Raw genomic sequence first — 57671 nt, forward strand, 5'->3', positions numbered from 1 at the left:
ACGACGACGTCCTGCTGGGCTGAGAGGGAAGTTTCACCGTGACCACCACGACTGACCTGGTGTCGTACGAGGACGCGCTGGCGTCGTACGACCCCGTCATGGGCCTAGAGGTCCATGTCGAACTCGGCACCGCCACCAAGATGTTCTGCGGCTGTTCGACGGCGCTCGGCGCCGACCCGAACACCCAGACCTGCCCCGTCTGCCTCGGCATGCCCGGCGCGCTCCCGGTCGTCAACGCGACCGGCGTCGAGTCGGCGATCAGGATCGGTCTCGCGCTGAACTGCGAGATCGCCGAGTGGTGCCGCTTCGCCCGGAAGAACTACTTCTATCCGGACATGCCGAAGAACTTCCAGACCTCCCAGTACGACGAGCCGATCGCCTTCGACGGCTACCTCGACGTGCAGCTGGAGGACGGGGAGACCTTCCGGGTGCAGATCGAGCGCGCCCACATGGAGGAGGACACCGGCAAGTCGACGCACGTCGGCGGCGCCACCGGCCGCATCCACGGCGCGTCCCACTCGCTGCTGGACTACAACCGGGCCGGCATCCCGCTGATCGAGATCGTCACCAAGCCGATCGAGGGAGCGGGCGAGCGCGCCCCCGAGGTCGCGCGGGCCTACGTCCGTGAGCTGCGCGAGCTCATCCGGGCGCTCGGCGTGTCCGAGGCCCGCATGGAGATGGGGCAGATGCGCTGCGACGTCAACCTGTCGCTGCGTCCTCACGGCACCGAGAAGTTCGGCACCCGCTCGGAGACGAAGAACGTCAACTCGCTGCGGTCCGTGGAGCGCGCGGCCCGCTTCGAGATCCAGCGGCACGCCGCCGTGCTGAGCGGCGGCGGCACGATCGTCCAGGAGACCCGCCACTTCCACGAGGACACGGGGTCCACGACCTCGGGCCGCGTGAAGGAGGAGGCCGAGGACTACCGGTACTTCCCGGAGCCCGACCTGGTGCCGGTCGCCCCGCCCCGCGAGTGGGTCGAGGAGATCCGCTCCGCCCTGCCCGAGCTGCCGCTGGTGCGCCGCAACCGGCTCCGCGAGGAGTGGGGTGTCTCCGGCACCGACATGCAGGCCATCCTGAACGCCGGGGCGCTGGACCCGATCGTCGCCACGATCGACGCCGGAGCCGACGCGGCCTCCGCCCGCAAGTGGTGGATGGGCGAGCTGGCCCGTGCCGCCAACGAGTCCGGCAAGGGGCTCGACGAGCTGGCGATCACCCCGGAGCAGGTGGCCCGGGTCGCCGAGCTGGTCGTGAAGGGCGATCTGAACGACAAGCTGGCCCGTCAGGTCATCGAGGGCGTCCTCGCCGGCGAGGGCACCCCGGACGAGGTGGTCGACAAGCGCGGCCTGAAGGTCGTCTCCGACGAGGGCGCCCTGGGCACCGCCGTCGACGAGGCCATCGCCGGCAACCCGGGCATCGCGGACAAGATCCGCGGTGGCAAGGTGGCCGCGGCCGGCGCCCTGGTCGGCGCGGTCATGAAGGCCACGCGCGGACAGGCGGACGCGGCCCGCGTCAAGGAGCTGATCCTGGAGAAGCTGGGCGTCACCGAGGGCTGATCGCCGAAGAGTGCGGGAGGGGGCGCGTCGGGTTCGATGCGCCCCCTCCTTCATGCGGTCACGCGGTCAGGGCCTGCGGCCCACCACGCGGGCGAAGCCCAGCGTGCGGCCCCGGTCCGCGCGGAGCATCTCCGCGCACTCCCGGCTCATCCGCACATGGAACTCCTCCGTGCTCTCCTCGTGGACGACGTCGCACCACAGCAGCCACTCCCGCCAGCCGTCCTCCAGCCAGTCGGCCGTCTCCACCTCCACGGCCCCGCTGCGGGTCCAGTGGCGGCGCCACCAGGCGGGGGAGTGGAAGCACCAGAAACCGGGGTCCCAGAAGGGCTTCAGATGCTCCGGCGGTTCGCTGCCCTCGACCTCCCCGGTCAGCGACGGGACGACGACCCCGATCCGCCCGCCGGGCTTCAGCAGCCGGGTCAGCGTCGGCAGGTACAGGTCGTCGGTGCCGAAGTACTGGTACGCGTCGACGGAGACGATCGCGTCGAAGCTCTCCTCCCCGAAGGGCAGGTCGTGCGCCTCGGCGAGGACCGGGAACACCCGGTCGGCGACGCCCGCCTCGGCGATGCGGCGCGCGTTGTCGTCCGGCCCGATCCACAGATCGGCCGCGGTGACCTGGACGTCGTACTCCCTGGCCAGGAAGACCGACGTCATGGCGCGTCCGCAGCCCAGATCGAGCACGCGTGCGCCGGGGCGCAGGGTGTCGAGGCCGAGGGCCGGGGCGAGCCACTCCAGCAGCCACAGCGCGTGCGGGCCCATCTGGTTGTCGACGGCCCAGCGGGCGTCGTAGGCGCCGCTGCGGGGGTACCGGGGCAGGGCGATGCGGCTAGCGAGGTCGTCGTGCGGGGTGTTCGGTGTGATGTCCGACATCGGTGAACGGGCTCCTTGAGGCCGTGAAGGGGGAGGGGGACGCGTCGGAGATCGGGCGGACAAGCATCAAAGCACCTGCTTCGGCCGGCGGCGCACTGCCGCGGAATGTCGGACCGGCGGACGCTAGCAGCCGTCCCCGTGCCCCCGCATCCGGATTTCCGGGCCCCGGGCGCCCGGGCCGGGGACACCGCGCGGGAGGAGTGCCGGGCGGTCAGGGCGGTCCGGAAAATGTGAATTAGTACACGAAAGCGACAAACGATCATTCATGCCTGCAAGAGTGGTCACCGCATTGCTCATGCGTTCTTTGCGGGCTGTTCGGTTCACGTTCGACTGTTCCCGGTCAAAGATCCACACCGAGTCACCACGGGAGCACATTCGTGGCAGCCCTCGCACGCTGGTGTGTCCAACGCCGTCTGATCACCGTTCTGCTCTGGCTCCTCGCCCTCGGCGGGGTCTCCGCCGGCGCCTTCGCCGCCGGCTCCGCCTACTCGAACGACTACCAGGTGCCCGGCACCGAGTCCGGGCGGGCCGCCCAGCTGCTGCAGGAGGGCTTCCCGGCCCTCGGCGGCGGTGACAGCGACAACGTGGTCTGGCACACCTCGTCCGGCGGCGTCCGGGACCCCGGCGTCGAACAGGCCATGACCCGTACCCTGGAACGCATCGGTGACCTGCCCGGCGTGGCCGCCGTGAGCGGTCCGTACGGCGACCAGGGCGCCGGCCGGGTCAGCGCGGACGGCCGCACCGCCTACGCCACGGTCACCTTCGACGACCAGGCCAAGGACATCGACGCGGGCGAGGCCGCCGCCGTGGTGGAGACGGCCGAGGCCGCTCGGACCGACGGACTCCAGGTCGAGCTGAGCGGCAGCGCCGTCGAGCTCGGCGAGTCCTCCGGCGGACACACCGCCGAGATCGTCGGCGTGCTGGTCGCCGCCGTCGTCCTGTTCCTCGCCTTCGGCTCGCTCGCCGCCTCGCTGCTCCCCATAGCCACCGCCCTGGTCGGCGTCGGCACCGCCTACGCCGGGATCGGGCTCCTCGGGCACGTCATGACCGTCGCCGACTTCGCCCCCATGCTCGGCACGCTGATCGGGCTCGGCGTCGGCATCGACTACGCGCTGTTCATCGTGACCCGGCACCGGCGCGGGCTGAAGCGCGGCCTCACCGTCTCCGAGGCCGCCACCAACGCCGTCGCCACCACCGGACGGGCGGTCGTCTTCGCGGGCGCCACCGTCTGCATAGCCCTGCTGGGCATGCTGATCCTCCGGCTGAACTTCCTCAACGGCGTCGCCATAGCGGCCTCGCTCACCGTCGTCCTGACCGTCGCCGCCTCCGTCACCCTGCTGCCCGCCCTGCTGTCGTTCATCGGCACGCGCGCGCTCAGCCGCCGCGAGCGGCGCCGGCTGGCGGAGCACGGGCCCGAGCCGGAGGTGCCGACCGGGTTCGCCGCCCGCTGGTCGGCGTTCGTGGAGCGCCACCCCAAGCTGCTCGGCGCGGTCGCGGTCGTCGTCATGGCGGTCCTCGCACTGCCCACCCTCTCCCTCCACCTGGGCACCTCCGACCAGGGCAACGACCCCAGGACGTCCACCACCCGCCAGGCCTACGACCTGCTCGCCGACGGCTTCGGCCCCGGTGTGAACGGCCCTCTCACCCTCGTCACCCACGTCGACGGCGCCCAGGACCGGCTCGCCCTGGACAACCTCGACACCACCCTGCGCGCCACCGAGGGCGTCGCGTCGGTGTCGCCCGCGACCTACGGCACGGGGGGCGACACCGCGTACCTCACCGTCGTACCGGAGTCGTCCCCGCAGTCGAAGCAGACCAGTGACCTGGTCGACCGGCTGCGCGAGGACGTGCTGCCGCGGGCCGAGTCGGGCACCTCGCTCGACGTGCAGGTCGGCGGCGTGACGGCCGGGTACGACGACTTCGCCGACGTCATCGTCGACAAGCTGCCCCTCTTCGTCGGTGTCGTGATCGGCCTGGGCTGTCTGCTGCTCCTGGTGGGCTTCCGCTCGCTCGCCATCCCGCTCAAGGCCGCGCTGATGAACGTGGCCGCCGTCGCCGCCACGTTCGGCGTCGTCGTCGCGATCTTCCAGTGGGGCTGGGGCAGCGACGTGCTGGGCCTCGGCGCGGGAGGCCCGATCGAACCCTTCCTGCCCGTGATCATGGTCTCCGTCCTCTTCGGGCTCTCCATGGACTACCAGGTCTTCCTGGTGAGCCGGATGTACGAGGAATGGCTGGAGACCGGCGACAACCGGCGCGCCGTCCGCATCGGCCTCGCCGAGACCAGCCGGGTGATCAACTCCGCCGCCGTGATCATGATCTCGGTCTTCCTCGCCTTCGTCCTCACCGGCGACCGCGTGATCGCCATGTTCGGCATCGCGCTCGCCGCGGCCGTCGCCCTCGACGCCTTCGTCCTGCGCACCCTGCTCGTCCCCGCCCTCATGCACCTCCTCGGCGGCGCCAACTGGTGGCTGCCGCGCTCGCTGGACCGGATCATGCCGCGCATCAGCATCGAACCGCCCGAGGCCCGTGCCGCCCATGAGAGGCTGGCCGCCGCCACGGACGCCGGGGTGGCGGACGTGCTGGCCGAGGAGGAGCAGCAGCGGGATGTACGCGATACCACTGGGTGACGACGGAGCGGAACTGCGCCCCCTGGAGCCCTGGCACGCCGAGGAGTTCCTGGCCCATCTGGACCGGGGCCGGGAGTTCATCAACCAGTACGTCCCCTTCGGCTCCAAGGCCACGGACGTGGCCGGGGCGCGGGAGGTGCTCCGGCGGTACGCCGACTGGCGCGCCGCCGACACGGCCTCGCTGCACGGGCTGTGGCTGGACGGCACGCTCGTGGGCGGGGTGCTCACCCTGAACTTCGACGCCGCGAACGGAAGCTGCGAGGTGGGCTGCTGGCTGGAGCCCGCCGCCACCGGGCGCGGGCTCGTCACCCGCGCGATGCGGGTGCTCATCGACTGGGCCGTCGAGCAGCGCGGCATCCACCGGGTCGAATGGGTCGCGGCGGCCGGCAACGAGCCGAGCGTCAACATCGCCCGCCGGCTCGGCATGACCCGTGACGGTGTGCGCCGCGAGGCCCATCTCCACCACGGGGTACGCCACGACCTGGAGGTGTGGTCCGTGCTGGCCCCTCAGTGGCGCGCGGCGCACAACGATCATTAAGCGGACTCTCAGAGAGCGTCCGTACGGTGCGGGGCATGGGAACCAGGACAGTGGACGAGACCGGGACCGGCGCCGGAGCCGGCCCCGAGCACGACGGGACGGCGGTGGACGCCACCGAGTCCCGCGACGTCGACGCCGCGGAGACGCGGCCGGAGGCGACGAAGGACGCACCGGAGAGCGAGGACCGGGCCCCGTCCGGTGTCGGACAGGGCGCCGCCGCGGTCGTCTCCGCAGCCCTCGGCCTCGTCTCGCTCACCGGCAGCTGGCTCGGTACGGTGGCCGCCGCGCGGGAGACCCTCCTGGGCCAGCTGGAGACGGCCGCGGACGCCGGCGTCGCCACCCAGGTCAAGGAGATCTACGGCGACGCCTGGCACACCAGTGCGCTGTGGGGCGGCCTGTTCGCGCTGACCGCGCTGATCGTGGGCGTGGTGGTGCTGGCGAGGCCCGCGTTCGGGACGCCGGGACGGACCGTCCAGGCGCCCTGGACCAAGTCGGTCGCCTGGGCGGGCGTGTCGCTCGGCGTCGTCGGACTGCTGCTGGCGGTCCTCAAGTACACCGACGTGCTGCTGGGCCTGCCGGCGACCGGCTGAGCCGGGCCGCGTGAGGGGTCTCCGGGTGTCCGGAGACCCCTCACGCGCGTTCAGGAGGCGAGTACGGCGCGCGCCTCCGCGATGATCGCCGCCAGCTCCTCGGTCTCGGACGCGGTGAGGGGCGTCAGCGGCGGGCGGACCGGTCCGGCCTCCAGGCCCTCCAGGGTGACCCCGGCCTTCACCAGCGCCACCGCGTACCCCGGAACCCGCTTGCGCAGCCGGACCAGGGGGTGGAAGAAGGCGCGCTGCAACGCGTCGACCCGCTTCCGGTCGCCCTCCTCCACCGCGCGGTGGAAGGCGAGGGAGACGTCGGGCGCGAAGGCGAAGGCGGCCGACGAGTACAGCTCCACGCCCAGCGCCCGGTACGCGAGCTGGCTCGCCTCGGCCGTGGGCATGCCGTTGAAGAACTGGAACTCCTTGCCGGTCCCGTCGAGCGCCTCCCGCACGGCGGGGACGATCCGCGCGAGCAGGTCGAGGTCACCGGTGCCGTCCTTGAAGCCCACGACGTGGGGCAGCCGGGCGACCGCGACCGCCGAGCGCTCGTCGAAGCGGGCGTTCGCCCGGTTGTAGACGATCAGCGGCAGGGCGGTCTCGCCGGCCACCTCGCGGGTGTAGGCGACGAGCCCGTCGGCGGGGGCCTCGACCAGGTAGGGCGGCAGGAGCAGCAGACCGTCCGCACCGGCCTGAGCGGCCACCCGCGCGTGCCGGCGGGCCTGGCCGACGGCGCCGCCGGCCCCGGCGTACACCGGGACGCGTCCGCCCACCGCCTCGACCGCGGTGCGGACGACGGCGGTGTACTCCTCGTGGTCCAGGGCGTGGAACTCGCCGGTGCCGCAGGCGACGAAGACTCCGCCCGGGCCGGCGCCGACCCGGTCCGCGACGTGCCGGCGCAGGGCGTCGAGGTCGACGTCACCGGCCGCGGTGAACGGGGTGACGGGGAAGAAGAGAACGCCTTCGAGCATGGGTGGTTTCCTACTCTGGGTGAGGGGCGGGAGTGGTGTGGTCGGGGAAGGGGGAACCGGCACGGACCACGTGGGTGAGCGCGTCCCCCCGCTGCGGCCGGTCGGTGTTCGCGGCGATCCCGGTCGCGCGGGCGGCGAAGGCGTCGGCCGTGTGGCCCGGGTGGTGCGGGGGCATCAGGACGTTCGGCAGGTCGTGGAAGGGCGGCCGGCTCGGCGCGTCGGGCGGGCCGGACCCCCACGCGTCCAGTGCGGCGCCCGCGATGGCGCCGGAGACGAGCGCCTCGTGGAGCGCCTCCTCCCGGACCACCGGCCCGCGCGCCACGTCGGCCGGCAGGGCCCCGGAGCCCGTACCCGGTCCGTGGTGGTGCTGCCCGCGCCCCTGCCGGACGTGCCGTCGCCGTCCGTGGGGTCGGCGCCCGGCGCGCGGGAGGGGTGGGCGATCGGCTCGTCGAGGCCCCCCACGTCCATGCCGGCCGGCTCGTCGGCGGCGCGTCGCAGCCGCTCCGGATGCACCGTGCCGCCGTAGGTCTCACCGACGCCGCTGACACCGGACCCGGTGGTGATCTCCACGATGGCGCGCAGCGCGTAGGGCTCGCGCACTCCGACCGTGATCAGCGGGGGACGGCCCCGGAAGGCCATGGGGACCACGGTGGCGCCGGCGATCCGTTCTGAGGTCCGAACCATGAATGCCATCCCCATATGCAGTCGGCGTTCTCATTTGTAGACAGCGGGGTGGGGTGGTGTCAATGGGCGGGCCCCGGAGCCGGGGCCGAGGGGCACGGCGGCCTCCGTCGGGCCCGCCGATGGCGATGGTGCGGCAGCGGCTGAGCGGGCCGCGGCTGCGGGCCGCGGTGAACGCGTTCTTCCCGGCCGGCTCGCTGATGAGCCCGGTCGCGCCGACGGCGGCCGCCGGCGTGCCGCTTGCCGGTCCGCCGACCCGGCGGCTGAACGCGCGGCACACACGCACGGCGGTCATGGCCCTCGCGGTCGCCGGCGCGGCGGGACCGGTGGCACGGCGACCGGGGCCCAGGACGCCTAAGTACCTCCTAAGGCCCCGGCCCGGCCACAAGATACGGAACCCTCCCGATGCGGCGGGCCCGCCTCGGGGACGAAGGTGGAGGCATCGCGGAAAGCGATGACCGGCACCGACTCCTCCGGGGGAACACACCATGTTCGAGTACGCACTCCACCAGCTCCGCCACGACGACCTCCTCCGCCGCGCGGAGCACGAGCGCCAGGTCCAGGAGGCCCTGCGCCTCCGCCGCCGCGCGCGCCGCGAAGCCGCCGCACGGGGCGCCGGGGCCGAGAGCCCTCCCCGCCACCGAACCCGTTTCGCCCGAGCCGCGTGAACGCCGACCCGGGCGGCGGTCGCACGGGGGTCGACCGCCGCTCGCCCGTCCCCGCGGGCAGTCGTCGTGCCTCCCGCAGTGCCTCAAGGGCCTGGGAGGCCCCCCCAGGACGCAGGGGGGCGCCTCCCGCTCATGGGGTCCCCGCTCATGGGGGTCCCCCGCTCGAGCGAAGCCGGGAGTGGGGGAGAAGCCGGGAGTGGGGGAGGGCGGGCGCCGGGGGCGCCCCTCCGGAGGAGGCGCCCCGCAGGCGCCGGATCGCGTGAACCTCCCGCCCGGCACCGACACGGGGCACCCGCGGTCCCGGCGAACGGGCACGGTGCCGCAGGCGCCCGCCCCCTCGCGAAAACCGGTGACCCGTCGTCGGAAGGGCGTGCGATGCTCAGGCACGTGGAGACCAAGTCCGTCAGTCCCGTGTTCGTGGGCCGCAGCACCGAACTCGACACACTGAACACCGCCCTCGCCCGCGCCGCCGCCGAGCCCCAGGCACTGCTCATCGGGGGCGAGGCCGGCGTGGGGAAAACCCGCCTCGTGGAGGAGTTCGCCGCCGCCGCCCGCCGCCGCGGCGCGATCGTCGCCCTCGGCGGCTGCGTGGAGATCGGCGCCGACGGCCTCCCCTTCGCCCCCTTCTCCACCGCTCTGCGCCAACTCCGCCGCGCACTGCCCGACCAGCTCGCCGCCGCCGCCTCCGGGCAGGAGGAGGAACTCGCCCGCCTGCTCCCCGAGATCGGCACCGCCACCCGCGAGGACCGCCGCGACGAACAGGGCGTGGCCCGCCTGTTCGAGCTCACCGCCCGCCTGCTGGAGCGCGTCGCCGCCGACCACACCGTCGTCCTCGTCCTGGAGGACCTGCACTGGGCCGACGCCTCCACCCGCCACCTGCTCGCCTACCTGTTCCGCACCCTGCGCACCGGCCGCCTCGTCGTCCTCGCCACCTACCGCTCCGACGACATCCACCGCCGCCACCCCCTGCGCCCCCTCCTCGCCGAACTCGACCGGCTCCGCACGGTTCAGCGCGTCGAACTCGGCCGCCTCAACCGCGAGGAGGTCCACCGGCAGATCGCCGGCATCCTCGCCCGCGAACCCGACCCCGACCGCGTCGACGACATCTTCGAACGCTCCGACGGCAACGCCTTCTTCGTCGAGGAACTCGCCGTCGCCGCCGACGAGGGCTGCTGCACCGGTCTCCCCGACTCCCTGCGCGACCTCCTCCTGGTCCGGGTCGAGGCGCTGCCGGAGAGCGCCCAGCGGGTCGCCCGGATCGTCGCCGAAGGCGGCTCCACCGTCGAGGACCGGCTGCTGGCCGCCGTCGCCCGGCTCACCGAGGACGACCTCATCGAGGCCCTGCGGGCCGGCGTCAACGCCGGCATCCTCGCCCCCGCCCCCGACCGCGACGGTTACCGCTTCCGCCACTCCCTGGTCCGTGAGGCCGTCAGCGACGACCTGCTGCCCGGCGAACGCTCCCGGCTCAACCGCCGCTACGCCGAGGCCCTGGAGGCCTGCCCCACCCTCGTCCCCGCCGACGAGTGGGTGACCCGCCTGGCCAGCTACTGGTACCACGCCCACGACGCGGCCAAGGCCCTGCCCGCCGTCCTCGACGCCTCCGTCGAGGCCCGCCGGCGCCACGCCTACTCCGAGCAACTGGGCCTGCTGGAGCGGGCGATGGAGCTGTGGGACGCGGTCCCCGACGCCGTACGGGCCACCCTGCGCCCCCTCGACCACGCCGAGGTCCACCCTCCCCCGCCGCCTGAAGGGCGTGGGGGGACCCCCAGCGGCCGCGACCCCGCGACCGCACCGCTGCGCTACCTCGACCTGATGGCCGAGGCCGCCGTCGCCGGCCGCCTCTGCGGGGAACGCGAACGCTCGATGAAGATCACCAAGCGGGCGCTGCGCCTCCTCGACGAGGACCCGGACCCCCTGCGCGCCGCCTGGTTCTGGGTGCAGCGCTCCCGGCTCACCCAGGCCCTCGCCCGCGGCGACGGCTGGGCCGAACTCGGCACCGCACAGGACCTGGTGCGCGGACTGCCCCCGTCCGAGGTGCACGCCGAGGTCCTCGCCTCCGCCGCCAACTGGTCCATGCTGCACGAACCCGGCCCGGAGGCCATGGCCGCCGCCGAACGCGCCGTCGAGTACGCCCGTATGGTCGGCGCCCACGACATCGAGCTCAACGCCCGGCTCACCCTCGGCGGCCTCATGGTCGACGCCGGTGACATCGCCACCGGACTCGCCGAGATGTACGAGGTCAAGGACCGGGCGACCGAACTGGGCGTGGACATGGTGGTGGCCCGCGCCCATGTGAACCTCCCGTCCGTCCTCGAAGGCGTCGGCCGCTCCGAGGAGGCCGCGGCACTCCTCCACGAAGGCGTCCACGTCACCCGCAGGCTCGGACTGCTGGACTCCGAGGGCTGGGTGTGGGGCAACCTCGCCGAGTCCCTCCACTCGCTCGGCCGCTGGGACGAGGCGGCCCGCGCCGCGGCCAACGCCCAGCGTCTCGAACGGAGCGCCAAGCCCCGGGCCGGGGGCTCGATGCGGCTGGCGTACCTCGCGTACGACCGGGGGGACGTGGCCGAGGCGGCCCGCCGGCTCGCCGACGCCCGCACCTTCTTCGGCACCCACGACCCGATGCCGCAGTACGCCCTCCCCATGAAGTGGGTCGCCGTCGGCATCGCCGCCGCCGAGGGCCGCCTGGCCGACGCCCGCGCCGAACTGCTCGCCGTGCTCGACGCCGGGCTCCCGCCCGGCACCCAGCGCTACGGCTGGCCCCTGCTGCTCGCCGTCACCGCCGCGGAGGCCGACGCCCACGGCGACCCGGCGACCGAGCCCGGCCGCCCGGAGATCCTGGACCGGATCCGCACCGCGGCCAGGACGCTGGCGACCGGCGTGCCCGTATGGAAGGCGTACGACCTGTGGCTGCGCGCAGAGCTGCTGCGCGCCGAGGGCAGGCCCGCACCGGACGAGTGGTCCGCGGCCGTCGAGGCGGTCGAGCCCCTGGGACGGCCCTACGACCTCGCACGCGTCCGGTTCCGGCTCGCCGAGGCGCTGCTCGCCACCGGCGCGGGCGACGACGAGCGCGCCCGCGCCACGGAACTGCTGCGGCTGGCGACCGCCCTCGCCGACCACCTCGGCGCCGCACCGCTGGCCAGGTCCGCCGGCCTGCTGGCGCAGCGCGCCCGGCTCGCACTGGCCACCGCCCCCCGCGACCGGACCCCCGCGGATCCGGCCGACGCGCTCGGCCTCACCAGCCGGGAACGCGAAGTGCTGCGTCTGGTGACCGCCGGCCGCACCAACCGCCGTATCGCCGAGGAACTCTTCATCTCCCCGAAGACGGCCAGCGTCCACGTCTCCCACATCCTCGCCAAGCTGGGCGTCTCCGGACGGGGCGAGGCGGCGGCTGTGGCGCATCGGCTCGGTCTGTTCGCGCCGGAGACGGGCGCACGGCCGGCGGCGGGACAATAGACGTACGACCCATTCGCCCTCGGGAAGGGGAGCGGTGTTCAACGCCTTCGAGGAACTGTTCGCCCCCGGCCGCAAGCACACCCGCGACGAGCAGAACCGCCTGGAACTGACCCGGGAGGACGTCGGCGACGCCGACCCCGGACGCGGACCGATAGACCTCGCCTCCGGAAAGGTCACCGTACGCCCGCCCACGGCGCCGGAGGAGGAGCCCGAGGCGGAATGAGCGGCTAGCTCACCTCCAGCTCCAGGATCCGGTCGTCCCCCTCCTTCGGGTCGCCGCGCCCGTCCGTGTCGCTGGTGACCAGCCACAGCTTGTCGCCGCCCGCCGCCGCCACCGTGCGCAGCCGGCCGTACTCGCCCTCCAGGAAGGCCTGCGGGTCCGCCGAGGCCTTCGTGCCCTTCAGCGGTACGCGCCACAGCCGCTCGCCGCGCAGTCCCGCCATCCAGACCGAGCCCTCGGCGTAGGCGATGCCACTGGGGGAGGCCTCGTCGGTGCTCCACTGGGCGACCGGGTCGTGGAAGCCGCCGGCGTCCGACTCGCCCTCCGCCTCCGGCCAGCCGTAGTTGTCACCCGGCTCGATCGCGTTCAGCTCGTCCCAGGTGTTCTGGCCGAACTCCGAGGCGAACAGCCGCTGCCTGCCGTCCCACGCCAGGCCCTGCACATTGCGGTGGCCGTACGAGTACACCGCGGAGTCGGGGAACGGATTGCCCGGGGCCGGCTCGCCCTCCGGGGTCAGCCGCAGGATCTTGCCGCCCAGGGACTCCTTGTCCTGGGACAGGCCCGTGTCACCGCTCTCGCCCGTGCCCGCGTACAGCATCCCGTCCGGGCCGAAGGCGATCCGGCCGCCGTTGTGGATCTCGCCCTTGGGGATGCCCCGGAAGACCGTGTCCGGCGCGCCCAGCTGCTCACCGGCCGGTTTCCCCTCGTCGTAGACCATGCGGACGATGCGGTTGTCGGAGGCGGAGGTGAAGTACGCGTAGATCATGCGGTCCGAGGCGTACTCGGGGGAGAAGGCGATGCCGAGCAGGCCGCCCTCGCCGGACGGCGACACCCCGGGCACCTCGCCCACCTCGGTCTTCTCACCGGTCTTCCCGTCGATCCGGGTGATCGTCGCCTCGTCGCGGGAGGAGACCAGCAGGTCGCCGTCGGCCAGCGGGGCCAGGCCCCAGGGGGAGCTCAGGCCCGTGGTCACCGTGCGGACCACCTTCACCGAGCCCTTCGCGGGCGGTGTCTCCTCCGCGTTCCTTTCCGGCGACGAGGACGACGTCGCCGCCGTACCGGTCGGGGAGGCGCCGCCCTCCGCACCCGGCGGTCCTCCGCCGTCGGAGGAGCAGCCGGCGGTCAGCAGGAGCGCGGCGGCGGCCAGTACGGCCGTCACGGCTCGTCGTTGCACGATCTCGTCCCTTCGACGCGGTGGGGTCCCACCTGTCATACACCGCTCGTGCTCCCGGGGTTCCCGATCGCCGAACCCCGAACCGCCGGATCGCCGCCGCGGGGCCGTCGCTCAGTCCCACGACCCCTGTGCCGCGGGCAGCTCCGCGATCTCCGCGAGGTCGCGTTCCGTCAGGCGCAGGTCCACCGCGGCCGCGTTCTCCGCGACCCACCGCTCCCGCTTGGCGCCGGGGACCGGGATCACCTGGCGGCCCCGGCTCAGCACCCAGGCCAGCGCCACCTGCGCCGGGGTGACGTGCTCGCCGTGCCGGCGGGCGACGCGGCGCAGACCGACCACGATCGGCTGGTTCGCGGCCATCATCTCGGCCGTGAAGCGGGGGTGCCGGGCACGCAGGTCGTCCGCCTCGAAGCCCACGCCGGGCGTCAGCGTCCCGGTCAGGAAGCCGTTGCCCAGCGGCATCGCCGCCAGGAACCCGATCCCCCGCGACGCGCACCACGGCAGCAGCGCCCGGAGCGCCTCCGGCGACCACACCGACAGCTCCGCCTCCACCGCGCTCACCGGGAAGACCTGCTGCACCCGCTCCAGCTGCCGGATCGTCGCGTCGTGCAGCCGCGCCCCCGGCCGCCGCGCCGAGCGCGCCCCCACCGCGCACAGCCCCAACGCCCGCACCTTCCCCGCCCGCACGAGCTCGGCCATCGCACCCCAGGTCTCCTCGACCGGGACCTCCGGGTCGGCACGGTGCAGCTGGTAGAGGTCGATGACATCGGTCTGGAGGCGGCGCAGCGACGCGTCGCAGGCCCTTCTCACGTACCCGGGACGGCCGTTGGCCACGATGTGCTGATCGCCCGCCAGCAGCCCGACCTTCGTCGACACGAAGGCGTCGGAGCGCCGCTCCCTCAACACCCGCCCGAGCAGCAGCTCGTTGGTGAACGGGCCGTACATGTCGGCGGTGTCGAGGAGCGTCGAGCCCGCGTCCAGCGCCCGGTGCACCGCCCTGAGCGACTCCTCGCCGCGCTGCCGGGAGGTGCTGTAGGCCCAGCTCATCGGCATGCACCCGAGTCCGACGGCCTCCACCGCGAGCGCCCCCGCGCCGATCGTCCTGCGCTCCACCTGGTCGTGACCCTCCCTCTCCGGCCCCCAACCTAACCCGCGCCCTTCCCGGCCTCTGAACTAGCCTCCGGAGCATGACCACTGCTGACGTATGGCTCCCCATTCCGCCGGACGAGATCGAGGGCCTTCCCGAGGGGCCGCGCTACCTCTTCTGGGACGGCGGCGAGGAGTTCCCCGCCGACCCGGCCGACTGCGGCTTCTACGTCGTGCCCTACATGAAGCCCGCCGGGGTCGGTGTGCGCCCGTTGCCGCTGATGCGCTCCGTCCGCGTCGTACAGACCCTGTCGGCCGGCACCGACCATGTGGAGCCCGGCCTGAAGCACCTGCCCCCCGGCGTACGGCTGTGCAACGCGCGCGGTGTGCACGAGGCCAGCACCGCCGAGCTCACGCTCACGCTGATCCTGGCCTCCCTGCGCGGCGTCCCCGACTTCGTGCGGGCACAGGACGAGGGGGAGTGGCGCGGCGGGTTCCGGCCCGCGCTCGCCGACAAGAGCGTGCTCATCGTGGGGTACGGCGCGATCGGCGCGGCCATCGAGGACCGGCTCGTTCCGTTCGAGCTCGCGCGGGTGGTGCGCGTCGCGCGCTCCGCACGCACCACGGAGCGCGGGCCGGTGCACCCGCTCACCGAACTGCCCGCCCTGCTCCCGGAGGCGGACGTCGTCGTCCTCTCCACACCGCTGACCGAGACCACCCGGCACCTCGTGGACGCCGGGTTCCTGGCCCGGATGAAGGACGGCGCCCTGCTGGTGAACGTGGCCCGCGGCGGCGTCGTCGACACCAAGGCGCTGCTCACCGAGCTGGAGAGCGGGCGCGTCACCGCGGCCCTCGACGTCACCGATCCCGAACCGCTGCCCTCGGAACACCCCCTGTGGCGGGCGCCGGGCGTCCTCATCAGCCCGCACGTCGGCGGAGCCACCTCCGCCTTCCGGCCGCGCGCCGAGCGGTTGCTGGTCCGTCAGTTGCGCCGTCACCTGAACCAGGAGGAGCTCGACAACGTGATCCTGGTGACGGGAGCGGAAGACCTGTGACCCGCTTCGAGTACCGTGCGCGTCGATCCGGGCGCGGTGGGTACTCATACATCAGTTGATCGTTACGCAGCGTAGAGAACCTATGTCCCTGAGTGACGGTACTGGTGTATCGTCCCGACAGGGGCCGCGCCGCTGACCAACGGCGCGGGGGCAGGACACTGCGGACAGTGAGGGGGGCGACGGACGATGCACGGTCTGTGGACGAGCGATCCGACGCGGCGGAGCCGTCGGCGACGACCGTGGCGCACGGCCGCGTGCGGCCGTGGTCACGAGGGCGGCCACCGCACCCGGCACAGCGGCCCTCACGGCGGTCCCGGCCGTCGCCGCCCCGCGCACGGCAGCCGCGGACGGCAGGACCACCCGGCGCACCGGGGGCCGGGCGACCCGGGAGCGGAGCGGACCGGGGGGCGCCGGTGAGCGCCCCCACCCCCACCTCCACGCTGGACGGAGCGCCGCGGCGGCAGCCCGCGCCGACGACACCGCTGCCGGGTGCGCCGGCCGCCGGCCGCCGGCCCGGCCCGGCCGCCCAACTCGTGCTGGCCCTGGTCTGCGCGGCCTACGCCGTCGGCGCCGCGTTCGGCTGGGGCTCGGAGCGCCTCGCGCTGATCATGGGCGACTTCGGACTGAGCGCCGCGGCCGGTGTGGCCGCCGTGTCCTGTTTCGTCTACGCCCGCAGTCCCCGCACCCGGTTCCGTCCCGCCTGGCTGATGTTCGGCCTCTCCTCGGTCATGGCCTCCCTGGGCAATCTGATCTGGGGGTGGTACGAGGTCGTCCTCGGGCTTCCCGTGCCCAGCCCCAGCTACGCCGACCTGTTCTTCCTGTGCTTCGCGCCGCCCGCCATCGTGGGGCTGCTGGTGCTCGCCAAACGGCCCGCGAACAGGGCCGGCTGGGTCTGTCTCGCTTTGGACGCCTGGCTGATCGGCGGTTCCCTGCTCACCCTCGCGTGGAGCCTCGCGCTCGCCCAGGCCGCGCGGGCCGAGGGCCCGGGCGTCGCGCACACCGCGCTGTCCCTGGCGTACCCGCTGCTCGACATCGCCCTGGTCAGCATGGTGCTCGCGCTGCACTTCCGGCGCTCGGCGGTCAACCGGTCCGCGGTCAACACCGCGATCGGCGCGCTCGCGCTGACCGTGATGTGCGACGCCCTGTTCACCTCCCCGCTGCTGCACGCCGACTACCGCTCCGGACAACTGCTCGACGCGGGCTGGTTCGCCGGTTCGCTGCTCCTGGCGTACGCCCCCTGGACCGCGCCCCGCGACGGACGGCCCGAGCGGGAGGGGCACACGCGCGTGGTCCGCGAGCACCTGCCCGGGCGGCACGGCGTGCCGGACCACCACCACGGACCGCCGCCCGGCGAGCACACCCGGTATCCGCTCTCCCGGCCCATCACCGGCTCCCTCGCCGCGCTCACGCCGTACCTCGCCGCGGCCGTGTGCACCCTGGGGATCCTCTACAACGTCCTCAACGGTCGCAGCGTCGACCGCGTCGTGCTGCTCACCGGGGGCACCGTGGTGCTCGCGCTCGTCGTGCGCCAGGGCATCATGCTGCTCGACAACATCACCCTCACCCAGGAACTGGCGCAGAAGGAGAACCACTTCCGCTCCCTGGTGCAGGGCTCCAGCGACGTCATCATGATCGCCGCCCCCAGCGGCGTCCTCCGCTACGTCTCCCCGGCCGCCGCCGGGGTGTACGGCAGACCCGCGGAGGAGCTGGAGGGGACCGAACTGGCCAGTCTCATCCACCCGGAGGACCTGGGCTGCGTCGTGCACGAGGTGCGCCGCTTCCTCGCCGCCGACCCGGTGGAGGAACCCACCACCCGCATCGAGTGCCGCTTCCGCTCCGGCGGTGGGAGCGCCTCCCGCTCGAGCGAAGCCGAGAGCGGGGGAGGCTGGCTGAACGTCGAGTCGACCGTCAACCGGCACCACGGCGGCCTGATCTTCAACAGCCGTGACGTGACCGAGAGGGTCCGGCTCCAGGCGCAGCTCCAGCACAACGCGGAGCACGACCCGCTCACCGACCTGCCCAACCGCGCCCTGTTCACCCGACGCGTCCAACAGGCGCTGTCCGGCCGCCGGGCCTCGGACCGCGGGGCCGCCCTCAGGGGCACGGCGGTGCTCTTCATCGACCTCGACGGCTTCAAGGGCGTCAACGACACCATCGGGCACCAGGCCGGGGACGAGCTGCTCGTCCAGGCCGCCCGCAGACTCCAGGACGCGGTCCGCAAGGGCGACACCGCCTCCCGGCTGGGCGGCGACGAGTTCGCGGCCCTGATCGTCGGGGACGGCGTCCGCGACCGGGACGCCCGTGAGCGGCACATCCTGGAGCTCGCCGACCGGCTGAGGGCGGCCCTCTCCCAGCCCTACGTCATCGACGGCAACGATGTCCGGGTCAACGCCTCCATCGGCGTGGCCTTCGCCGAACCCGGCCTCGGCGCGGGCGAACTGCTGCGCAACGCCGACCTCGCCATGTACCGGGCGAAGGCGGCCGGCAAGGGGCGCGTGGAGCTGTACAAGCCGCAGATGCAGCAGGACGTGGTGCGCAGGGCGGAGCTGGCCACCCGGCTGCGCGCGGCGCTGCACCACGGCGAGTTCGCCCTGTTGCACCAGCCGGTGGTCTGCCTGGAGGACGGCCGGATCACCTCGGTCTGCGCCCAGGCGCGCTGGCGCTCCTCCCAAGGGGTGCTCTTCACCCCCGCGGAGTTCCTGCGCGTGGCCGAGGACAGCGAGAAGACCGCGGAGCTGGGCCGCTGGGTGCTGGAGGAGGCCGTCGAACAGGCCGCCGAACGGCACATGACCGGTCTGCCCGTCCCGGTGGCCGTCCGGCTGAGCGCCCACCGGCTGCTGGACCGGTCACTGCCCCTGGGCTCGATCGAGGCCCTGCTCACCCGGCACGGGCTGCCGTCCGGCTCCCTGGTCGTCGAGCTGGCCGACACCGACCCCGCGGTGTCGCTCGACGAGCTGGAGCGCCGGCTGACCGTGCTCAAGCGGCTCGGCGTCCGGATCGCGCTCGACGGCTTCGGTAGCGGTCCCGCGGCGATCACGGCCCTGCGGCGGCTCCCCGTCGACATACTGAAGCTCGACCGGAGCCTGGTCGACGGCGTGGTGGAGTCCGCGCGGCTGCACAAGATCACCAGCGGTCTGCTGCGGATCGCCTCCGACCTCGGGATGCAGTCCGTCGCCGACGGCGTGGACCTGCCCGAGCAGGCCGCGGCCCTGCGCGCGATGGGCTGCACGCACGGGCAGGGCAAGGCCTTCTCCGGGCCGCTGGACGAGTACCGGCTGCGCAGGGCGCTGGCCTCCGGGCACTACCCGGTGCCGCCCGGACCGGCCGAACCGGTGTTCGTCGGCGGGGGCGCCGGGGTGTACTCCACCGGAGTGACCGCCGTCCTCCAGGCCGGTACGGCACTGCGCTCACATAATGAGACTCCCGTCCCACCCACTTGACAGTGAGTGCGCGCCGGGGGGAGGGTCAATGCCATGCGCACCCGAATTCTCGTACTTGGAAAGCGCGTCGGCTGACGCTGAGCCTCGACCGCTCAGCGACCACCACCCGGCGCGCTCCCCTCGCTTGCCTTATGGCACGAGGGGTTTTTTGTTGCACAGGCACCCGCCGAGCAGCACGCGTGACCCGCACGAACTTCGCAAAAACCCTCAGCATCGAGAAGAGAATGCCGATGACCGAGCAGGCCACCGGGGCCCATCACCCGCAGCCCCGGCCCCGATCCGGAGGACAGTCCGCCCCCGTGGAGCACGTCACGGGCGCACAGTCCCTCATTCGCTCTCTCGAGGAGGTCGGCGCCGACACGGTATTCGGCATTCCCGGGGGCACCATCCTGCCGGCGTACGACCCCCTGATGGACTCCACGCGGGTGCGCCACGTGCTGGTCCGCCACGAGCAGGGCGCCGGCCACGCGGCCACCGGTTACGCCCAGGCCACCGGCAAGGTCGGGGTGTGCATGGCGACGTCCGGTCCGGGCGCCACCAACCTGGTCACCCCGATCGCGGACGCGCACATGGACTCCGTGCCGCTGGTCGCGATCACCGGGCAGGTCGTGTCCAAGGCGATCGGCACGGACGCCTTCCAGGAGGCGGACATCGTCGGCATCACCATGCCGATCACCAAGCACAGCTTCCTGGTCACCAAGGCGGAGGACATCCCCCGGGCGATCGCGCAGGCGTTCCACATCGCCTCCACCGGCCGCCCGGGACCGGTCCTGGTCGACATCCCCAAGGACATCCTCCAGGCCAAGACCACCTTCTCCTGGCCGCCCGTCATGGACCTGCCCGGCTACCGGCCCGTCACCAAGCCGCACGCCAAGCAGATCCGCGAGGCCGCCAAGCTGATCACCGCCGCGAAGCGGCCGGTCCTCTACGTCGGCGGCGGCGTCCTCAAGGCCCGTGCCACCGCCGAGCTGAAGGTCCTCGCCGAACTCACCGGAGCTCCCGTCACCACCACCCTGATGGGACTCGGCGCGTTCCCCGACAGCCACGAACTGCACGTGGGGATGCCGGGCATGCACGGTTCGGTCACCGCCGTCACCGCGCTGCAGAAGGCCGACCTGATCGTCGCCCTCGGAGCCCGCTTCGACGACCGCGTCACCGGCAAGCTGGACAGCTTCGCCCCGTACGCCAAGATCGTCCACGCCGACATCGACCCGGCCGAGATCGGCAAGAACCGCACCGCCGACGTGCCGATCGTCGGTGACGCCCGCGAGGTCCTCGCCGACCTCGTCCAGGCCGTCCAGAAGGAGCACGCCGAGGGCAACCGCGGCGACTACACCGCCTGGTGGAGGGACCTGAACCGCTGGCGCGAGACCTACCCGCTCGGCTACGACCTGCCCGAGGACGGCTCGCTCTCCCCCCAGCAGGTCATCGAGCGCATCGGACAGCTGGCGCCCGAGGGCACGATCTTCACGGCCGGCGTCGGCCAGCACCAGATGTGGGCCGCGCACTTCATCCGGTACGACAAGCCCGCCACCTGGCTGAACTCCGGCGGCGCCGGAACCATGGGCTACTCGGTCCCGGCCGCCATGGGCGCCAAGGCCGGCGCCCCCGACCGCGCCGTCTGGGCGATCGACGGCGACGGCTGCTTCCAGATGACCAATCAGGAGCTCACCACCTGCGCCCTGAACAACATCCCGATCAAGGTCGCCATCATCAACAACGGCGCCCTCGGGATGGTCCGCCAGTGGCAGACCCTCTTCTACAACCAGCGGTACTCCAACACGGTGCTGCACTCCGGCCCCGGCGTGGACGCCACCGAGAAGAGCGCCGGCACCCGCGTCCCCGACTTCGTGAAGCTGTCGGAGGCCATGGGCTGCCACGCGATCCGCTGCGAGGACCCGGCCGACCTCGACAAGGTCATCGAGGAGGCGAACTCGATCAACGACCGCCCGGTCGTCGTGGACTTCATCGTCCACGAGGACGCGATGGTGTGGCCGATGGTCGCCGCCGGCACCTCCAACGACGAGATCATGGCCGCCCGGGACGTCCGCCCGGACTTCGGCGACAACGAAGACGACTGAGAGCCGTCAGGACTTTCAAGCAGAGGAAGCAGATCATGTCCAAGCACACGCTCTCCGTCCTGGTGGAGAACACCCCGGGCATCCTGGCCCGGATCGCCGCCCTGTTCTCCCGCCGCGGCTTCAACATCGACTCGCTCGCCGTCGGCGTCACCGAGCACCCCGACATCTCCCGCATCACCATCGTGGTGAGCGTCGAGGAGTTCCCGCTGGAGCAGGTCACCAAGCAGCTCAACAAGCTCGTCAACGTGCTGAAGATCGTCGAACTCGAACCCGGGCAGGCCGTCCAGCGCGAACTCGTCCTGGTGAAGGTGCGCGCCGACAACGAGACGCGCTCCCAGATCGTCGAGATCGTCCAGCTGTTCCGCGCCAAGACCGTGGACGTCTCCCCGGAGGCCGTGACCATCGAGGCCACCGGCAGCGGCGACAAGCTGTCCGCCATGCTCAAGATGCTGGAGCCGTTCGGCATCAAGGAGCTCGTCCAGTCCGGCACGATCGCGATCGGACGCGGTGCCCGTTCCATCACCGACCGGTCGCTGCGCGCCCTGGACCGGTCGGCGTAGGACCTGAGACGGGCGGCCGGGACACGACCGGCCGCCCGTATCGCGAGACCCTCCACCTTCCCCCTCCCCCATCGTCATACGGTGGGACGCAACACCTGCACACAAGGAGAGAACCCAGTGGCCGAGCTGTTCTACGACGCCGACGCCGACCTGTCCATCATCCAGGGCCGCAAGGTCGCGGTCATCGGTTACGGCAGCCAGGGCCACGCCCACGCCCTGTCGCTGCGTGACTCGGGTGTCGACGTCCGCGTCGGTCTGCACGAGGGCTCCACGTCCAAGGCCAAGGCCGAGGAGCAGGGCCTGCGCGTGGTGAGCCCGTCCGAGGCCGCCGCCGAGGCCGACGTCATCATGATCCTCGTCCCGGACCCGATCCAGGCCCAGGTCTACGAGGAGCACATCAAGGACAACCTGAAGGACGGCGACGCCCTGTTCTTCGGCCACGGCCTGAACATCCGCTACGGCTTCATCAAGCCCCCGGCCGGCGTGGACGTCTGCATGGTCGCCCCCAAGGGCCCCGGCCACCTGGTGCGCCGTCAGTACGAGGAGGGCCGCGGCGTTCCCTGCATCGCCGCCGTCGAGCAGGACGCGACCGGCAACGCCTTCGCGCTGGCCCTGTCGTACGCCAAGGGCATCGGCGGCACCCGCGCCGGCGTCATCAAGACCACCTTCACCGAGGAGACCGAGACCGACCTGTTCGGTGAGCAGGCCGTCCTCTGCGGTGGTACCGCGGCGCTGGTCAAGGCGGGCTTCGAGACCCTGACCGAGGCCGGCTACCAGCCGGAGATCGCCTACTTCGAGTGCCTGCACGAGCTGAAGCTGATCGTGGACCTCATGTACGAGGGCGGCCTGGAGAAGATGCGCTGGTCGATCTCCGAGACCGCCGAGTGGGGCGACTACGTCACCGGCCCGCGGATCATCACCGACGCCACCAAGGCCGAGATGAAGAAGGTCCTCGCCGAGATCCAGGACGGCACCTTCGCGCAGCAGTGGATGGACGAGTACCACGGCGGTCTGAAGAAGTACAACGAGTACAAGCAGCAGGACTCCGAGCACCTGCTGGAGACCACCGGCAAGGAGCTGCGCAAGCTCATGAGCTGGGTCGACGAGGAGGCGTAAGCCCCGCTCCCCGCGACGGCGCCGCCGGTGACGGGCGCCGTCGCGGGGCTCCGCCCGGCCCCCGCCGGAGGGACCGGAATCAGTTCGCCGGTCCGTACGGCCACTTCCGGGTGATCGATTCGCGAAGGCGCGAGACGACCCGCCCCGCGCCACTAGACTGCTGTACAACAAACGCGTCAGGCCCACAGTGTCGTGCGTCTTCCACGCGGCTAGCACTTCTTCACCGCCTGCGGCCGTCGGGACGGCCGTCCGCATTGGACTTGTGAGGACTCACGTGAGCTCGAAACCCGTCGTACTCATCGCTGAAGAGCTGTCGCCCGCCACCGTCGACGCACTCGGTCCGGACTTCGAGATCCGCCACTGCAACGGCGCGGACCGTGCCGAGCTGCTCCCGGCCATCGCCGAGGTGGACGCGATCCTGATCCGCTCGGCCACCAAGGTCGACGCCGAGGCGATCGCCGCCGCGAACCGGCTCAAGGTCGTCGCCCGCGCCGGCGTCGGCCTGGACAACGTCGACGTCTCCGCCGCCACCAAGGCCGGCGTGATGGTCGTCAACGCCCCCACCTCGAACATCGTGACCGCCGCCGAGCTCGCCTGCGGTCTGATCGTCGCCACCGCCCGCCACATCCCGCAGGCCAACGCCGCGCTGAAGAACGGCGAGTGGAAGCGCAGCAAGTACACGGGCGTCGAGCTGGCCGAGAAGACCCTCGGTGTCGTGGGTCTGGGCCGCATCGGCGCGCTGGTCGCCCAGCGCATGTCCGGCTTCGGCATGAAGGTCGTCGCCTACGACCCCTACATCCAGCCCGCGCGGGCCGCGCAGATGGGCGTCAAGGTCCTGTCGCTGGACGAGCTGCTCGAGGTCTCCGACTTCATCACCGTCCACCTGCCCAAGACCCCCGAGACCGTCGGCCTCATCGGCGACGAGGCGCTGCGCAAGGTCAAGCCGAGCGTGCGCATCGTCAACGCCGCGCGCGGCGGCATCGTCGACGAGGAGGCGCTGTACTCGGCGCTCAAGGAGGGCCGGGTCGCCGGCGCCGGTCTCGACGTGTACGCGAAGGAGCCCTGCACGGACTCCCCGCTGTTCGAGTTCGACCAGGTCGTCTGCACCCCGCACCTCGGCGCCTCCACCGACGAGGCGCAGGAGAAGGCCGGTGTCGCCGTCGCCCGCTCGGTGCGCCTCGCCCTCGCCGGCGAACTGGTCCCGGACGCGGTGAACGTGCAGGGCGGTGTCATCGCCGAGGACGTCAAGCCGGGCCTGCCGCTCGCCGAGCGCCTCGGCCGGATCTTCACCGCGCTCGCCGGTGAGGTCGCGGCCCGCCTCGACGTCGAGGTGTACGGCGAGATCACCCAGCACGACGTGAAGGTGCTGGAGCTGTCCGCGCTCAAGGGCGTCTTCGAGGACGTCGTCGACGAGACGGTGTCCTACGTCAACGCCCCGCTGTTCGCCCAGGAGCGCGGTGTCGAGGTACGGCTGACCACCAGCTCGGAGTCGGCCGACCACCGCAACGTCGTCACCGTGCGCGGCACCCTCTCCGGCGGCGAGGAGATCTCGGTCTCCGGCACGCTGGCCGGCCCCAAGCACGTCCAGAAGATCGTCGCGGTCGGCGACTACGACGTGGACCTCGCGCTCGCCGACCACATGGTCGTGCTGCGCTACGAGGACCGTCCGGGCGTCGTCGGGACCGTGGGCCGCATCCTCGGCGAGGCCGGCATCAACATCGCCGGCATGCAGGTCGCCCGCGCGACGGTCGGCGGCGAGGCGCTCGCGGTGCTGACGGTCGACGACACGGTGGCCGCCGGGGTCCTGGCCGAACTGTCGGCGGAGATCGGGGCGACCTCCGCCCGGTCGGTCAACCTGGTCTGACGTCACCGGGGGGTCCCGCCCCCGGACCCCGTTCGTCCTGAACGGACTCGTCCTCACACGCCGGACGGACTGACTCGGTCAGCCCGTCCGGCGTTTTCCGCCTCCCCGCGCACGCGGATCCGCCGCAGCCCCGCCGCCGCCAGTCCCGCCGCCCCGAGGAGCAGCACCGCCGCCGCGATCGCCGCTCCCCGCATCCCGCCGGTGAACGCCTCCCGTGCCGCCGTCGCCAGGGCGTCCCCCGCGCGCCCCGGCAGCCCGGCGGCGACGGCCAGCGCGCCGCCCAGGGTCTCCTGCGCCAGGGCCGGGGCCATGTCCGGCATCCCGTGGCGGTAGCCCTCGGCAGGCATGGAATGCGAAATGTTCTACGTGACCCTGTTGACTTCCTTCCCCTCCTGAAGGAGGGGATTTCCTACGGCTCGCGCCGTGGGGGTTTCTGTTTCATCGCCGGCTGCCCGCCCGGAGTACTCCGTCTCTCCCTGCAATCGGGAGGTACCACACCCTTGCCTGAAGGCGGGGGTGGCACGGAGGAATTCCGATGACGGGCCTCATCGCTCAGTGGGCCTTCGACACCCGAGGACGGCGCCCGACAGCGAGCAGCCGACCGCCGGCCTGCGCCGGGTGATCGAGGCCGCTGCTACAAACGCGCGGCCTTGAGCGCCATGTGCAGCAGCAGCCGGTCCTCGCCGTCGTCCAGGTCCAGGCCGGTGAGCTGCTCGATCCGGGACAGGCGGTAGTAGAGGGTCTGGCGGTGGACGCCCAGCTCGGCGGCCGTGCGGCCGGCCTGGCCCGCGCGGTCGAGGTAGACCTCGGCGGTGCGGGCCAGTTCGGCGTGCGCGGGGGAGAGCAGGGGGCCGACGACGGGATCGCGGGCGGCGCCCCGGGGCAGCGCGGTCAGCAGGCGGTAGGGGCCGATCGACGCCCACGGGGCGACCGGTCCGAGCCGGGGCTCGGCCAGCGCCGCCCGCGCCGCCGCCGACGCCTCCGCCCAGGCCGCGCCCAGCTCGGCGAGACCCGCGCGGGGCACGGCGATCCCCGCGGCCACCGGGGGGCCGCCCCGGCTTCCGGGACCGCTCGCACCCGCCCGCTCCAGCAGCCGTGAGGCCGCCGTCGTCGCCGGGGCCAGTACGTCCGTCGAGCGCAGCCGCAGCAGCAGGGCCAGCGACAGGCCGTCCCCCAGGAAGGCGCCCCCGGCGCCCCACGGCAGGGTGCACAGCGCCGTCGCCCCCGGCACCGTACGGACCGACGGGGCGTCGTCCGGGTCGACGGAGGGCCAGGGGGCGACACAGACCACCGTGTGCGGACCGTCGGCGCGGCCGCCGAGGGCGGTGCGCAGCTCGGCGACGGCCATCTCCCGCTGCCAGTCCCGCTCCGCGGTCAGCACCGCCCGCAGCTCCCGCGTGAGGTCGGCGCCGTGCTGCGCCTCGTCCGCGAGCAGCGCCCCGATGCGCGCCGTCACCCGCATGGCCGCGTCCAGCTGCCGCTCGGAGGGGCCCGGGTCGTAGTCGAGCAGCCAGACGTATCCGAGGACGACCCCCCGATGGCGTACCGGCAGGCAGACGCGTCCCCGGTGGACACCCGCCTCGGGGGTGCGCGGGATGCGGACCGGGCCGGTCGCGCGGGTGATGCCGAAGCCCTCGAACCAGGCGCGGACGGCGGCCGTCGAACGCCGGGTCAGGATCGAGCGGGTGCGCACCGGGTCCAGCGCCGACGGATCGAGGTCGCCCTCACTGTCGTACGCCCCGAAGGCGATCAGCTCGAAGTCGCGGTTCTCCAGGGTCGCCGGAGCGCCCAGCAGCTCCGAGATCTCGTCCACCAGCTCCTGGTAGTCGTCCCTGCGTTCCGACGTCACCCGGGCATTCTGCCGCAGAACCGCAGCGCCTTCATACATCTGTCTGAGATCTGCGGCACGGATGCGTGACAGCTGTCGATGGCCCACGATCGGGGGCATCCGTAGGTTTCACGGTGGTTCTCCGTGCCGTGCCCGAATCGTCGGGCGACGGCCTCGTGCAGCTTGTGGAGGTGCCCCGTGCTGGGTCCCGTGATTCTCGCCGCGTCGCGCAGCGACCGGATGCGACGCCTGATCTCGGCGGCCCCGGTGACCAAACAGGTCGTGGACCGGTTCATCCCCGGGGAGACCGTCGACAAGGTCCTGCCGATCGTCCGGGAGCTCACCGGCAACGGCCTCGAACTCACGATGGACGTCGTCGGCGAGGACATCACCACCCCCGAGCAGGCCGCCGCCGCGCGGGACGCCTACCTGGAGCTGATCGACCGGCTGAAGCCGCTGGAGCTCGGCGCCCGCGCCGAGATGTCGGTGAAGCTGTCGATGTTCGGGCAGGCCCTCCCCGGCGGCCACGAGCTGGCGCTCGCCAACGTCCGCCCGGTCGTCGAGGCCGCCGCCGGGATCGGCACCACGGTGACGCTGGACGCCGAGGACCACACCACCCTCGACTCGATGTTCGCCATCCACGAGGAGCTGCGGAAGGACGTCCCGCAGACCGGCTGCGTCATCCAGGCCTACCTCTTCCGCACCGAGGAGGACGCGCGACGCCTCGCCGCGGCCGGCAGCCGGGTACGGTTGGTGAAGGGCGCCTACAAGGAGCCCGCCGAGGTCGCCTACCAGCAGAAGCACGAGATCGACAAGGCGTACGTGCGCATCCTGCGGACGCTGATGGAGGGCGAGGGCTACCCGATGATCGGGTCCCACGACCCGCGCCTGATCTCCATCGCCCAGGAACTGGCCCGCACCGCCGGACGCAAGCTCGACGAGTACGAGTTCCAGATGCTCTACGGCATCCGCGGCGACGAGCACCTGCGGCTCGCCGCCGAGGGGCACCGCATGCGCGTCTACACGGCCTACGGCACCGACTGGTACGGCTACTTCATGCGGCGCTTGGCGGAGAAGCCGGCCAACCTGCGGTTCTTCGCCCGCAGCATGATCACCAAGGGCTGACACCACACCGCTCACGACAAGGAGTTACGCCACCCATGGACGCTGTGACCCAGGTCCCCACCCCCGTCAACGAGCCGGTGCACGGCTACGCCCCCGGGACGCCCGAGCGTGCCCGGCTGGAGGCCAGGCTCAAGGAGCTGGCCGACAACCCGATCGACCTCCCCTGCACCATCGGCGGCGAGAAGCGGATGGGCGGCGGCGAGCGCTTCGACGTCGTGCAGCCGCACAACCACAAGGCCCGCCTGGGCACCTACGCCAACGCCACCCAGCAGGACGCCCGCGACGCCATCGACGCGGCCCTCGCCGCCGCGCCCGCCTGGCGCGCGATGTCCTTCGACGACCGCGCGGCGATCATCCTGCGCGCCGCCGAGCTGCTGGCCGGTCCCTGGCGCGAGACCATCGCCGCCTCCACGATGCTGGGCCAGTCCAAGACCGCGCAGCAGGCCGAGATCGACAGCCCCTGCGAGCTGGTCGACTTCTGGCGCTTCAACGTCCACTACGCGCGCGGCATCCTCGCCGAGCAGCCCCCGGCCAACTCCCCGGGCGTGTGGAACCGCCTCGACCACCGTCCGCTGGAGGGCTTCGTCTACGCGATCACGCCCTTCAACTTCAGCGCGATCGCCGCCAACCTGCCCACCGCGCCCGCCCTGATGGGCAACGTCGTCGTCTGGAAGCCGTCCCCGACGCAGACCCACGCCGCCGTGCTGCTGATGCGGCTGCTGGAGGAGGCCGGTCTGCCCAAGGGCGTCATCAACCTCGTCACCGGCGACGGCATCGAGGTCTCCGAGGTCGCCCTGGAACACCGGGACCTGGCCGGCATCCACTTCACCGGTTCGACCAGGACCTTCCAGCACCTGTGGAAGACGGTCGGCCGGAACATCGAGAAGTACCGCACCTACCCGCGCCTGGTCGGCGAGACCGGCGGCAAGGACTTCCTCGTCGCCCACCCGAGCGCCGACCGCGCGGTGCTGAAGACCGCGCTGACCCGCGGCGCCTTCGAGTACCAGGGCCAGAAGTGCAGCGCCACCTCGCGCGCGTACATCCCGGCGTCGATCTGGAACTCCGGCTTCAAGGAGGAGTTCGCGGCCGAGGTCGACCACATCGCCATGGGTGACGTCACCGACCTGTCGAACTTCATCGGCGCCGTCATCGACGAGCGGTCCTTCGCCAAGAACAAGGCCGCCATCGACCGTGCCAAGGAGGACCCGGCCTGCACGATCGTCGCGGGCGGCTCCTACGACGACTCGGTCGGCTGGTTCGTCCGCCCGACCGTCATCGAGTGCGCCGACCCGGAGAACGAGGTGTTCCGCACCGAGTACTTCGGCCCGATCCTCGCCGTGCACGTCTACGAGGACGAGCAGTACGACGCGATGCTGACCCAGATGGAGTCGGTCTCCGACTACGCCCTCACCGGCTCGGTCATCGCGAACGACCGTGCGGCGGCGGCGTACACGATGGAGAAGCTGCGCTACGCGGCCGGCAACTTCTACATCAACGACAAGTCGACCGGCGCCGTCGTCGGCCAGCAGCCCTTCGGCGGCGGCCGCGCCTCCGGCACCAACGACAAGGCCGGCGCCCCGCAGAACCTGATGCGCTGGACGCTGACCCGCGCCATCAAGGAGACGCTGGTCCCGCCGACCGACTACGGCTACCCGCACATGGGCTGACGCCCACCCCACCCCCGGACGGGCCAGGTCACCCCCCGACCTGGCCCGTCCGGTGTTTTCGCAGGTGGGAGAGGTGCGACCCGGTCCACCGTCTCAGATAGTAGGAAGTCCGAGTAATTGTGCAGACAGAAGCACTCCGCTCCTCTAACTTTGTAGGAGCCGAACGACTCGCTCGATCAAGCGAACGGCGGTCGTGAGCCGGGCCCCGTGCAGGCAATCCCTGCGGTCCGCCGCTCCCCGCCCCTTCCGGTGTCTCGCAACCCCCTTTCCGCACTCCACGTATGCCGAAGGAGTCGATGACCCATGGCCGAGACGACCGTCCGCCGCCGCGTCCGTCACACCCCCCACACCAGCGAATCCGACCGCAAGAACGCCGCCGCGGCGCTCCAGCGCGCCCTCGACCGCAGGGACAACGGCGGCTCGACCGGCCACTGACACGCCGACGGCGTCCGTATGCCGGACGCCGCATGTCATCCCGTGGGACGAGGAGTAGGGTGCCCGCATGTCTCGCAGCATCAATCTCGCAGTGATCCCCGGTGACGGCATCGGCCAGGAGGTCGTGGCCGAAGGTCTCAAGGTCCTCTCCGCCGTCCTTCCGCAGGATGTGAAGCTGGAGACCAAGGAGTACGACTTCGGCGCCAAGCGCTACCACGCCACCGGTGAGACCCTCACCGACGCCGACCTCGACGAGCTGAAGCGGCACGACGCCATCCTGCTCGGCGCCATCGGCGACCCCTCGGTCCCCTCCGGCGTCCTCGAGCGCGGCTTCCTGCTCAAGCTCCGCTTCGCCTTCGACCACCACGTCAACCTGCGCCCGTCGAAGCTCCTCCCGGGTGTCGCCACCCCGCTCGCCGGGCAGCCGGAGATCGACTTCGTCGTGGTCCGCGAGGGCACCGAGGGGCCGTACACGGGCAACGGCGGCACCATCCGCAAGGGCACGCCGCACGAGGTCGCCACCGAGGTGTCCGTGAACACGGCCTTCGGCGTCGAGCGCGTGGTCCGCGACGCCTTCGCCCGCGCCCAGGCCCGGCCGCGCAAGAAGCTCACGCTGGTCCACAAGAACAACGTGCTGACCTTCGCCGGCCACCTGTGGACGAACGTGTTCAACAAGGTGGCCGAGGAGTTCCCCGAGGTCACCACCGACTACATCCACGTCGACGCCGCGACGATCTACCTCGTCACCGACCCGGCCCGCTTCGACGTCATCGTCACCGACAACCTCTTCGGCGACATCATCACCGACCTCGCCGCGGCCGTCTCCGGCGGCATCGGCGTCGCGGCCTCCGGCAACATCAACCCGGGCCGCGCGTTCCCGTCCATGTTCGAGCCCGTGCACGGCTCGGCCCCGGACATCGCCGGTCAGGGCAAGGCCGATCCCAGCGCCACGGTCCTGTCCGTCGCCCTCCTGCTGCGTCACCTCGGCCACGACGCCGAGGCGGCCCGCATCGAGGACGCCGTCTCCGCCGACCTCGCGGAGCGCGGCGCCCTGCCCGCCCGCAGCACCTCGCAGATCGGCGACGCGCTCGCCGCGCGAGTAGCCGGCTGACCCGGCGCCCCCTCGAAAACATTCGAAGCCGCCGGGTCGCATTCGCACCCGGCGGCTTCCCCCTGTCCCCGCCGGGTGCCACCATCGACCACCGGGCCGCATTCACCCTGTTTCTTCCGCCGCCGCCTCCGGGCGATAATCGGACGCGGAGCCGCGGAATGAGGGAATGCTCGGACGTCCTAGTACTGGCCACCGGCCGTACGGGCGTGTGCGCGGCCCGTCACTACAACCGGTGAAGGACAACCACTCATGACGACGCCCACGATCGAGCTCAAGCCCTCGGCGCACCCGCTCTCGGACGCAGAGCGCGAGGCGATCCTGACCAGCCCCGGGTTCGGCCGCCACTTCACCGACCACATGGTGACGATCAAGTGGACCGAGGGCCGCGGCTGGCACGACGGCCAGCTCGTCCCGTACGCGCCGATCTCCCTCGACCCCGCGACCACCGTCCTGCACTACGCGCAGGAGATCTTCGAGGGGCTGAAGGCCTACCGTCAGCCCGACGGTTCCGTCGCCACCTTCCGCCCCGAGAAGAACGCCGAGCGCTTCCAGCGCTCCGCCAAGCGCCTCGCGATGCCCGAACTGCCGGTCGAGACCTTCATCGAGGCGTGCGACGCCCTCGTCGCGCAGGACAAGGCATGGGTGCCGGCGCACGGCGGCGAGGAGTCCCTCTACCTGCGCCCCTTCATGATCGCCACCGAGGTCGGGCTGGGGGTGAAGCCCGCCAACGAGTACCTGTTCCTGGTCATCGCCTCCCCGGCCGGCGCCTACTTCCCGGGCGGCGTGAAGCCGGTCTCCATCTGGGTCTCGGAGGACCGCGTCCGCGCCGTCCCCGGCGGCATGGGCGACGCCAAGACCGGCGGCAACTACGCGGCCTCCCTGCTCGCCCAGGCCGAGGCCGCCGTCAAGGGCTGCGACCAGGTCTGCTACCTCGACGCGGTCGAGCACCAGTGGGTCGAGGAACTGGGCGGCATGAACCTGTACTTCGTCTACGGCGACAGGATCGTCACCCCCACCCTCAGCGGCTCCATCCTGGAGGGCGTCACCCGTGACTCCCTGCTGGGCGTCGCCCGCGACCTCGGCTACGAGGCCGTCGAGGAGCGCGTCTCCGTCGAGCAGTGGCAGCGCGACTCGGAGAACGGCACCCTCACCGAGGTCTTCGCCTGCGGTACGGCGGCCGTCATCACCCCCGTCGGCACGGTGAAGCGGACCGGCGCCGAATGGCGGCAGAGCGGCGGCGAGCCCGGCGAGGTCACCCTCCGGCTGCGCCGGGCCCTCCTCGACATCCAGCGCGGCACTGCCGAGGACAAGCACGGCTGGATGCACCGGCTGGGTTAGGCCGGATCCCCGCGGGTGAACACACACTGCCCGCATCCTGAGACGGAACGTGAGCGCGGGGGCGGACTGTGCCAGACTGCCTCCGTGCTCTCGTTCGCCACGATTATTGGCAGCAGGCGCGCCGGTCCGCAGTGACCGCACGTACGACACGGTACGGGCGGACACCGTCGTCCTCGACCCGCGCGCAGACCTCTCGCACCCGCGAGGGGTTTTTCTGTTTCCTGGCCCACCCGCAGCCGGGGAACGGGGCGTGGGGGACCATGGGGGAACGGTGGAACCGGTCATTCCGGTAGACCGAGATCAATTCAGGAGCCTTCAGACCATGACCGCACCCAGCGAGCCCGACGACTCGTTCCACGTCTTCGACACCACCCTGCGCGACGGCGCCCAGCGCGAGGGCATCAACCTCACGGTCGCCGACAAACTCGCCATCGCCCGGCACCTGGACGAGTTCGGCGTGGGCTTCATCGAGGGCGGCTGGCCCGGCGCGAACCCGCGGGACACCGAGTTCTTCGCCCGTGCCCGGCAGGAGATCGAGTTCCGGCACGCCCGGCTGGTCGCCTTCGGCGCCACCCGCCGCGCCGGCGCCACCGCCTCGAAGGACCCGCAGGTGAGGGCGCTTCTCGACTCCGGCGCGCAGGTGATCACGCTGGTCGCGAAGTCCCACGACCGCCATGTCGAGCTCGCCCTGCGCACCACCCTCGAGGAGAACCTCGAGATGGTCCGCGACACGGTGTCCTTCCTCAAGGAGCAGGGCCGCCGGGTCTTCGTCGACTGCGAGCACTTCTTCGACGGCTACCGCGCCAACCCCGAGTACGCGAAGGCGGTGGTCCGCGCCGCGTCCGAGGCCGGCGCCGACGTGGTCGTCCTGTGCGACACCAACGGCGGCATGCTCCCGGCGCAGATCCAGGCCGTGGTCTCCACCGTGCTCGCCGACACCGGCGCCCGGCTGGGCATCCACGCCCAGGACGACACCGGCTGCGCGGTCGCCAACACCCTCGCCGCCGTCGACGCGGGCGCCACCCACGTCCAGTGCACCGCCAACGGCTACGGCGAGCGGGTCGGCAACGCCAACCTGTTCCCGGTGGTGGCGGCCCTGGAGCTGAAGTACGGCAAGCAGGTCCTGCCCGAGGGCCGGCTGCGGGAGATGACCCGCATCTCGCACGCCATCGCCGAGGTCGTCAACCTCACCCCGTCCACGCACCAGCCGTACGTCGGCGTCTCCGCCTTCGCGCACAAGGCCGGACTGCACGCCTCCGCGATCAAGGTCGACCCGGACCTCTACCAGCACATCGACCCCGAGCAGGTCGGCAACACCATGCGGATGCTGGTCTCCGACATGGCCGGGCGCGCCTCCATCGAGCTCAAGGGCAAGGAGCTCGGCATCGACCTCGGCGGCGACCGTGAACTGGTCGGCCGGGTCGTCGAGCGGGTCAAGGAGCGTGAGCTCAAGGGCTACACGTACGAGGCGGCCGACGCCTCCTTTGAGCTGCTGCTGCGCGCGGAGGCCGAGGGCCGGCCGCTGAAGTACTTCGACGTCGAGTCCTGGCGCGCGATCGTCGAGGACCGCCCCGACGGCACCCACGCCAACGAGGCCACGGTGAAGCTGTGGGCCAAGGGCGAGCGCATCGTGGCCACCGCTGAGGGCAACGGCCCGGTCAACGCCCTGGACCGCGCCCTGCGCGTCGCCCTGGAGAGGATCTATCCGCAGCTCGCCAAGCTGGAGCTGGTCGACTACAAGGTCCGCATCCTCGAGGGCAAGCACGGCACCCAGTCCACCACCCGCGTCCTGATCTCCACGTCCGACGGGGCGGGGGAGTGGTCGACGGTGGGCGTCGCCGAGAACGTCATCGCCGCGTCCTGGCAGGCGCTGGAGGACGCCTACGCGTACGGGCTGCTGCGGGCAGGCGTGGAACCGGCCGCGTAGGGGACCCGTACGGCCCGTCCGGCAGGGGCGTCTTCGGAGCCCTTGCCGGCCCCGATGTCCGTTTGCGGACGGATTCGGGTAGCTTCGAAGACATGAAGGACGCGACGATGCGTACCCTCGTACGCCTGCTGATCGTGCCGGTGGCCGCCGTACTGGCGGTTCTGGTGGCCGGTGCGCCGGGGGCGCGGGCGGCCACCGACGTCTCGGAGATCGCCCGCGCGCTGCGCGAGAGCCCCGTCTACGTCGACCCCGCGGCCCAGGACATCCTGGCGAAGTCCGACGCCGAGGCGCTCGCCAACAAGATCGAGGACGCGGACGAACCCGTCTTCGTGGCGGTCCTCCCGGCGGACTACCCGACGCAGGACCTCTTCCAGAACCTGCGCACCGAGACCGGCGTCACCGGTCTGTACGGCATCCGCCTCGGCGACCGGTTCGACGCGCGCGCCGACAGCAGCGTGCTCAGCCGTCAGGGCGTGCGGAACCTGGTCACGTCCGTGCAGGGCGCCGGCGACGCCAAGGCCCAGCTGAACGACTTCGTCGACAGCGCGCTGCGCAACACCGGCGGCTCCGCGCCGAACTCGTGGAGTGACGGTTCGAGCGGGGTCCCCGTCGGCGGGCTGATCACCGTCGGTGCGCTGGCGGCGGCCGGCGGCGCGGGCGTCTACGCCGTGTCCCGCCGCAACCGGCGCCGCCGCGAGGAGGAGCAGCGGTCCGCGCTGGAGAAGCTGCGGGTGGTGGTGGACGAGGACATCACCGCGTTCGGCGAGGAGCTCGACCGCCTCGACTTCCATCCCGGCGAACCCGGCGCGGACGACGCGATGCGCGCGGACTACGCGCACGCGCTGGACGCCTATGAGCGGTCCAAGTCGTTCATGGCCGCGGCCCGCAAACCGGAGGACGTCCGGGCCGTCACCCAGGCCGTGGAGGACGGCCGCTTCGCCCTCGCCTCCCTCGCCGCCCGCCGGGAGGGACGGCCGCTGCCGGAGCGCCGTCCGCCCTGCTTCTTCGACCCGCGTCACGGTCCCTCGGTCGCCGACGTCGTCTGGACGCCGCCGGGCGGTGCCGAGCGCGAGGTCCCGGTCTGCGCGGCCGACCGGACCCGTCTCGCCGACGGCCTCGACCCCGTCATCCGCGAGGTCGACACCGACTACGGGCGCCGCCCCTACTGGGACGCCGGTCCCGCCTACGGCCCCTGGGCCGGCGGCTACTTCGGCGGCGGCCTGCTGCCCGGCCTGCTCGTCGGCACCATGCTCGGCGGCATGATGGCCGGCCCCGCCTACGGGGCCGCCTACGGCGCCGGCTACGGCGACTTCGGCGGCTACGAGGGCGGCGACGTCTCCGGCGCGGACTTCGACGGCGGGGACTTCGGCGGCGGTTTCGGCGGAGGCGGCGGCTTCGGCGGCGGGGACTTCGGGGGCGGCGGGGACTTCGGCGGAGGGTTCTGACCGGCCGGGGGATCCTGCCTCGGCCACCCGTGTCCCGCCGGGCGCCGTTCCCCGTGGTCGTACGAGGCGCTGCCGGACAGGACAACGGCGTGCTGCTCTCCCTGGGCGAGGTCGAGTGGGACCGGGCCATGGGACGGGGCGCCTGGAGCGGCTGAAGCGCGCTGTGTCACTGCCGGCCGCTCGCGGGACCGACACGTCGGCCGTACGGCCCGCCTGCTACGGCGGGGCCGGGTTCACCGATGAGCCGAAGGCGGCGGAAAAGCGCGGTGAGGCCGTGCTCGTGGATCCGGAGCGGCTGTACCGCGGGAACTTCGGTGGAGGGTCCCGACACGGACGGCGTGGAGCCGACGATCCGGCCCGGGCGGCGGGGAGACGGTGAGGACGCGGTCTCGCCGGCCTCGTCGCCGCGGCCGGACAGGCGTCGGCCCGGACGCCTCGTCGGGCTCCGGGCCGCTACCGTGGTGAACTCGGGTGGCCCGAGGGGCCGGCGAGGCTCACGCCTGCTTGATCGCCGAGATGTCGAAGTTCAGCTTGATCTTGTCGGAGACCAGGACGCCGCCCGTCTCCAGCGCCGCGTTCCAGGTCAGGCCCCACTCCGAGCGCAGGATCTCCGCCTTGCCCTCGAAGCCGACGCGCTCGTTGCCGAAGGGGTCCTTCGCGGCGCCGTTGAACTCCAGGTCGATGCTGAGCTGCTTGGTGGTGCCCAGGATGGTCAGGTCACCGGTGACGCGGTAGTCGTCGCCGCCGAGGGCCTCCGCCTTGGTGGTGCGGAAGGTCATCGTCGGGAACTCGTCCGTCTTGAAGAAGTCGGCGCTCTTCAGATGACCGTCACGGTCGGCGTTGCCCGTCTCGATGCTGTCCATCACCACGTCGATGGTGGCCGTGGACCTGGACGGGTCGGCGCCGTCCAGGTGCAGCGTGCCGGTGAAGTCCTGGAAGCTGCCCTTGACGTTGGTGACCATGGCGTGCCGGGCGACGAAGCCGAACGTGGAGTGCGCGGGGTCGATCGTGTACTCGCCGGTCAGCGCGGCCAGGTCAGGGTTCACCGCGGAGCCGGTGGTCGCGGTGGCGGTCTCGTTGTCCTTGCGGCCGAAGATGCCCATGATGTTCCTCCTGAAGGAATGACGTTTAATGTTCAACTAACCCGACGGGGTCCACCGTAGACCCATTCCCTTGAACATTCAACATGTATGGCGAAGATGGCGCGATCGGGCCGCCGCGCCGGGCGGTACCCGTCGGTCGCGCCTTCGGACGCGGTCCTGGTGGAGCCGGCGCGGCGTGGTGGGTGGGACGGCCGGGTGACGTGCCGGGAGTACGTCGCGCGGAGCGCCGCCCCCTCCCGGAGCGCCTGCCCGACGGCTCCGGCGGCACACCCCTCGATCCGACCGTCTCCTTCCGCGGCGACCGCGAACGGGGCGGGCCGCTCGCGCCGTACATCCGGTTCGTCACGCTCCGGCCGGTGCTCGGCCGGCCGGCGACGCGTTCGGCCGACCGCGCGGAGGACGTCTGCGCCCTCGCGCCGCGCCACCCGCGTCTCACCGCCCCTCACCACGACCGGCCCGATCCCGCACCGTCCCGGCGAATCCCGCGCCGGACGTCCGGGCAGCCGTGCGGTGAGCGCCTCCGCGTCCGGCCGCGCGGCCGCCGCCCACCACGGAAGAGCCCCGGTGGTCGGCTAGTCCGGTGTCCGGCCGGTCGGCGCGTCCCGCGCCGCTCCCCGGGTGTGGACGTACAGCGCGCGCCGGTCGCCGACGTCGAGGCGCTGGGGGAGCGGCAGCTCGTGGCGCACCGGCCGCGCGTGGTCGGCGAGTTGCCGGCGCGGGTTGTAGACCTGGTTGAACCTCCACAGCATGCGGGCGAAGTTGGTCTGCCCGTGCAGCAGGTTGCGGCCGAGCACGCGCGCCGCGCCGAACGCCGTGCGCACCCCCAGGTGCTTGCGGTTGATGACCGCCTGGGTCCGCACCAGTTCCTCGTAGAAGCGCCCCAGCGGCAGCGTGGTCGGCACCACCGCGTGCTGGATGTCGAAGAGGCGGTAGTCGCGGGTGGTGAGCCGGCGCGACTCGGTGTGCCAGATCTCCGTACCGGGGTACGGGGTCATCACGGTGAAGTGCACGATCTCCGGCACGGCCATCGCGAACTCCCGCACCACGCGGAAGCGTTCCTCGTCCCAGGCCGGATCCACGATCAGGTTGATCGCGACCCTGATGCCGAGCCGGCGGGCCGTCTCCAGCGCCCTCAGGTTCTCGTCGGGGCTGATCCGCTTGCGGTACAGGTCGAGCCCTTCGGCGTCGATCGCCTCCATGCCGAGGAACATGTAGCGCAGCCCCAGCCGCGCCCACCGCTCGAACACCTCGGGGTGGCGCAGCAGGACGTCGGAGCGGGTCTCCAGGTAGTACTTCTTGCGGATGCCGCGCCGCTCCACCTCGTCCGCGATGGCGTTCCCGTGCTCGGGCCGGATGAAGGCCACGTCGTCCACGATGAACACGTTGGGCTCGCGGATCCTCGCCAGGTCCTCCGCCGCCGCCTCGGGCGAGGCCTTGCGGTAGCTGCGGCCGTAGAACGTCCACGCCGAGCAGAACGAGCAGTCCCAGGGACAGCCCCGGGTGAACTCGATGGAGGCGCACGGATCGAGTTCGCCGATGAAGTAGCGGCGCCGGTTGCGCATCAGGTCACGGGCCGGGAGCGGAGCGTCGATGCCGTGCAGCATCAGCGGCGCGGGACCGCGCCCGGAAGCCGTGACGACGCCCGGCACGCCCTCCACCCCGCCGTCGCGTACCGCCTCCAGCAGCGGCGCGACCGCCGGTTCCCCCTCCCCGCGGACCACCGCGTCGACCGCGCCCTCCGCCTGCGCGACGACCTCCTCGGCGACGAACGAGACGCTGTGCCCGCCGAGGAACACGAAGCAGCCCGGCACCTCCCGCTTCACCCGCGCGGCCAGCGCGATCGCCTCGGGGATGTTCGCCAGGTAGTTCAGCGAGATGCCGAGCGCCTCCGGGCGGAAGGACCGCACCTCGTCGCGCAGCCGGTTCACGCCCAGCACCTGGAGGTCGACGACCCGGACCTCGTGACCGGCCGCACGGGCGGCGCCCGCCACCCGCTCCAGGCCCAGTGGTTCGAGCCGGAGGAAGATCTCGGAGTACATCAGGGCACTGGGGTGGACGAGCAGCAGACGCATGGTGACCTCGCCACGGAAGGCCGGACGGACCGGGCACGGAAGGGTCTCCCCTTCGTATCCCGGCACGCGCGGCCGCGTACCCGCCGTACGCCCGCCTGGCCGCATCCCGCGGCCCGCAGGAGTGGTCCCGCGGCGCGTCCGCACCGGCCCGGGGGGCCCGGACACCGCCCGCCGGCGGGGGGCCGGAGCGGACCGGGCGGACGGACTCCAGCGCTGGCGCGGTGCGCCGGGGTGGGGGTGTTCTGGATGACGAGGACCCGCAGCGACAGCGCATGGGAGACCGACTCGTGACCACCACCGGCTCCGGTTCCACCTACGACCCCCCGGCGGACCCCGCACACGGAACCGCCCGTGCCGCCGCTCCGGCCCCGGCGGCGGCGCGCGGTCACGGGCCGCCGCGCACGGACCGGCGCGTCGCCCTGGTCACCGGCGCCTCCTCGGGCATCGGCGCGGCCACCGCGCGGCGCTTCGCCGCCGGGGGCTGGCACCTGCTGCTCAGCGGCCGGGACCGGCGGCGGCTGGAGGAGACGGCGTCCGGCACCTCGGCGGTCCTGCTGCCCGCCGACCTCGCCGCGCCGGACGGGGCGAGGATGCTGGCACAGGCCGCGCTGCGGAAGACCGGACGCATCGACGTGCTGGTCGCCGGTGCGGGCATCGGCTGGGCCGGGCCGTTCCTCACGATGCCGCACACCGACATCGACCGGGTGCTGTTCCTGGACCTCAACGCGACGCTGCACCTCGTACGGGAGGTGCTGCCCGCGATGGTGGAGGCCGGCGGCGGCCGGGTGGTGCTCGTCGGCTCGGTGGCCGGCTCGGTGGGCGTACGGGAGGAGGCGGTGTACTCCGCCGCCAAGGCCGGGCTCGCCGCGTTCGCCGAGGCGCTCCGGCAGGAACTGCGCGGTACGGGCGTGGGGGTGACGCTCGTCGTGCCCGGTCCCGTCGAGACGGGCTTCTTCGCCCGCCGCGGCACGCCGTACCACCGCTCCCACCCGCGCCCCACCTCGCCCGGCCGGGTCGCGGCCGCCGTCTGGGACGCCGTCTCCCGGAGCCGCGACGACGCCTACATCCCCCCCTGGCTCGCCCTCCCCTCCCGGGTACGCGCCCTCGCCCCCGGCCTCTACCGCAAGCTCCTGAACCGCTTCGGCTGAGACCCCGGGGAGGAGCGGTCCGACGGCACCGCTACGCTCCGGGGGGAGCGGGCCGACCCGAACGGGCGCACGTGCCCCCGTGAATGTGAGGCGGCTCTCAGATGACGTCTTTGTGCGACCCCTACAAGCCGGATGCCCTCTGAGCAGTCGGAACGGCTGCATGTCGCCCGGGTTCTGTTCAGGGGTACCAGGAAAACACCCTGAGTACTGTGAGGTGTGGACGGCTCGCATTTACGGGTGGGCTTCGTAAGGTCACTACATGACCGTTTTGGATGAGGCGCCGGGTGAGCCGACCGACGCGCGCGGACGCGTGGCCGAACTGCACGAGATCCGTGCCCAGGCACTGGCCGGCCCGAGCGAGAAGGCGACCCTGGCGCAGCACGCCAAGGGCAAGCTGACCGCGCGGGAGCGCATCGAACTGCTGCTGGACCCGGGGTCCTTCCGCGAGGTCGAGCAGCTGCGCCGACACCGGGCCACCGGCTTCGGTCTCGAGGAGAAGAAGCCGTACACGGACGGCGTGATCACCGGCTGGGGCACCGTCGAGGGCCGCACGGTCTTCGTCTACGCCCATGACTTCCGGATCTTCGGCGGCGCGCTGGGCGAGGCCCACGCCACCAAGATCCACAAGATCATGGACATGGCCATCGCGGCCGGCGCGCCGCTGGTCTCCCTGAACGACGGCGCCGGCGCCCGCATCCAGGAGGGCGTGTCGGCCCTCGCCGGGTACGGCGGCATCTTCCAGCGCAACACCAAGGCGTCCGGCGTCATCCCGCAGATCAGCGTGATGCTCGGCCCCTGTGCGGGCGGCGCGGCCTACAGCCCCGCCCTCACCGACTTCGTGTTCATGGTCCGCGACACCTCGCAGATGTTCATCACCGGCCCGGACGTCGTCAAGGCGGTCACCGGCGAGGAGATCACCCAGAACGGCCTGGGCGGCGCGGACGTGCACGCCGAGACCTCCGGCGTCTGCCACTTCGCCTACGACGACGAGGAGACGTGCATCCACGAGGTGCGCTACCTCCTCTCCCTGCTCCCGCAGAACAACCGGGAGAACCCGCCGCGCGTGGAGTGCTCCGACGAGGCGGAGCGCCGCAGCGACGTCCTGCTGGACCTGGTCCCCGCCGACGGCAACCGGCCGTACGACATGACCAAGGTCATCGAGGAGATCGTCGACGACGGCGAGTACCTGGAGGTCCACGAGCGCTGGGCGCGCAACATCATCTGCGCCCTGGCCCGGATGGACGGCCAGGTCGTCGGCATCGTCGCCAACCAGCCGCAGTCGCTGGCGGGCGTGCTGGACATCGAGGCGTCCGAGAAGGCCGCCCGCTTCGTCCAGATGTGCGACGCCTTCAACATCCCGATCCTCACCTTCCTGGACGTCCCCGGCTTCCTCCCGGGCGTCGACCAGGAGCACGGCGGCATCATCCGCCACGGCGCGAAGCTGCTGTACGCGTACTGCAACGCCACGGTGCCGCGGATCTCGCTGATCCTGCGCAAGGCGTACGGCGGTGCCTACATCGTCATGGACAGCCAGTCCATCGGCGCCGATCTGACGTACGCCTGGCCGACGAACGAGATCGCGGTGATGGGCGCGGAGGGTGCGGCCAACGTCATCTTCCGCCGCCAGATCGCCGAGGCCGAGGACCCCGACGCCATGCGGGCCCGCATGGTCAAGGAGTACAAGTCCGAGCTGATGCACCCGTACTACGCGGCCGAGCGCGGTCTGGTCGACGACGTGATCGACCCCGCCGAGACCCGTGAGGTGCTGATCCGTTCGCTGGCGATGCTGCAGACCAAGCACGCCGACCTGCCGTCCCGCAAGCACGGCAACCCGCCGCAGTAAGGGAGACGCACCCCATGAGCACACCTGACATCCGTGTCGAGAAGGGGCACGCCGGGCCGGAGGAGGTCGCCGCGATCACGGCGATCCTGCTGGCCAGGGCCGCCGTGCAGCCGGCGGCCCCGGCTCACCGCGGGCGCGCCCGCGCCGGCTGGCGCCGCCTGGAACGCGAGCCGGGCTTCCGCGCCCCCCACAGCTGGCGCTGACCTCATCGACGAGAAGGGCCCCTCCACACAAGGAGGGGCCCTTTCTTGCAACCCGGTCGGGGCAACGCCCCCAGGGGCGCGGGGAACTGCGCGACAGGCCACGGACTGCCCGCACCCGGCATGCGACAGCCCCCGGCAGCCCAGTGGCCGCAGGGGGCGTCGCGCAGACCGGCGGTAGCCGCTAGCGGAGGCGGGCCATCAGGGCGTGCTCCACGAGGGTGATCAGCGCCGACTTCGCGTCGGCACGGTGCCGCGCGTCGGTGGTGATGATCGGGGTGTCGGGGCCGATCTGCAGCGCCTCCCGGACCTCGTCCGGCTGGTACGGCTGCTGGCCGTCGAACCCGTTGAGGGCGATCACGAAGGGAAGACCCGAGTTCTCGAAGTAGTCGACCGCCGGGAAGCAGTCGGCGAGACGCCGGGTGTCCACCAGCACGATCGCGCCGATGGCGCCGCGCACCAGGTCGTCCCACATGAACCAGAAGCGGTCCTGGCCGGGCGTGCCGAACAGGTACAGGATCAGGTCCTGGTCCAGGGTGATGCGGCCGAAGTCCATGGCGACCGTCGTGGTCGTCTTGTCCCCGGTGTGGGTGAGGTCGTCGATGCCTGCTGAAGCAGACGTCATGACGGCCTCCGTGCGCAGCGGGTTGATCTCCGAAACGGCCCCGACGAACGTGGTCTTGCCCACGCCGAAGCCACCCGCCACCACGATCTTCGCCGAGGTGGTGGAGCGGGAAGGACCGCCGCTAGAGCTTGCGAAGTCCACTGAGCACCCTTTCGAGCAGTGTCACGTCTGGCTGGCCGCCGGCGCTCTCGTCGCCGCCGGGCTGATGGATGGCGACCAGTCCCGCCTCCGCCAAGTCGGCGACGAGGATCCTGGCCACGCCGAGAGGGATGGTCAGCAGGGCCGAGATCTCGGCCACCGACTTGATCTCCCGGCAGAGGTTGCAGATCCGCTGATGCTCGGGCAACTGGCCCTGCATCTGGTGCGGCTGCGCGGTGGTGTGCACCAGCGCCTCGATGGCGAGCTGGTACCGCGGCCTGGTGCGGCCGCCCGTCATCGCGTACGGGCGCACCAGGGGATTGTTCGACGCCCCGGCGGGCGTCGGTTCGGGTGCTCGGCGCTGCGGCTGCACCGGCTGGACGCGCGGGGTGTGCGGGGCGTGCGGCTGGTCGTACGGCGAAGGGCCGGGGCCCTGCGGCGCGTACGGCTGCTGGTGGTTCGGGGCGGAAGGGTAGCCGTACCCACTCTGGACGCCGTCGTTCTGGCCCTGCGCAGGACCGTACGACCAGTCGCCCACGGATGAACCGCCTGGGGGTGTTGCCACTTTCTCCTCCTCCGGCTGTGCCTCGCACCCGTCACTGTGGAGCCGCGTCCCGAAACCTTACGGCCCCGGGACGCCACAACGCACCGTCCGTCCTTCAGTTGAGAAGGCTCCCCTGGAGCTCCGCTCGAAGATCCGGCGTCAGGACCGTACCGGCCCGGTCGACCAGAAGGGCCATCTCGTACCCGATGAGGCCGATGTCCGCCTCCGGATGTGCGAGAACCGCGAGCGACGAACCATCGGAAATGGACATGATGAACAGGAATCCCCGCTCCATCTCCACAACCGTCTGGTTCACGCTGCCGCCCTCGAAGATCCGGGAGGCGCCTGCCGTCAGAGACGTCAGACCGGAGGCGACGGCCGCGAGCTGGTCGGCGCGATCACGGGGAAAGCCTTCGGACATCGCCAGAAGGAGTCCGTCGGCGGAGACCACCACCGTGTGGGACACCCCCGGGGTGTTGTCCACGAAGTTGGTGATCAACCAGTTCAGGTTCTGTGCCGCCTGGCTCATCGGGCTCACACTAACGCTCCTGGTTGTAGGTGCTGTCAGAACCGAAGCCCTGACCGTTCGTTTCACTGCCCGCGCTACGGCCCCGTTGGACACCGCGTCGCAGGTTGCTCAGCCTGCCCCGGACGTCTTCCGGGGCGCGGGAGACCTGGGGGCCTCCCTGAGGGGTGGTTTCGGCGGCTCCCTCGACCAGGTTGGCCTTGGGGACCCGCCGCGGCAGGCCGGAGGAGGTCACTCCGCCCGCCTTGGGCTTCCGGAGCGACGATGCCTGCTGCCAGCGCTCGTCGTTCGCCGAACGCCAGCCGCTGCCGCCGTCACCCTCCGGAGTGGAAGCATGCGGCTCCTGGTCCATGCGCCGTGCGCCGCCCGAGCCGTTCGCGCCACCCGCGGTGGATCCGCGGCGGGGAAGGCCGGCGTCGGTCAACGCGTGGACGTCGGAGGCAGCCGTTCCCGGACGGTCGAAGCCTACGCCGTCCTGCTCACGCGCGTCAGCGGCCTGCGTATTTTCCGACTCCGGGGCCTGAGCAGGGTACTGGTCCGGGTGACCGTTCCGGTAACCGCCCTGCTGCGGCCAGTCGTCCTCCTGGCGCCGTCCGGTGAAGGACGAGAAGGGGTCGGCGGCACCCGCCGCCGCGCCGCCGTCCTGGAGCGGCTCCGGGTAGGAGGGGTCCGGGTAGCCGCCGTCGGACGAGAAACCGTCGTTCTGCGCCGGCCGGCCGTCCGGCGCGTAGAACCCCTCGCCGTACGTCTGCTGCTGCGGCTCCTCGTACGCCCTCTGCTGCCCGTCGTCGTACGCCTGCTGGTCGTACCCGGCGTTCTGCCGCTCCTGGTAGCCGCCGTCGAAGCCCTGGCCGTCGCCGTGGTAACCCTGGCCGTCGCCGTAGCCCTGCGGGGCGGCGAACCCGTCCGGGTAGGCGGACGCCCCGGGATTCTCCTGGGTGTTCGCGGCGGTCGGCTCGGACGGCGCCTGGGACTCCAGGGCCGCCCGGCGCTCCTCGCGCATCAGGGAACGGCCGACCGGGTCCAGATCGCGTATGCCGTCCGGGCCCTCGGAGTAGCGGCTGTCGTCGAAGCCCAGCTCCGCGGCGGTGCGCAGCGGCTGCCGGCCGAAGTCCTCGCCCGGGAAGTTCTGCTCCGGGATGATCTGCGAGACCGTGAACTCGTCCCTGTTCACCTGCTGCTCGCCGCCGCCACCGTGGGTGATCGCGTCCGGCAGCATGACCAGCGACGTGGTGCCGGCCTGCTCGCCCGAGGGGCGCAGCTGGACCCGGATGCCGTGCCGGTCGGACAGCCGGCCGACCACGAACAGGCCCATGCGCTGCGAGATCGCGACGTCCACGGTCGGCGGGTTGGCCAGCTTGTGGTTGATGTCGGCGAAGTCCTCGGCGGTGAGGCCGATGCCCTTGTCGTGGATCTCGACCATCACACGGCCGTCGGGGAGACGGGTCGCGGTGACGCGGACCTTGGTCTGGGGCGAGGAGAACGTGGTGGCGTTCTCCAGGAGCTCGGCGAGCAGGTGCACGAGGTCGGTCACCGCGCGGCCGTGGATCTCGGCCTCGGGGACGCCGGACAGCTCGATGCGCTCGTACTGCTCCACCTCGGAGGAGGCGGCGCGCAACACGTCGACCAGCGGCACCGGCTGGTCCCAGCGGCGGCCGGGCTCCTCGCCGGCGAGGACGAGGAGGTTCTCGCCGTTGCGGCGCATACGGGTCGCGAGGTGGTCCAGGCGGAAGAGGCTCTCCAGCTGGTCCGGGTCGGCCTCGTTGTTCTCCAGGTCGGTGATCAGGCTCAGCTGGCCCTCGATCAGCGACTGGTTGCGGCGCGACAGGTTGGTGAAGATCGCGTTGATGTTGCCCCGCAGCAGCGCCTGCTCGGAGGCGAGCCGGACGGCCTCGCGGTGGACCTGGTCGAAGGCGCGGGCGACCTCGCCGATCTCGTCGGTGGAGGAGATCGGGATCGGCGCGACCTTGGTGTCGACCCGGCCGGGGTCGGTGCGCGAGAGCTGGTCGACCAGCATCGGCAGGCGCTGTTCGGCGATGCCGAAGGCGGCGTTGCGCAGCTGGCGCATGGAGCGGCTCATCTGGCGGGCCACCATGCCGGCCAGGACGAACGCGGCGAGCAGGGCGATCACCACGGCGGCACCGGTGATGAGGGCGTCGCGCTGGGCGTCGTCGGCGATCTGCGAGGCCTCGCTCACCGCGGTGTCGGTGAGGTCGGACTCGATCTCGCGGTAACCGTCGAACTTGAGGGTGTTCACGGCCCACCAGTTGGCGGGGGTGATGCCCTGAGCGGCGAGTTCGGCGCGGGCGGACGCGTCCGTGGAGGGAAGCCGGCCCAGCTCGGAGATCATCGTCTCCGTCTTCGCGGGCGGCGCCACGTAGTCCGGGTCGCTCTGCTCGGCCTCCCGGGCCATGGCCGTGCCCTCGGCCTGGATCCGCTGCGCGGTCTGCTCCAGCTTCTCCACGTCGGCCTCGGTGCCACCGCCCCTGTACTCCTCGACGGCGATGCGCTCGAGGTAGGCGTAGGAGGAGAGGGCGACGCGCTGGCTGGCGAGCTGGCTGTCGGTCGGGCCGGGCTTCACCAGCAGATGCATGCCGATGGAACGCTCCAGCGACAGTGCCGACTTGGTCAGCGAGATCGCGTAGACCGTACGTCCGTAGCTGGTGACGTTGCCGGTGCCGAGGCCGAGTTCGTTGGCGAGCTCCATCAGGGGGTGGGCGACGGTGACGTAGCCCTCTTCGGTCGCGACCCCTTTGAGCTTGGAGGTGTACGCGGCGGCGCGCAGCGCGGTCAGCTGGGGCTCGGCCTTGCGGAACAGGTCCATCCGGCGCTTCAGACCGGGCTTGTCCGGCATGCTCCGCGCGGCCTCGTCGAAGGCGTCGGCGGCCTTGTCGGTCGCGGCGCGGGCCTTGGTGACGTCCGGGTCGCTCGTGCCCTTGCCCTGCAGCAGCGGGACCGCGGTGACGTCCCGCTCGTTGTAGAGGGCGTCGGCGTACGTGAGGGAGGCGCGCACCAGACGCGCGGTGTTCTCCGCGTCCTCGGCCTCGTTCCAGGTGTCGATCGAGCCCTTCACCTGGAAGCCGCCCATGACCAGGCCGACCAGCACGGGTATGAGCAGGATCGCGTTCAGTCTGGTCGTCACGCGCCAGTTGCGCGGGGAAAGGCGACCGCCGCTCTTGGCGGGTGCGGCCGTCGGTTCGGGACCGGGCACGGGGGCGGGCGCCGCTGTGCGCGGCGGCGGCGTGAAGTTGCCCCGGGCCGATGGCTCGGAACTGTTCGTGCTTCGCCTCACTCGACCAACAACCTCTCGGCGGTCGGCACCATCGTTGTGCCGCTGTGTCTCAGAGCCCGGTGTGCCATCGACCAAGGATTACGTCTTTGACTATTGGGCAGTTCAGGCATTCCAGCATGCCGACCAACGCTCTTCCAAACACTGGAAGGCGGAAAACCCGAGTGAGGTAAGTCCCAGATAAAACGGTCATACAGAGCGAGCGGCGGCAAAAGGCGGGCCGGTCGTGCGCGCAGCGGCACCGCGCGACCGCGTCGCGTGTCGGCCTCTCCCGATTCCTCTGCCGAAACGTTATGAACGCAGGGGCCGGCCGTGTCAAAGGACACAGCCGGCTCCGGTGCGGCCACGACAACCGCCGTACGCCGCTTCTCGTGCTGGTGCGGTTCTACCTGAGGCGCGCCATGAGGGCGTGCTCGACCAAAGTGATCAGCGCGCTCTTCGCGTCCGCGCGGTGCCGGGCGTCGGTGGTGATGATCGGGGTGTCGGGCCCGATCTGCAGCGCCTCGCGCACCTCTTCCGGCTGGTAGGGCTGCTGCCCGTCGAACCCGTTGAGGGCGACCACGAAGGGAAGACCCGAGTTCTCGAAGTAGTCCACCGCCGGGAAGCAGTCCGCCAGTCGGCGGGTGTCCACCAGGACCACCGCGCCGATGGCGCCGCGCACCAGGTCGTCCCACATGAACCAGAAGCGGTCCTGACCGGGCGTGCCGAACAGGTACAGGATCAGGTCCTGGTCCAGGGTGATGCGGCCGAAGTCCATGGCCACCGTGGTGGTGGTCTTGTCCCCGGTGTGGGTGAGGTCGTCGATGCCCGCCGAAGCGGACGTCATGACGGCCTCCGTACGCAGCGGGTTGATCTCCGATACGGCGCCGACGAACGTGGTCTTGCCCACGCCGAAGCCGCCCGCCACCACGATCTTCGCGGACGTGGTGGCACGGTTTTCGGAGACCGTCCCGCCGCTAGAGCTTGCGAAGTCCACTGAGCACCCTTTCGAGCAGTGTCACATCGGGGGCGCCGGTCGTCTCGTCGCCGCCCGGCTGGTGCACGGCGACGAGACCCGCCTCCGCCAAGTCGGCCACCAGGATCCGGGCAACACCCAGTGGCATGTTGAGCAGCGCCGAGACCTCGGCGACCGACTTCACCTCACGGCACAGGTGGCAGATGCGCTGGTGCTCCGGAAGGAGCCCCATGAGCGCTGCCGGGTCTGCCGTCGTACTGATTAGTGCCTCGATGGCCAGCTGATAACGCGGCCTGGTCCGGCCACCTGTCATCGCATAGGGACGCACCAGTGGCTGGTCGCCCTCGTCCTCGTACGGCTCCGCGTACGGATCATGAGAAGCGGTGGGCGGGGTCATGGGTCCTCCGGGCGGGACAGCAAGTCGGTCAGTCAAGCCGTCTGACGGGGCCGGTGGGGGGAAATGTGGCGGCCGGACGGTGATTTGGTGAGACGGGTGGTGCCGGGGCCGATCAGTGGAGCAGACTTCCCTGTAGCTCGGCGCGCAGGTCCGGGGTGAGGACCGCCCCCGCACGGTCGACCAGGAGCGCCATCTCGTAGCCGACGAGGCCGATGTCGCACTCGGGGTGCGCGAGAACGGCCAGGGACGAGCCGTCCGAGACGGACATGAGGAAGAGGAATCCCCGCTCCATCTCGACGACCGTCTGGGCCACGTTGCCGCCTTCGAAGATCCGGGAGGCGCCGGCCGTCAGGGAGGTCAGTCCCGAAGCGACGGCCGCGAGCTGGTCCGCGCGGTCGCGCGGGAACCCCTCGGACATGGCCAGCAGGAGACCGTCGGCGGACACGACGACGGTGTGGGACACCCCGGGGGTGTTGTCCACGAAGTTGGTGATCAACCAGTTGAGGTTCTGTGCCGCCTGGCTCATCGGGCTCAACTAACGCTCCTGCTGGTGAGTGGGGTTCGGGAAGGTGCCGGTCTGGGTGGTGCCGGCCTGACGACCCTGTGCGATACCCCGACGGAGATTGGTCAGCCGGCCGCGCACGTCATCGGGGGCGCGCGAGACCTGAGGACCGCTCTGGTGCTGTTGCTGCTGAGCCGTACCCGGGACGAGGTTCGCCTTGGGTACCCGGCGCGGCAGGCCGGAGGTGGTGACGCCGCCCGCGGCCGGCTGCCGGACGCGTTCGGCCTGCCGGACCAGCTCGTCGTTGGGCGAGCTGCGCCAGGCGGTGGAAGCGGACCGCTGCGGGCCGGTGGGGCCCTGCGGCTGCTGCTGTTGTTGCTGGGGCTGTTGGTGCTGTTGGTGCTGCTGCTGGTGCGCCGGAGCCGAGCCGTTGTCCTGCTCCTGCCCGCCACCGCCGTGGAACCAGTTGGTCTCCAGTGTGTCGTACAGCGGCGTGCGGCCGTCGCCCGGGCCGGACGCGGGCGGCAGCGCCCACGCGTCGGACACCGCGCGCTCGTCGGGCCGCCGCGCGGCGCCGCCGTCGCCCTGCTGTTCCGGATGGACCGGCCGCTGCTGCGGGGCCGGCGGACGCGGGGCGGCCGGGCCGGCTCCGTACGTGTCGTACGTGTCGTTCGGCTGCGGACGCTCGAACTGACCGGTGACGGCCGGGTCCGCGGCGTTCGGACGCCCCGGGAGGGAGTGACGGCCCGTGGCGCCGTTGTCCCGGTCCGGCATCTGGAACTGGCCGGTGGAACCGTTGTCGTAGCCCTGCGGGGCGGGGAACTGGCCCGTCACGGCCGGGTTCTGCCCACCCGGACCGCCCTGCGAGGCGCCGAAGATGTCACCGCGGACGAACTGACCCGTGTTCTGGGCGCCGTTCGCACCGGGCTGGGCGTACTGGCCGGTGTTCTGCGGGGCGTCGGCGCCGGGGGCGCCGTAGGCGGGCGCGCCGGGGTTCTGACGCTCGTCGAACCGGGGGATCTCCGCCGTCGCGCCGGGGCCCTGCCGGTCGTCGAACCGGGGCATGGCCGAGGTACGGGCGGCGTCCGGCTCCTCGTGACCGCGCGGGGCGTCCAGCGAGGCGCGCGGCACCGGCGGCTGGGCGTTCTCGTCGCTCCAGCTGGGCACGCGCGGCTGCTGCTGGTCGCCGCCGGGCAGTTCCGGGCGCGCACCACCGCGCGGCGGCAGCTGCGGACGGCGGCCGCGCTCGGGCTTTCCGCCGCCGCGCTGCGGCGGCACCTGGCCGCGACCGCCGCCGAAGGCGTCCTGCTCCTGCTGTCCGTCCGGTCCCGCGGCCTGCATGCCCTGCGGGGCGCCGGGCAGCTGGCCGCCGAAGCCGGCCGGAGCCGGACGGCCCTGCGGAGCCGCACCGGGAGCACCCCGGTCGAACAGCGACGGCGTGGAGTTGCCCGGCTGGCCCTGCGGCCCCCGCGCTCCGTCGGGCCGGCCCGTGCCGTCCCGCCCGGGCAGCGCGGTCCGCGGACCCTGGCCGGCGCCGAGCCGGCCACCGCCGGGCGCGCCGGCGCCGAGAGCACCGCCGGCGGACTGGCCGGCGCCGGCGGCACGCCGTGCGGCCGCGGCGCCCGCGGCCGCCTGCGCGGCGGCGGGGCCACCGCCGCCGGCGCCCGGCTGACCCGGCTTGCCCTGCGGCTTCCTGCCGCCCTGGGCGACGTCGACGGGCAGCATGACCAGCGCGGTCGTACCACCGGAGTCGGACGGACGCAGCTGGATGCGGATGCCGTGGCGCTGCGACAGACGGCCGACCACGAACAGACCCATGCGGCGGGAGACGGAGACGTCCACGGTGGGCGGCGAGGCGAGCCGCTCGTTGATCGCCGCCAGGTCCTCCGGCGACAGACCGATACCGGTGTCGTGGATCTCGATCAGCACCCGGCCGTCGGGCAGCGCGTGACCGGTGACCTTGACCTTGGTCTGCGGCGAGGAGAACGAGGTCGCGTTCTCGAGGAGCTCGGCGAGCAGGTGCACGAGGTCGTTGACCACGCGGCCGGCCACTTCGGTGCTCGGCACGGAGGCCAGCTCGATGCGCTCGTACTGCTCCACCTCGGAGGCGGCGGCACGGAGCACGTCGACCAGGGGGACCGGGCGGGTCCACCGGCGGCCGGGCTCCTCGCCCGCGAGAACCAGCAGGTTCTCACCGTTACGGCGCATACGCGTGGCGAGGTGGTCCAGCTTGAACAGCGAGGACAGCTGGTCCGGGTCGGCCTCGCGGGACTCCAGCTCGGAGATCAGCGACAGCTGGCGCTGGATCAGACCCTGGGAGCGGCGCGAGAGGTTGGTGAACATCGCGTTGACGTTGCCCCGCAGCAGGGCCTGCTCGGCGGCGAGGCGGACCGCCTCGCGGTGCACGTCGTCGAAGGCCGCGGCCACCTTGCCGATCTCGTCCCGGGAGTGCACACCGACCGACTCCACGGACGTGTCGACGTCCTGCGGGTCGGACTCGGAGAGCTGCTTGACCAGCTCGGGCAGGCGTTCCTGGGCGACCTTGGTGGCGGTCTCCTCCAGCCGGCGCAGCGAGCGGATCATGGAGCGGGCCACGACGAAGGCGCCGACCAGCGACACACCGAGCACGAGCAGGATCAGCACACCGGAGATGATCGCGTCGCGCTCGGTGGCGCTGCGCAGCTCACGGGCCTGCTGTTCCATCTCCTCGAGCAGATAGAGCTCGATGTTCTTCATCTGCTGGAGCTTGATGGAGCTGTCGTCCAGCCAGTCGCGGTAGGACCGCTTGCCGACCGACGCGAGGCCGAACTCCGAGGCCAGGGCACGACCGGCGTACTCGTCGGTGGCCTTGATCGTGCTGTTGCCCTCCTCGATCGGCAGCAGCAGCTCGGTGGCGGCGACATCGCCGTAGACGGTCTTGAAGCTGCGGATCTCGGACTTCTGGTTCGCCAGCGCGGACTCGGCGTAGAGCCGGTCGTTGTCGGAGAGCTTGCCCTTGGTGGTGTTGCTGGTGGGCAGCGCCGCGGCGAGGACCGCGCGCTGGATCGACGCGTACTCCTTGGCGGAGGAGAAGGACGCCAGGGCGCGGGTGCGCTGGATCATCTCGGGGTTGCTGGTCGCCTCCGCCATGTCCTGCGAGAGCTCGACCAGCTTCTCGATCAGACGGTGGTACCCCTCGACGGTCTGTGTGGAGTTCTCCTCCGACTGGAACGCCGTGTTGCGGATTTTCTCGAGCTCGCCCAGCTCACCGGCGAGCTGCACCAGGTTGTCGCGGACGCCCTTGAGGTTGCCGTCCTTGCTGGCGTCGTCGATCTCCTCGGAGCTGTCGATGAAGACGTTGCGCGCCCGGTCGGTCTTCTCGCGGTAGCCCTTGACCGAGAAGTCGGTGGCCTTGCCGCCGTGCGCCAGCGGGCCGGCCGACTGGTCGCGCTCCTCCTGGAGCGCGTGGGCCAGCTCGGTGGCCTGCTTGGTCATGTCCGTCAGCAGCTTCATGTTGTCGAGCTGCTGGATGTCGTCCATCGACTGGTTGATGCGCAGCGCGCCCAGCGAGGTGGCCGCGACCACCGGGAGGGCGAGCAGCGACACCAGACGGGTCGAGATCCGCCAGTTCCGCAGGGCTATTCGCGGCCCCGGACCGGTCGGACCCTTCGGCGCGGCCGACGCGGGACCCGGTGCTCCGGCCGGCGCGGCGGAACCTTCGCCGCCGTTCCCGGGCGCGGTCGGGCCTTGGTTCTGGGCGTGCTGGGGCGAGGAGCTGACGGCCTTGGGGCCAGTCCCGCCGTGCGGCTCCGGCTCCGCCGAAGCGCTGCCATCCCTCTTGAAACGTCCCTGCACTAGCGTCGCAACCTCTGAACCAGGCACCTCTCCGCGTGAACGGCGAGGCACGGTGTCGGCGTCATAGGGGCGCCCTGAATACGCCCCCGTGGTGGTCGTGAGTGACCGGCGCTGGTTCCCCCTTCTCGCCCGCCACTCGGCGCGTCTGTGCGCCCCCTGTGCGCCGGCTCGATCCTGCGGCGGTTCCGTGGAATTCCAGCACAGTGCAGGATCTCCAACAAGGGCCATCGCCTTACAGGTGGGATACGTGACACCACGTGAGTGGCGGGTCACCGGGGGTAGGAGGCGACCTCCCCCATAAGGGGCGTATGCCCGCGAGTCGACAGGGTGACCCGGGTGTCCCAGACGCCATGATCGGGAGCGGAATGATGGCTTCAGGTGGCGAATGTCCGATTCCTTCTCGGTGGGGCCCGAGTCGGAATGGGTGGTTTGTCCGGCATCCCGTGAGCAAACTCACACCTTGATCGGAGGCTCCGGCCCCAGTCGGCGGGGAATCGGATGTTTAGCCTGACGCTTTACAGGGACGGCAGAACCGACAACCCGCGCCCTCACCGGGGTCTCCTACCCCCCTCCGGGCGCCCGTGAACAGGACAGGGTCGAGAAAACAGTGAAGACGACGATGATGTTCCACAAGATCGCCAACCCGCGGCGCACCACGCTGGCCCACCTGGACGGCGCGGACGAACTGCAGACGCCGGTCCAGCAGGAGCACACCGTCGACCTCCCGGCCCAGACTGCCAACCCCAAGCGCACCGTCCTCATGGAGATCCCGGTCGCGGCCGACGCCGCCGCGAAGTGACACCGGTCCATACGGACGCCGGCCGCGAAACGCTCAAGGCCGCCGGACGAGGGGCGCCCCCACGACCACGGGGGCGCCCCTCGTTGCTGCGTGGGGCGAGGACCCCTGCGCGTTAGCCTGGAGCGTCAGACTTCAGCCGATCGGTCAAGGGGACAAGCATCCCGTGCGCATCGCCAGATTCTCCATCGACGGGAACGTCGCCTTCGGCGCGGTCGAGGGCGACCGCCAGGACGAACTCGTCCTGGACATCATCAAGGGCATCCCGTTCGCGGACTTCGAGCTCTCCGGCACCAAGGTCCCGCTGAGCAAGGTCAGGCTGCTGCCCCCGGTGCTCCCCAACAAGGTCGTCGCCTTCGGCCGCAACTACGCCGACCACGCGAAGGAGCTGGGCAACGAGGTACCCGACGCCCCCTTCGCCTTCTTCAAGCCCTCCACCTCGGTGATCGGCCCCGGCGACGAGATCCAGTACCCCTCCTTCTCCCAGGAGGTGCACCACGAGGCCGAGCTGGCCGTGGTGATCGGCCGGATGTGCCGCGAGGTCCCGCGCGAGCGCGTCAAGGACGTGGTCTTCGGCTACACCTGCGCCAACGACATCACCGCGCGCGACGTCCAGAAGCGCGAGAAGCAGTGGGCGCGGGCCAAGGGCTTCGACACCTCCTGTCCGCTCGGCCCCTGGGTGGAGACGGACATCGACATCGCCGCCGCGGGCGACCTGACCATCCAGCTCACGGTCAACGGCGCCCAGCGCCAGCTCGGCCGCACCAGCGAGATGATCCACTCCATCGAGGACCTGATCGTCAACATCTCCGAGGCCATGACCCTGCTCCCGGGCGACGTCATCCTCACGGGCACCCCGGCTGGGGTCGGCCCCCTCAACGTCGGCGACGAGGTCGCCGTCACCATCGAAGGCATCGGCACTCTCACCAACAAGGTTGTCAAGCGTGGCTAGCGCATCCGGCTCCCCCGTACGCGTCCGTTTCTGCCCGTCGCCCACCGGTAACCCCCATGTGGGCCTGGTCCGCACCGCCCTGTTCAACTGGGCGTTCGCCAAGCACCACGGCGGCACCCTGGTCTTCCGCATCGAGGACACCGACGCGGCCCGCGACTCCGAGGAGTCCTACGACCAGCTGCTCGACTCCATGCGCTGGCTGGGCTTCGACTGGGACGAGGGCCCCGAGGTCGGCGGCCCGCACGCGCCGTACCGCCAGTCGCAGCGCATGGACCTCTACAAGGACGTCGCGCGGAAGCTGCTCGACGCCGGCCACGCCTACCACTGCTACTGCTCCCAGGAGGAGCTGGACAGCCGCCGCGAGGCCGCCCGCGCCGCCGGCAGGCCCTCCGGCTACGACGGCCACTGCCGCGAGCTGACCGGCGCCCAGGTCGAGGACTACAAGGCCCAGGGCCGCGAGCCGATCGTCCGCTTCCGGATGCCCGACGAGACGATCACCTTCACCGACCTGGTCCGCGGCGAGCTGACCTTCACCCCGGAGAACGTCCCGGACTACGGCATCGTCCGCGCCAACGGCGCCCCGCTGTACACACTGGTCAACCCGGTCGACGACGCCCTGATGGAGATCACCCACGTCCTGCGCGGCGAGGACCTGCTCTCCTCCACCCCGCGCCAGATCGCCCTCTACAAGGCGCTCACCGAGCTGGGCATCGCCCAGCGGACCCCCGCCTTCGGACATCTGCCGTACGTGATGGGCGAGGGCAACAAGAAGCTCTCCAAGCGCGACCCGCAGTCGTCCCTCAACCTCTACCGCGAGCGCGGCTTCCTCCCCGAGGGCCTGCTCAACTACCTCTCCCTGCTCGGCTGGTCGCTCTCCGCCGACCAGGACGTCTTCTCCGTCGACGAGATGGTCGCGGCCTTCGACGTCACGGACGTGCAGCCGAACCCGGCCCGCTTCGACCTGAAGAAGTGCGAGGCGATCAACGGCGACCACATCCGCATGCTCGACGTGAAGGACTTCACCGAGCGCTGCGCGCCCTGGCTCAAGGCCCCCTTCGCGCCCTGGGCCCCGGAGGCCTTCGACGAGGCCAAGTGGCAGGCCATCGCCCCGCACGCGCAGACCCGCCTCAAGGTCCTCTCCGAGATCACGGACAACGTCGACTTCCTGTTCCTGCCGGAGCCGGTCCTCGACGAGGCGTCCTGGAACAAGGCCATGAAGGAGGGCTCCGACGCCCTGCTCCGCACGGCCCGCGAGAAGCTGGACGCGGCGGACTGGACGTCCCCCGAGTCCCTCAAGGAGGCCGTCCTGGCCGCCGGCGAGGCCCACGGCCTCAAGCTCGGCAAGGCCCAGGCCCCGGTCCGCGTCGCCGTCACCGGCCGCACGGTCGGCCTGCCGCTCTTCGAGTCCCTGGAGGTCCTGGGCAAGGAGAAGACGCTGGCCAGGATCGACGCGGCGCTGAGCAAGCTCACCGCGTAGCCCGCAGGCCGTGCAGGGGCGGCGCCCGGAACCGTCCGGGCGCCGCCCCTGCACGTTCCCCGGTACCGTCGGTCCCATGGTGATCCGAGCAGTTGTCTGGGACGTCGACGACACGCTTTTCGACTACACCACCGCCGACCGCGAGGGCATGCGCGCCCACCTGGCGGCCGAAGGACTCCTCGCCGGGTACGGATCGGCCGAGGAGGCGCTGGAGCGCTGGCGGGAGGTGACCGAGCAGCAGTGGGCGCGGTTCGCCGCGCGGGAGGTGGACTTCGAGACGCAGCGGCGCGACCGCACCCGGGTCTTCCTGGGCCGGCCGGAGCTGACGGACGCCGAGGCCGACGACTGGTTCCGGCGGTACGTCACGCACTACGAGTCCGCCTGGAGCCTCTTCCCGGACGTGCTGCCCGTCCTCGACGCCCTCGCCGCCAGTCACCGCCACGCCGTGCTCTCCAACTCCAGCCTCCAGGTCCAGGACCGCAAGCTGCGCGTCCTCGGCGTCCACGACCGCTTCGAGGCCATCCTGTGCGCCGCCGAGCTGGGCGTCTCCAAGCCCGAGGCCGGCGCGTTCCTCGCCGCCTGCGACGCGCTGGGGCTGCCCCCGGACCAGGTGGCGTACGTCGGCGACCACCCGGAGATCGACGCCCGGGGCGCCGCGGAGGCGGGACTGCTGTCGGTGTGGATCGACCGCGGGAAGGCGTGGGTGGCCGTCGAGCCGCCCATGGGGCCACGCCGTATCGCCTCTCTCTCCGAACTCCCGGCGGTACTCGCCGCCGATACTCGTTTTGGAGCCCCGTCCACCTTCGGGTAATGTTCTTCCTGCGCCGCGGGGGAGCGGGCCGGAAGGCCGGAACCCCCAAGCGCAGAACTAGAACAAGAACCCCTCAGGGGCTTGCGTTCCAGTGGCCTATGGTGTAATTGGCAGCACGACTGATTCTGGTTCAGTTAGTCTTGGTTCGAGTCCAGGTAGGCCAGCTCGCAGAGCTCATCTGCACCTGCGGATCCGATCCGCAAAGCCCCCGTTGTGTAGCGGCCTAGCACGCTGCCCTCTCAAGGCAGTAGCGCCGGTTCGAATCCGGTCGGGGGTACTGGTTCCGATCATCTCGGGACTGCTAGGGCCCCCGTTGTGTAGCGGCCTAGCACGCCGCCCTCTCAAGGCGGTAGCGCCGGTTCGAATCCGGTCGGGGGTACTGACTGGTCTAAACCATCATTGGTCTATGGTGTAATTGGCAGCACGACTGATTCTGGTTCAGTTAGTCTTGGTTCGAGTCCAGGTAGACCAGCAGGATCCGCGGCGACGCGTGATCCACGCCCCCGTTGTGTAGCGGCCTAGCACGCCGCCCTCTCAAGGCGGTAGCGCCGGTTCGAATCCGGTCGGGGGTACACAGTGAAGGCCCTCCACCTCGGTGGAGGGCCTTCGGCGTACCGGAACGGCACCGTACCCGGAACCGGGGAAGGGCCCGCCGCGGCGTTGAGGCGGGCCCTTCCCACGGGACGGTACGGACGGGGTTCAGGACCGGCGCAGCGCCTCGGACAGGCGGCCGGCGGCGTCGATGACGGCCTGGGCGTGCATCCGGCCCGGGTGACGGGACAGGCGCTCGATGGGGCCGGAGACCGAGACGGCGGCCACCACGCGGTTCGACGGCCCGCGCACCGGCGCGGAGACGGACGCCACGCCCGGCTCGCGCTCGCCGATCGACTGGGCCCAGCCCCGGCGTCGTACGCCCGAGAGGGCCGTCGCCGTGAACCGGGCGCCCTGCAGGCCCCGGTGCAGCCGCTCCGGCTCCTCCCAGGCCATCAGGATCTGCGCCGAGGAACCGGCCTTCATCGTCAGCGTGGAACCCACCGGCACCGTGTCC

The 57671-nt window shown here is 71.8% G+C and carries 46 protein-coding genes, 5 tRNA genes and 1 pseudogene (2 of these 52 cut by a window edge); 34 read left to right on the forward strand and 18 right to left on the reverse strand.

Annotated features, from left to right (window positions below):
- Positions 1–23: the end of a hypothetical protein gene (locus ADK41_RS36255; protein WP_030824592.1), read on the forward strand. 217 nt of this gene lie to the left of the window's left edge; only the last 23 of its 240 coding nucleotides appear in the window; its start codon lies beyond the left edge, outside the window; the stop codon is at positions 21–23.
- A gap of 15 nt (positions 24–38) precedes the next feature.
- Complete coding sequence (gatB, locus tag ADK41_RS36260; RefSeq protein WP_030824595.1) at positions 39–1553, forward strand: Asp-tRNA(Asn)/Glu-tRNA(Gln) amidotransferase subunit GatB; 1515 nt, start codon at positions 39–41, stop codon at positions 1551–1553.
- A 66-nt stretch (positions 1554–1619) separates the two neighbouring features.
- Here the strand turns inward: gatB and ADK41_RS36265 are convergent, their stop codons facing one another.
- Positions 1620–2423 (reverse strand): SAM-dependent methyltransferase, encoded by an 804-nt coding sequence (locus tag ADK41_RS36265; protein ID WP_030824598.1) that lies wholly within the window; start codon positions 2421–2423, stop codon positions 1620–1622.
- 377 nt (positions 2424–2800) lie between these two features.
- Between ADK41_RS36265 and ADK41_RS36270 the strand changes: the two genes are divergently transcribed.
- The 3 genes from ADK41_RS36270 to ADK41_RS36280 are packed head-to-tail and all read left to right on the forward strand — an operon-like array spanning position 2801 to position 6178.
- Positions 2801–5050 (forward strand): MMPL family transporter, encoded by a 2250-nt coding sequence (locus ADK41_RS36270; RefSeq protein ID WP_030824600.1) that lies wholly within the window; start codon positions 2801–2803, stop codon positions 5048–5050.
- Positions 5028–5588 carry a GNAT family N-acetyltransferase gene (locus tag ADK41_RS36275; RefSeq protein WP_030824602.1) on the forward strand — a complete coding sequence of 187 codons (561 nt, stop codon included), beginning with the start codon at positions 5028–5030 and terminating at the stop codon, positions 5586–5588. The genes ADK41_RS36270 and ADK41_RS36275 overlap by 23 nt, the downstream gene beginning before the upstream one ends.
- Before the next feature lie 35 nt (positions 5589–5623).
- Positions 5624–6178: a hypothetical protein gene (locus ADK41_RS36280; protein ID WP_030824605.1), complete on the forward strand. Its 555-nt coding sequence runs from the start codon at positions 5624–5626 to the stop codon at positions 6176–6178.
- Between the two features lie 50 nt (positions 6179–6228).
- On the opposite strand, the gene ADK41_RS36285 is transcribed toward ADK41_RS36280, so the two are convergent.
- Together ADK41_RS36285 and ADK41_RS36290 are read right to left on the reverse strand one after the other, a co-directional pair.
- Positions 6229–7140, reverse strand: coding sequence for a 5-dehydro-4-deoxyglucarate dehydratase (locus tag ADK41_RS36285; RefSeq protein WP_030824607.1), 912 nt, complete (start codon positions 7138–7140; stop codon positions 6229–6231).
- Positions 7141–7150: 10 nt separating this feature from the next.
- Entirely contained in the window at positions 7151–7462 is a 312-nt protein-coding gene (locus tag ADK41_RS36290) for an NAD(P)-dependent oxidoreductase (protein ID WP_280923167.1), read from the reverse strand.
- 847 nt (positions 7463–8309) lie between these two features.
- Between ADK41_RS36290 and ADK41_RS36300 the strand changes: the two genes are divergently transcribed.
- The 3 genes from ADK41_RS36300 (at position 8310) to ADK41_RS36310 (ending at position 12165) form a co-directional block, all read left to right on the forward strand.
- Complete coding sequence (locus ADK41_RS36300) at positions 8310–8489, forward strand: hypothetical protein (protein ID WP_030824613.1); 180 nt, start codon at positions 8310–8312, stop codon at positions 8487–8489.
- 375 nt (positions 8490–8864) lie between these two features.
- Positions 8865–11942, forward strand: coding sequence for a helix-turn-helix transcriptional regulator (locus ADK41_RS36305; protein WP_030824615.1), 3078 nt, complete (start codon positions 8865–8867; stop codon positions 11940–11942).
- Between the two features lie 34 nt (positions 11943–11976).
- The gene (locus ADK41_RS36310; RefSeq protein ID WP_030824618.1) at positions 11977–12165 is read left to right on the forward strand and encodes a DUF6191 domain-containing protein; all 189 of its coding nucleotides are present in this window, start codon (positions 11977–11979) and stop codon (positions 12163–12165) included.
- A gap of 4 nt (positions 12166–12169) precedes the next feature.
- On the opposite strand, the gene ADK41_RS36315 is transcribed toward ADK41_RS36310, so the two are convergent.
- Both ADK41_RS36315 and ADK41_RS36320 read right to left on the reverse strand, forming a co-directional pair.
- Positions 12170–13375 (reverse strand): PQQ-dependent sugar dehydrogenase, encoded by a 1206-nt coding sequence (locus ADK41_RS36315; protein ID WP_051843123.1) that lies wholly within the window; start codon positions 13373–13375, stop codon positions 12170–12172.
- Between the two features lie 72 nt (positions 13376–13447).
- Positions 13448–14446, reverse strand: a complete 999-nt coding sequence (locus tag ADK41_RS36320; protein ID WP_030824623.1) for an aldo/keto reductase — start codon at positions 14444–14446, stop codon at positions 13448–13450.
- A 74-nt stretch (positions 14447–14520) separates the two neighbouring features.
- On the opposite strand from ADK41_RS36320, the gene ADK41_RS36325 reads away from it, so the two are divergent.
- The 6 genes from ADK41_RS36325 to serA all read left to right on the forward strand — a co-directional run bounded on the left by ADK41_RS36325 (position 14521) and on the right by serA (position 24535).
- Complete coding sequence (locus ADK41_RS36325; RefSeq protein ID WP_030824627.1) at positions 14521–15474, forward strand: 2-hydroxyacid dehydrogenase; 954 nt, start codon at positions 14521–14523, stop codon at positions 15472–15474.
- A gap of 413 nt (positions 15475–15887) precedes the next feature.
- Positions 15888–18914: a putative bifunctional diguanylate cyclase/phosphodiesterase gene (locus ADK41_RS36330; RefSeq protein WP_030824630.1), complete on the forward strand. Its 3027-nt coding sequence runs from the start codon at positions 15888–15890 to the stop codon at positions 18912–18914.
- A 230-nt stretch (positions 18915–19144) separates the two neighbouring features.
- On the forward strand, positions 19145–20995 hold the full coding sequence (locus ADK41_RS36335; RefSeq protein WP_030824633.1) for an acetolactate synthase large subunit: 1851 nt from the start codon (positions 19145–19147) through the stop codon (positions 20993–20995).
- A gap of 35 nt (positions 20996–21030) precedes the next feature.
- Positions 21031–21555: an acetolactate synthase small subunit gene (ilvN, locus tag ADK41_RS36340; protein WP_030824636.1), complete on the forward strand. Its 525-nt coding sequence runs from the start codon at positions 21031–21033 to the stop codon at positions 21553–21555.
- 117 nt (positions 21556–21672) lie between these two features.
- Positions 21673–22671, forward strand: coding sequence for a ketol-acid reductoisomerase (gene ilvC, locus ADK41_RS36345; protein WP_030824639.1), 999 nt, complete (start codon positions 21673–21675; stop codon positions 22669–22671).
- Positions 22672–22945: 274 nt separating this feature from the next.
- Positions 22946–24535: a phosphoglycerate dehydrogenase gene (gene serA, locus ADK41_RS36350; RefSeq protein ID WP_030824641.1), complete on the forward strand. Its 1590-nt coding sequence runs from the start codon at positions 22946–22948 to the stop codon at positions 24533–24535.
- A gap of 53 nt (positions 24536–24588) precedes the next feature.
- Here serA and ADK41_RS36355 read toward each other — a convergent pair.
- Both ADK41_RS36355 and ADK41_RS36360 read right to left on the reverse strand, forming a co-directional pair.
- A pseudogene (locus tag ADK41_RS36355) lies at positions 24589–24867 on the reverse strand (MFS transporter); the annotation flags it as partial.
- A gap of 302 nt (positions 24868–25169) precedes the next feature.
- Positions 25170–26423 (reverse strand): PucR family transcriptional regulator, encoded by a 1254-nt coding sequence (locus ADK41_RS36360; RefSeq protein ID WP_199822376.1) that lies wholly within the window; start codon positions 26421–26423, stop codon positions 25170–25172.
- A gap of 138 nt (positions 26424–26561) precedes the next feature.
- Between ADK41_RS36360 and ADK41_RS36365 the strand changes: the two genes are divergently transcribed.
- From ADK41_RS36365 to ADK41_RS44010, 8 genes are all read left to right on the forward strand, one after another.
- Complete coding sequence (locus ADK41_RS36365; RefSeq protein WP_030824649.1) at positions 26562–27488, forward strand: proline dehydrogenase family protein; 927 nt, start codon at positions 26562–26564, stop codon at positions 27486–27488.
- Between the two features lie 35 nt (positions 27489–27523).
- On the forward strand, positions 27524–29155 hold the full coding sequence (gene pruA, locus ADK41_RS36370; RefSeq protein ID WP_030824651.1) for an L-glutamate gamma-semialdehyde dehydrogenase: 1632 nt from the start codon (positions 27524–27526) through the stop codon (positions 29153–29155).
- Positions 29156–29458: 303 nt separating this feature from the next.
- Positions 29459–29590, forward strand: a complete 132-nt coding sequence (locus ADK41_RS44005) for a hypothetical protein (protein WP_106979439.1) — start codon at positions 29459–29461, stop codon at positions 29588–29590.
- A 67-nt stretch (positions 29591–29657) separates the two neighbouring features.
- Positions 29658–30701: a 3-isopropylmalate dehydrogenase gene (locus ADK41_RS36375; RefSeq protein WP_030824654.1), complete on the forward strand. Its 1044-nt coding sequence runs from the start codon at positions 29658–29660 to the stop codon at positions 30699–30701.
- Between the two features lie 249 nt (positions 30702–30950).
- Entirely contained in the window at positions 30951–32039 is a 1089-nt protein-coding gene (locus ADK41_RS36380; RefSeq protein ID WP_030824657.1) for a branched-chain amino acid aminotransferase, read from the forward strand.
- Positions 32040–32361: 322 nt separating this feature from the next.
- On the forward strand, positions 32362–33966 hold the full coding sequence (gene cimA / locus ADK41_RS36385) for a citramalate synthase (RefSeq protein ID WP_030824660.1): 1605 nt from the start codon (positions 32362–32364) through the stop codon (positions 33964–33966).
- Between the two features lie 92 nt (positions 33967–34058).
- Complete coding sequence (locus ADK41_RS36390) at positions 34059–35411, forward strand: hypothetical protein (protein WP_030824663.1); 1353 nt, start codon at positions 34059–34061, stop codon at positions 35409–35411.
- 29 nt (positions 35412–35440) lie between these two features.
- Positions 35441–35566: a hypothetical protein gene (locus ADK41_RS44010; protein WP_267883142.1), complete on the forward strand. Its 126-nt coding sequence runs from the start codon at positions 35441–35443 to the stop codon at positions 35564–35566.
- Between the two features lie 339 nt (positions 35567–35905).
- Here ADK41_RS44010 and ADK41_RS36395 read toward each other — a convergent pair whose 3' ends face one another.
- Both ADK41_RS36395 and hpnR read right to left on the reverse strand, forming a co-directional pair.
- Positions 35906–36514: a YceI family protein gene (locus ADK41_RS36395; protein ID WP_030824666.1), complete on the reverse strand. Its 609-nt coding sequence runs from the start codon at positions 36512–36514 to the stop codon at positions 35906–35908.
- A gap of 572 nt (positions 36515–37086) precedes the next feature.
- Positions 37087–38586, reverse strand: a complete 1500-nt coding sequence (gene hpnR, locus ADK41_RS36400; protein WP_030824669.1) for a hopanoid C-3 methylase HpnR — start codon at positions 38584–38586, stop codon at positions 37087–37089.
- A 287-nt stretch (positions 38587–38873) separates the two neighbouring features.
- On the opposite strand from hpnR, the gene ADK41_RS36405 reads away from it, so the two are divergent.
- The 3 genes from ADK41_RS36405 (at position 38874) to ADK41_RS36415 (ending at position 41780) form a co-directional block, all read left to right on the forward strand.
- A complete protein-coding gene (locus ADK41_RS36405; RefSeq protein WP_030824672.1) occupies positions 38874–39734 on the forward strand; it encodes an SDR family NAD(P)-dependent oxidoreductase in 861 nt (286 codons plus the stop codon).
- Positions 39735–39993: 259 nt separating this feature from the next.
- The gene (locus ADK41_RS36410) at positions 39994–41577 is read left to right on the forward strand and encodes an acyl-CoA carboxylase subunit beta (protein ID WP_037803982.1); all 1584 of its coding nucleotides are present in this window, start codon (positions 39994–39996) and stop codon (positions 41575–41577) included.
- Between the two features lie 14 nt (positions 41578–41591).
- A complete protein-coding gene (locus ADK41_RS36415) occupies positions 41592–41780 on the forward strand; it encodes an acyl-CoA carboxylase subunit epsilon (RefSeq protein ID WP_030824678.1) in 189 nt (62 codons plus the stop codon).
- A gap of 181 nt (positions 41781–41961) precedes the next feature.
- Here ADK41_RS36415 and ADK41_RS36420 read toward each other — a convergent pair whose 3' ends face one another.
- From ADK41_RS36420 to ADK41_RS36455, 8 genes are all read right to left on the reverse strand, one after another.
- Positions 41962–42543 (reverse strand): GTP-binding protein, encoded by a 582-nt coding sequence (locus ADK41_RS36420; protein ID WP_030216560.1) that lies wholly within the window; start codon positions 42541–42543, stop codon positions 41962–41964.
- On the reverse strand, positions 42524–43105 hold the full coding sequence (locus ADK41_RS36425) for a DUF742 domain-containing protein (protein ID WP_030824681.1): 582 nt from the start codon (positions 43103–43105) through the stop codon (positions 42524–42526). The genes ADK41_RS36420 and ADK41_RS36425 overlap by 20 nt, the downstream gene beginning before the upstream one ends.
- Positions 43106–43199: 94 nt before the next feature.
- Positions 43200–43613: a roadblock/LC7 domain-containing protein gene (locus ADK41_RS36430; protein WP_004983065.1), complete on the reverse strand. Its 414-nt coding sequence runs from the start codon at positions 43611–43613 to the stop codon at positions 43200–43202.
- Positions 43614–43623: 10 nt separating this feature from the next.
- Positions 43624–46902 (reverse strand): nitrate- and nitrite sensing domain-containing protein, encoded by a 3279-nt coding sequence (locus ADK41_RS36435; protein WP_030824686.1) that lies wholly within the window; start codon positions 46900–46902, stop codon positions 43624–43626.
- Positions 46903–47284: 382 nt separating this feature from the next.
- Positions 47285–47875, reverse strand: a complete 591-nt coding sequence (locus ADK41_RS36440) for a GTP-binding protein (protein ID WP_004924982.1) — start codon at positions 47873–47875, stop codon at positions 47285–47287.
- Complete coding sequence (locus ADK41_RS36445; protein ID WP_004924977.1) at positions 47856–48251, reverse strand: DUF742 domain-containing protein; 396 nt, start codon at positions 48249–48251, stop codon at positions 47856–47858. The genes ADK41_RS36440 and ADK41_RS36445 overlap by 20 nt, the downstream gene beginning before the upstream one ends.
- 112 nt (positions 48252–48363) lie before the next feature.
- The gene (locus tag ADK41_RS36450; RefSeq protein ID WP_003973453.1) at positions 48364–48777 is read right to left on the reverse strand and encodes a roadblock/LC7 domain-containing protein; all 414 of its coding nucleotides are present in this window, start codon (positions 48775–48777) and stop codon (positions 48364–48366) included.
- A gap of 9 nt (positions 48778–48786) precedes the next feature.
- Positions 48787–52587, reverse strand: a complete 3801-nt coding sequence (locus ADK41_RS36455; RefSeq protein WP_030824692.1) for a sensor histidine kinase — start codon at positions 52585–52587, stop codon at positions 48787–48789.
- A 607-nt stretch (positions 52588–53194) separates the two neighbouring features.
- Between ADK41_RS36455 and ADK41_RS36460 the strand changes: the two genes are divergently transcribed.
- The 9 genes from ADK41_RS36460 to ADK41_RS36500 all read left to right on the forward strand — a co-directional run bounded on the left by ADK41_RS36460 (position 53195) and on the right by ADK41_RS36500 (position 57195).
- Positions 53195–53386 carry a hypothetical protein gene (locus ADK41_RS36460; RefSeq protein WP_030824695.1) on the forward strand — a complete coding sequence of 64 codons (192 nt, stop codon included), beginning with the start codon at positions 53195–53197 and terminating at the stop codon, positions 53384–53386.
- Positions 53387–53549: 163 nt separating this feature from the next.
- Entirely contained in the window at positions 53550–54335 is a 786-nt protein-coding gene (locus tag ADK41_RS36465; protein WP_030824698.1) for a fumarylacetoacetate hydrolase family protein, read from the forward strand.
- On the forward strand, positions 54328–55812 hold the full coding sequence (gene gltX / locus ADK41_RS36470) for a glutamate--tRNA ligase (RefSeq protein WP_078661913.1): 1485 nt from the start codon (positions 54328–54330) through the stop codon (positions 55810–55812). Before ADK41_RS36465 ends, gltX begins: the two co-directional genes overlap by 8 nt.
- 76 nt (positions 55813–55888) lie before the next feature.
- Positions 55889–56623 (forward strand): HAD family hydrolase, encoded by a 735-nt coding sequence (locus tag ADK41_RS36475; protein WP_030824704.1) that lies wholly within the window; start codon positions 55889–55891, stop codon positions 56621–56623.
- Positions 56624–56715: 92 nt separating this feature from the next.
- Positions 56716–56787: transfer RNA gene (locus ADK41_RS36480), tRNA-Gln, on the forward strand.
- A gap of 40 nt (positions 56788–56827) precedes the next feature.
- Positions 56828–56900, forward strand: a tRNA-Glu gene (locus ADK41_RS36485).
- A gap of 29 nt (positions 56901–56929) precedes the next feature.
- Positions 56930–57002, forward strand: a tRNA-Glu gene (locus ADK41_RS36490).
- Between the two features lie 21 nt (positions 57003–57023).
- Positions 57024–57095: transfer RNA gene (locus ADK41_RS36495), tRNA-Gln, on the forward strand.
- Positions 57096–57122: 27 nt separating this feature from the next.
- Positions 57123–57195, forward strand: a tRNA-Glu gene (locus ADK41_RS36500).
- A gap of 127 nt (positions 57196–57322) precedes the next feature.
- On the opposite strand, the gene ndgR is transcribed toward ADK41_RS36500, so the two are convergent.
- Positions 57323–57671 carry the final stretch of an IclR family transcriptional regulator NdgR gene (ndgR, locus tag ADK41_RS36505; RefSeq protein ID WP_030824707.1) on the reverse strand. It continues 365 nt past the right edge of the window, so 349 of the gene's 714 nt are visible here — the last part of the coding sequence; its start codon lies off the right edge, out of view; the stop codon is at positions 57323–57325.

Origin of the sequence: Streptomyces caelestis, assembly GCF_001279005.1 — a bacterium.
Classification (GTDB): Bacteria; Actinomycetota; Actinomycetes; order Streptomycetales; family Streptomycetaceae; genus Streptomyces; species Streptomyces heliomycini.

Excerpts from the sequence above, each read along its gene's own strand:
- ADK41_RS36285 (WP_030824607.1), bottom strand. The coding sequence starts at position 7,140 with ATGCTCGAAGGCGTTCTCTTCTTCCCCGTCACCCCGTTCACCGCGGCC.
- ADK41_RS36300 (WP_030824613.1), top strand. The coding sequence starts at position 8,310 with ATGTTCGAGTACGCACTCCACCAGCTCCGCCACGACGACCTCCTCCGC.
- ADK41_RS36395 (WP_030824666.1), bottom strand. The coding sequence starts at position 36,514 with ATGGGCATCTTCGGCCGCAAGGACAACGAGACCGCCACCGCGACCACC.
- ADK41_RS36410 (WP_037803982.1), top strand. The coding sequence starts at position 39,994 with ATGACCGTTTTGGATGAGGCGCCGGGTGAGCCGACCGACGCGCGCGGA.
- cimA (WP_030824660.1), top strand. The coding sequence starts at position 32,362 with ATGACCGCACCCAGCGAGCCCGACGACTCGTTCCACGTCTTCGACACC.
- ADK41_RS36360 (WP_199822376.1), bottom strand. The coding sequence starts at position 26,423 with ATGTATGAAGGCGCTGCGGTTCTGCGGCAGAATGCCCGGGTGACGTCG.
- ADK41_RS36375 (WP_030824654.1), top strand. The coding sequence starts at position 29,658 with ATGTCTCGCAGCATCAATCTCGCAGTGATCCCCGGTGACGGCATCGGC.
- ADK41_RS36315 (WP_051843123.1), bottom strand. The coding sequence starts at position 13,375 with ATGACAGGTGGGACCCCACCGCGTCGAAGGGACGAGATCGTGCAACGA.
- hpnR (WP_030824669.1), bottom strand. The coding sequence starts at position 38,586 with ATGCGTCTGCTGCTCGTCCACCCCAGTGCCCTGATGTACTCCGAGATC.
- ADK41_RS36335 (WP_030824633.1), top strand. The coding sequence starts at position 19,145 with ATGACCGAGCAGGCCACCGGGGCCCATCACCCGCAGCCCCGGCCCCGA.
- pruA (WP_030824651.1), top strand. The coding sequence starts at position 27,524 with ATGGACGCTGTGACCCAGGTCCCCACCCCCGTCAACGAGCCGGTGCAC.
- ADK41_RS36380 (WP_030824657.1), top strand. The coding sequence starts at position 30,951 with ATGACGACGCCCACGATCGAGCTCAAGCCCTCGGCGCACCCGCTCTCG.
- ADK41_RS44005 (WP_106979439.1), top strand. The coding sequence starts at position 29,459 with ATGGCCGAGACGACCGTCCGCCGCCGCGTCCGTCACACCCCCCACACC.
- ADK41_RS36305 (WP_030824615.1), top strand. The coding sequence starts at position 8,865 with ATGCTCAGGCACGTGGAGACCAAGTCCGTCAGTCCCGTGTTCGTGGGC.
- ilvN (WP_030824636.1), top strand. The coding sequence starts at position 21,031 with ATGTCCAAGCACACGCTCTCCGTCCTGGTGGAGAACACCCCGGGCATC.
- ADK41_RS36415 (WP_030824678.1), top strand. The coding sequence starts at position 41,592 with ATGAGCACACCTGACATCCGTGTCGAGAAGGGGCACGCCGGGCCGGAG.
- ADK41_RS36475 (WP_030824704.1), top strand. The coding sequence starts at position 55,889 with ATGGTGATCCGAGCAGTTGTCTGGGACGTCGACGACACGCTTTTCGAC.
- ADK41_RS36280 (WP_030824605.1), top strand. The coding sequence starts at position 5,624 with ATGGGAACCAGGACAGTGGACGAGACCGGGACCGGCGCCGGAGCCGGC.
- ADK41_RS36445 (WP_004924977.1), bottom strand. The coding sequence starts at position 48,251 with ATGACCCCGCCCACCGCTTCTCATGATCCGTACGCGGAGCCGTACGAG.
- ADK41_RS36390 (WP_030824663.1), top strand. The coding sequence starts at position 34,059 with ATGAAGGACGCGACGATGCGTACCCTCGTACGCCTGCTGATCGTGCCG.
- ADK41_RS36275 (WP_030824602.1), top strand. The coding sequence starts at position 5,028 with ATGTACGCGATACCACTGGGTGACGACGGAGCGGAACTGCGCCCCCTG.
- ADK41_RS36325 (WP_030824627.1), top strand. The coding sequence starts at position 14,521 with ATGACCACTGCTGACGTATGGCTCCCCATTCCGCCGGACGAGATCGAG.
- ADK41_RS36430 (WP_004983065.1), bottom strand. The coding sequence starts at position 43,613 with ATGAGCCAGGCGGCACAGAACCTGAACTGGTTGATCACCAACTTCGTG.
- ADK41_RS36265 (WP_030824598.1), bottom strand. The coding sequence starts at position 2,423 with ATGTCGGACATCACACCGAACACCCCGCACGACGACCTCGCTAGCCGC.
- ADK41_RS36450 (WP_003973453.1), bottom strand. The coding sequence starts at position 48,777 with ATGAGCCAGGCGGCACAGAACCTCAACTGGTTGATCACCAACTTCGTG.